This window comes from Pseudoalteromonas sp. TB64 (genome assembly GCF_000498095.1).
Lineage (GTDB): Bacteria > Pseudomonadota > Gammaproteobacteria > Enterobacterales > Alteromonadaceae > Pseudoalteromonas.
The window spans coordinates 14,916-58,396 of sequence record NZ_AUTQ01000094.1; the positions used below are offsets into that span (position 1 = coordinate 14,916).

The window sequence follows — 43,481 nt, forward strand, 5'->3', positions numbered from 1 at the left end:
CTGGCGGGCAACTTGCGTGGCCTGCTATGTTACGTAAAGCGTATCGACTTGACCCTAGTTTTGCAAAATAACCCATAGCGGTTAATAAGGAATTTTAATGAAAGTAAATCGCGTTGAAGTATTTGATATTCACTGTCCTGATAGACCTTCTTGGACGCCTGTATTTGTACGTATTCATACAGATGAAGGCATTAGTGGTGTTGGCGAAGCCGGTCTTGCTTACGATTTAGGCCATAGTGCTGCAGCGGCTATGATTAAGGAAATGGCAGATGCTTTTTTAATTGGTCACGACCCATTTCAAACAGAAAAGCTATGGTCACGTATGTTACGTGAAAGCTTTTGGGGCTTAGGCGGCGGACCGGTTGTATATGCCGCAATGAGCGCAATAGATACCGCTCTTTGGGATATTAAAGGAAAAGCGCTTGGATTACCGGTCTATCAATTACTAGGCGGTAAAGTTAACGACAAGCTACGTACATACGCATCGCAATTACAGTTTGACTGGGATAGCGAATTTAAAGCGCTAGTACAGCCACAAGAGTATGCAGAAGCTGCTTTAAAGGCAATAGCTGAAGGTTACGACGCAGTAAAAGTAGACCCAATTCAGTATGATAAAGACGGCAATACTTATTACGACCGTACAAAAATAATCTCACGTACTGAAATGAAGTTATACCGTGCACGTATGCAAGCTATTCGCGAAGCGGTAGGCGACGAAGTTGATATTATTTTTGAATGCCATAGCTTACCTGGCGTTACAACGGCTATTCAGTTAGGTGAAATTGCAGAAGAGTTTGACTGTATGTACTTTGAAGAGCCAGTTAACTATTTAAACCATTCATTACACGCAAAAGTAGCTGATAAAGTATCAGTGCCTATTGCTGGTGGTGAGCGTTTGTATAATCGTTGGGGTGTACGTCCGTATTTAGAAGATCAAAGTATTGATGTACTACAACCGGATATTGGTTTGTGTGGTGGTTTTACCGAAACTAAAAAAGTATGTGACTACGCAGATATTTTTGATGTGCGTATTCAAGCTCACGTATGTGGTGGTCCGGTTGCAACAGCAGCATCACTACACTTAGAGACAGCTATTCCTAACTTTTTGATTCATGAGCATCATACTTATGCGATTAAAAAGTGGAACCGTGAATTGTGTTTACAAGACCCACAACCTAAAAATGGTTTCTTTGAAGTGTCAGAAGAGCCAGGGCTTGGCATTGAACTAAATGACGAGATTGTTATGCGCTCTCAACGCGTAGAAATTAAATAGTAATCTTTTAGTTAAAATTTGAGTTACATATTAAAGAGCCAGCAAGTGATTTTTACTTGCTGGCTTTTTTGTTGTTTGGGTACGCTCGTTATAGCTCATTAATTTTGCATTCTGCATTTTTAAGCTCGATCGTTGCTTTACTATCAAGGTGGCGTATATAGCACTGCTCACCTTTTATCATCAGTTCAAACCTATCGGGATTATTAAGGCTTTGAGTGTCTATTACGTTGTTATTATTTACGTTGCTAAGTGTGACTGTGCTGCTGGTAGTAAATACATTGTCAGCTAGTTGAACCTGCTGCATGTGTATAAGAGTTTTGATTGCGTTGCTAACGGCCATTTTATTTGGACTAACAAGTAAGGCATGTTGAAGCTTAGGTGTAGGGTCTGCGCCTTGAGATATACAGCCATTGAGTAGAGCTGCTGAAAATACAACGATTAGTAAAAAGTACACCTTCATAAACTACTCGTATTACTAGCAAAAGATAATTTAATATAACGACTTTTACTCATACTTGATAGTAGTGTTTGGCATTCGCGTAGCCGAGGCTGTGCCATACTTTATCGCTTGAGCACAATGCTTTATGACAGTGCCATAGATTGCTGTAGCTTGTATTTATTTGGCACACAGGGAAGTTGCTAGCAAACATAATACGCTGCTCACCAAAGTGATTAAAAAGAAAATTAAAACATGTTATTTGCTGTTGGCTGGTGAGCTGTAGTAATTCAAAACCAGAAAATTTAATCGCAATATTGTTATGTTGAGCAAGTAACTCAACAGCTTGTTGCCAAGTATTTAAATTACTAGGTAGCCCCGCGTGATTAATTATAATGTGAAGTTGCGGTAACTGCTTAGCGTAGTAAGCCACTTGTTTGGTTATTTCGCTGTTTTCAATATCAAATTGCGCTTCAAAATGCAGTTGGGTATCTGATAATGTTGTTAGATTTTTAAAGCTATTAGCGCTTAATAAACGTTTTGCATCAGCACCTTCGGTTATATCTCTAATGCCACATAAACTCGGATGAGCTAAGGCCTCTAACGAGTTTATAAACTGATCAGCCGGTGAGTCAATTTGGTTGTAGCTAATGGCTTTAAATGGAATATCTTTTAAATGCGAGTCTAGCCAGTTTAGCTCGTTAATAGGGGATATGTTATCAAACCCTGCTTCTATATGAACAAGCCCTGCTAGTTCAAAGTCGATACTTTTAATAAGTTGCTGTGCACTTACTGGCTTTTTTATTTTATCTAAATTTGGCCAGGCTGGTGGATGAGTTCCTTGTAGCCATGAGTATTGACCCTCTACTAAGTTAAAAAAATGTACGTGTGGATCAATAATTTTTATGCTCATTGCACTGTACTCATTGGGCTGTGTAGCCACCGTCAATACTTTGCAGACTGCCGGTAATAAAGCTGGCGTCGTCGCTTACTAAAAAGCTCACAAGGGCCGCAACTTCATCAGCTTGACCTAATCTGTTAAGTGGTTGCAGGCTTGCTTCCTCAGCAACTATTTCAGCTTTGTTTGCGCCACTTTTTGCGCAGTATGCATCTATTGCGTTATGAAACAACGGGGTTTCTATTGTGCCAGGGCATACCGCATTTGCTCTAATATTAAAGCCCGCGTAATCAAGTGCCGTTGTTTTAGCCATTGAGGCAAGGGCATGCTTTGTTAGGTTATATGCAAAAGAGTTTTGCTTACCTATAATTGCCTGATCGGAAGCGACTAATATAATAGCGCCGCCATTTTGCGCTTTCATGCTGGGCAACACGCTTTGTACTGCCGCATAAGCGCCTTTAACATTAAGCGCAAAAAGCGCATCGAGAGTTTGCTCATCGGTGCTTTCTATATTTGCGCTTAAATGTTTTCCAGCATTAGAAACAAGTACATCAATACGTTGGTTTTGTTCACAGATTGCATTGATACAGTTTTGTACCGCTGATACATCACTTACGTCACACTGATGAAATATACCAGTTTCGCTTGGCTCTATATCAAGGTTATGTACTTTATAGCCATTACTTAGCAAGCGCTTTACTACAGCTAAACCAATACCTTTTGTACCACCTGTAACTATTGCAACTTTAGACATACTTACTTCCTTTATTGCTAACTAGTGAGAGTGACCACAACCGCCTGCAGCGTGCACATGTCCGTGAGAAACTTCTTCACTTGTTGCTTCACGTACTGATACAACTTCAACGTCAAACGTTAGCGTTTTACCAGCAAATGGGTGGTTTAAATCGCAATCAGCATTAAAACGACCAACCTTAACAATAGTTACCTGATGACGACCTTGGTTAGAGCTAACCATTGCTGTCATACCTGGTTTCCATACTTTAACGTCGCCTTGTAAGTGCTTTAGTGGGATACGTTGAATCAAGTCATCAACACGTTCGCCGTACGATTCACTTGGCTCTAGGGTTACACTAAATTTTTCGCCAGCTTCTTTGCCTTCAAGTGCTTTTTCTAAACCAGGAAGCATACCGTCACTGCCATGAATGTAAGTAAGTGGCGCTTCGCTTGTACTTGTTTCTACTTGCTCACCGGCTTCGCTAAGGGTGTAATGAAATTCAACTGCTGAATTTTTACTAATTTGCATGCTTGTCTCTTTAAATTTGACTATGTTAGGGCGTAATTTTACGCGAAATATATTCGTTTATAAACTTAACGTGGTTGATTTAACGTTTTTTGTAGATCTAACAGTAAATCTTTTTCTATTGGTGCTACTTTTGGTTTTTCTGCTTGAGGGATAAACAATATTAATGAGGTGCCAGGCGTTAACACGCTTGATGCAGAAAGTTTATTCCACTTAGCTAAATCACTATGAGGTACATCGTAAAGTTGACCAATGCTCCAAAGAGTGTCTCCCTGCTTTACTTCATAATCAATCTCGAGAGTTGGAATAGCCACTTCTTGATACTCTAGATAGGGGCTTATTTTATAATCAACCGTTAATGATTTTGGGAGTGTTTTGGGTTGTCCTACTAATAACTTTTCACCAACGCTAATTTGGCTCGTTTGCTTATTGTTTAAATGCTGTAATGCGGTTACTGACATATCAAAATGTCTAGCAATACCATAAAGGGTATCGTCTTGTTTTACTATGTATTCGCCAGCAAAGTTAGATCTAAAAAACTGACTTTTTAGTAGCGTTTCTTGCCCAATAGGAAGTAGTAATGTATGCGGACCATTAGGAGAACTCTGATTTTTTAGATAGCCTTGATTGAGTGAGTGTAATTGTTTTGAACCAACACCGGAGAGTTTAGCGATTACCGAAAAATCAAATTGCTGTCCCACATTCATAGTCGTTGTAAGTGGTTTATAGGCTAATCGTGGACGGTTAATTCCTTTTTGCGGATGTTTTACTAAATAACTAAGGGCAAGTAATTTAGGTACATAGTCGGCAGTTTCTTTAGGTAAATCTAATGACCAATAATCGGTGCTTTTACCGCGTTTTTTATTTTTGTCTATTGCGCGTTTAACACGTCCTTCACCACTGTTATAAGCCGCAAGAGCATGCAGCCAGTTACCATCAAAACGCTCATGTAAATAGCTTAAATAATTAAGCGCAGCATCGGTAGAGGCAAGTACATCTTGACGACCGTCATACCACTGATCCGATTTAACACCAAAGTGGTGTGCGGTTGCTCCAACTAATTGCCAAACACCAACGGCTTGCTGTGATGATGCAATTGTTGGTCTAAAATCACTTTCAACAAATGGCAATAGTGCAAGTTCCATAGGTAACTGCTTTTGCTCTATTTTTTTTACAATATGATACAGGTAGGGAGCAGCACGCTTACTAACAGTAGGTAAATAGTTGGGTTGTTTTAAATACCAGTTAATACGACTTTTTAAAGCACGATTTTGATACACCGTAAAATGTAAGTTATTAGCAATGTGCACCCATAAATCAGTTGTTCTCGGTGGGCGCTTTTTAATAACCGTTCTTTTAAGTGGTGGTGTTATTTTCTTACTAACGGTAGTTGGTTGCTCTGTCTGTGGTACTGGCTCATTTTGATACTCGTAGCTAGGCTCAAAATGAGTAAATATTTGTGGAGCTTCTCGTAACTCTGGTTCTGTGGTTTCGCAACCAAATAAAAAAACACCCAAAAAACATAAGATCAAACAGCGCATAGTGATCACTTTTATAAATTCCTTTTATTATTTTAACACAATCCGTTGTGTTGAGTTACTGCGTACTTTTAGCGCGAGCCAGCCCTGATTGTAAAAATAAATTACTTGATTTAGCGCTAAGAGATTCTTCTCTATAAGGCTTCATTACTTCCTCAGGAAAAGACAACATAAGTTGCTCTATAGTCTGCTCTTTATTGTTTTTAACGTGCTCAGTCATTGCTGTTAAAAACGATAAGGGTTGCTTGAGCTGAGATTTATTAAGTGTCCCGCCGTGACCAGGTATAATTAAAGTAAGTTTATCATCATTAATGTATTGCTTAAGAAGTGCTTGCCAACTTTCAAGCTCACCATGTCCAGGGTAGGGAAGCCAATCAACGCTATCACCACCAATTAAAATACTGCCATTATTAGTGCTAATAGTTAAATCACCATTGGTATGTGCTTTATGGGGTTCAAGTGTTATTTCAAATCCACCTAAATTAAGAGTTCTGCTTTTATTTATAGTTATTTGCGGTGTATTTAATTGGTATTCTTGCCAGCGAAAAAGTCGTTTTTTGGCTAAATCTAACTTTGCTCGCCACTGAGGTTGCTCTTCTTTTGGAATATTTGCCAAGCGTTGATAGCTCAGTTCAATACTTTTTTCGTAGCTATCGAGCTGGTCGCTAAATGCTTTTTGATACACACTAAAATTTTTGTCTACTTGCTGATGAACAATCAGTTTAGCGTCTGGATAAAAGTGCTGCATAACCGCCATACCAAGCAAATGATCGTCATGATAATGCGTAGCAACTAAATAGCATAAAGGCGTTTTAAGGCGTTTTTTTAAATCATTGGCTAATTTCTCAACCGCAGCGAAGTTTCCGCTGGCATCAACAAGTAATGCACATTCATCGCCTTCAATAAGAACTTGATTTGAGTCGTAAAAGCGTAGTTTATTTTCTTGTTTTAAAAATTGTATGTTGGGGTTTATTGTCTCCCAGCTAACCGCTGCATTTGCTTGTGTAGCTAAAGCAGATAATGAACACAAGAGAAGTAAGTGTTTACATGAGGTGATTATAGAAGAAAGTGATAACTGCATTTAGTATCTCGACGCTGGCGTTTAGTTACTTTAATAATAAACAAAAAGCGCAATTTGCGCTTTTTATTTTTTATGTTTGGGGTCACTTGCCAAATATTGACTGAGTTTGTCAACGAGTTGGTCTTGATGTTGCTGATCAAGGGTTGCCAGCGTTTTTGCTTCTAGCAATTCGTGGCTTAAGTTAAGCGCAGCCATAAGCAGAGCTTTTTGATCGTTTCTAACGGATGAACGCTGTTTCATTTGTTCAACTAAGTCATTTAGATTTTTAGCTGCTGCTATTAACGCTTCTTCTTGTCCTTCAGGGCAAGCAAATTGCTGCTCTTTACCTAGCAACTCAACAGTGACCCGCTGGTTTTGCAGCTCAGACATTAGCTAGCCTGTTGTGCGCTTTGTAGCTTATCAAGAAGGCCAGATAAAGTAGTGCTGGCATCTTTTTGTTTTTCTTCGTTTTCAAGAGCTTCTAGTTGTAGTAGCTCGTTTTCGTCTACTAACTTACTATTTTGCTCTTTTAAGCTAGAAACATCAGTTTGTAATTGATTATTACGATCAATTAGTGAATCGATCAGTTGTTCGAGTTGTTGAAGAGTGTTGTTATTCATAAATGCGCTCATATAACTGTAATTAATGTCATGCAAATGTAAAGCAAAGTGTGTTGATTTGCCAGCATTTACGGTGGTTTTAGCTGATTTTTCTTCTGCGTTAAGGGATAATTCATCATATGGGCTTTTTCATTCAGAAATGGTTCACTTAAACACTCTCATATAATGGTGTAAGTTGCCAAAGCACAGTGCTTATGGTTCACTTACGATATTAAATTGCGTATGGCGAAAATAAATAATGCTTAGTTATAGACACTCATTTCATGCAGGTAACCCTGCCGATGTACTTAAACATTTAGTGTTAGCACAGGTGCTAGGCTATCAAACAATTAAAGATAAACCGCTTGATTATATAGATACGCATTCGGGTGCGGGTTTTTTTGAATTAGCAGCTGCTGATGCGCAAAAAACACAAGAGTATCAAGATGGTATTGAAAAGCTCTGGCAGCATAAAAGTGAGCACGCTGCGCTTAATGAATATATTGATCTAATTAAATCATTTAACGACACTGATGAACTTGCGTTTTATCCAGGTTCTCCAAAAATAGCAGAGCACTTTTTGCGCCGCCAAGATAAAGGTTGGTTTTTTGAGCTTCACCCTCGCGATCTGTTGTTACTTGAAGAAAACATGCAAGGTAAGCGCTCTATTCGTGTGCGTGGAGAAGATGGTTTTGCAGGTTTAGTTGGCTTGTTGCCACCAGCATCTCGCAGGGCATGTGTGTTAATCGACCCACCATACGAAATTAAAGATGACTACGAAACGGTTGTAAAAACCTTAGTTAAAGCTTACCAGCGTTTTTCTACAGGTACTTATATGATTTGGTATCCAGTTGTAGATAGAGAGCGCATTGAAAACATGGAGCAGGGTTTAATTGATTCAGGTATGCGCAACATTCAGTTATTTGAATTAGGTACTGAGGATGATACTGATGTGCACGGTATGACTGCATCAGGCATGATTGTGATAAACCCGCCGTGGAAATTAAAGCATACTATGGATGAAGTGTTACCAGAGCTTATGACTTTATTAAGTAAGCCAAGTGGCTTTTATCGCAGTGAGCAATTGGTAGACGAGTAATCCGTTAATATTTAAGTTACTGATATACGCCCAGCATACGCTGGGCTTTTTTATTAATTAAAAATATACAGCGCCAAAAGTAGCTAAACGCTTCCCGTCACTGTTATTTAGAGTGAGTGTTTCACCGGTGACTTGCCACTGGGCACTTTTGTTTAATGCTTTAGATAATGCAGCTTCTTGGTCCATAGCTTCGCTGCACATTTTTTTTGTACTTCCGAGTTGATTAAAAGCAATGGTTTGCTTATCTAATTGGTAGCTTGCAGTAAAGTTGTTACACCCTAAAAAGCCATGTACCTTGTTGTTTTTATCAAACTGAATAAATGGCTCTTTAATAATAACGTTAACCTGCTCTGTATTTAACGTTTTAGCTTTCCAGTAAGTACTTACTAAATCAACATTTGGCTTATTAGTTGAGGCTTTTGATAATTCTATTTTATACGGGTTAGTAGATTTTGACTCAGTAAAGGGGTTGTAATGGGCAGCACTCGTATACAACACGCGATCTTTATTAATAATACGGGCACTTAAGCTATAACGATGTTTAGAGTTAATTTTACTTGCATCGTATATAAGGTCAACAGTGTAAGGTGGCGTCTTGGTTATATCGAGTATTTGTTGGCTAATAATATCAACTCTTACATCCATTTTTGATACATCAGAAAGGGTAACTATAAGTTGTGAGCCTGGGCGTAGCATTGAGCGATCGGAGTAACTAACTTGTGTGGTTAAGATTGTCGTTTTTTTTACTTGCTCCGTGCTTGATGATGGAGTTTGTTGGTCGCAACCAGCAAGTATAAAAGTACCACAGGCTAGCAAACTAAAACCAACAAATGATTTTATAGTTGTATGTGCAGGTTTGCGCTTTGGCATAATTATCCCTAATTAAAAGTATTACTTAAACAAATTAAAGTAATTGTATTAATAAGTGACTTAATCATTGCTTAATTGGTTGTTTAAAATAAAAAAGGACGCAAATGCGTCCTTAATAAAATTAATTACTCGGTCTTATTTTTTAACGTATTTAGTCAAAATTACAATACGTTGACCATCAACTCGCCCTTCGATGTGTTCAGGGTTACTTGTTAAGCCAATATTACGTACTGCGGTACCACGTTTAGCGGTAAGGCTGCTGCCTTTAACATCTAAGTCTTTAATAAGGGTAACTGTATCGCCAGCTTGAAGTACTACACCATTGCTATCAACGTGCTTTACGTCGTCATCTTCTGCAAGTGCTTTTTTAGCCCAAGCTAGCGTGTCTTCTTCAAGGTAAATCATGTCTAGAGCGTCTTGTGCCCAGNGCTAAACGCGAAAGCATTCTGTAAGCTACAACTTGTACGGCAGGAGTTTGACTCCACATGCTGTCGTTTAAACAATGCCAATGTGTTGGTGTTAGCTCACTACTGTTTTCGATTTGATCTTTACATGTTTGGCATGTGTAAATACATTTGTCTGAGTGGGTTTCGGTTACAGGTGGTACTTCGTAAACTGAAAGGTTTTCGGTTGCTGCACATAATTCACATTGACTACTACTGCGTTCAATTAAGGCTTTTTCAATACTCATGGAGGTTCTTTCTCGTTCTGGTCGAGTTAACATTTGTTGCTATTATACCCCATCATAGTGGCTTTGTGCCATTAGTCCCTTAATTTTGTGTGGGTATATTTGCCATATATTTATCGGCAACTTGCTGAATGAAGCCGCTGCTATGGAGGTTTTTAATAGCTTTGTTAATTGCTGGCAATAAAGCTTTATGTTTGCTCAATAAGCGTATTTTTAATAAGCCATGTGAATACTGCGGACCAAAAGCAATATCAACATTTAATTGTTTAGACCAATGTAAAGCGGGTAGTTTTCCAATAATTGCTACATCGACTCGTTTGCGAGCAAGTGCAATCATAAGTTCTTTTTCAGAAGGAAAATCTATGCGATTAAATAAATTATCGTTGTGATAGTAGTAACCTAAAACAGTGCCTACGTTTTTATTATATAAACTATTAGCGCTTTGCCAGTTATTAATGTTTTCAGACAGACTTACAACCATTTCTGTTGCATTAACTAATGGCTCAGAAAAAATATATTGAGGGTTGTTTCGCTCACTTTCGGGTAACCATTTAAGTGTAATTACATCAAAATCGATTACTTCATCTTGAAGGTATTTTGTAATTCGTTTTGTTGGTAGGTTTACGTGCGATGCTGATATATCTGCATCACTAAGTATTTTTTCGATAATTTCTGGCAGTACACCAGGCTCTACAGGGTTATTTGTATAATAAGGGTAGTAGTTCCCTGATGAAGTAATATTATATTTTAAAGCTGGGTTATTTAATTCAGCTAATATAGGAAAAGAGAATAATAACAAGCAGGCTATTAATAGCCCTTTTAAGTTAATCAAATGCTTTCCTTAATAGGTTTAAATTTAGTGAAACTATAACTTTAGTGTTAAGTATTATAGTTTTTTTGTAACGAATAGTATATTTATACTATGTATATTCTATGCGGCTTATATTAAAGTGTTAGGATTAATGGTGAACATTAAAGCGTCTTATAAAGGTTATATATATTGAAACCCTCAAAAAAATTGCCTGAACAACCGGTTATTACACAATATGTAGCTAGGCAGCCTATTTTTGATGCTGCTAAAGGCGTTTTTGCATATGAGTTGCTATATAGAGATTCATCAAATAATGCGTTTCCGGTTGGCATGAGCGACGAAAAGGCAACGAGTCGCTTATTTTTTAATACACTAATGTTAGTTGGAATTGAAAAATTAACCGCTAACCATCGAGCATTTATTAATTTATCAACTGATGCACTGCTAGATGACTTCCCTAAATTATTAAAACCAGAAACTGCGGTTATTGAAATCGTAGAGCGTGTAGTTAATATAACAGCTATTGCAAGGCGTGTGCAGGCATTAAAAAAAGAAGGTTATATTTTTGCATTAGATGATTACGATGGCGATATTAAGTGGGAGCCATTATTAGCGTTAGTTGATTATATAAAAATAGAAGTTGATGAAGCCATCATCAAAACAAATATGCGTGTTAAAAAACTCAAACGTAATTACCCTAAATGTAAGGTGATTGTTGAGCGTATAGAAACCCATGAGCAATTTTTGACGCTCAAAGGCGCCGGATGTGATTACTTTCAAGGGTTCTTTTTTTCACGCCCTGAGATGCTAACGTATAACAGCGTTGATCCCTCTAAAGTTACAGTATTTGATTTACTAAAATGCACTTCTAAAGACTCTTTATGTTTTGAAGAAATACACCAACGAGTAGCTCGAGATATAGGTATTACAGCACGTATTTTAAAACTGGCGAATGCACGCTCTGGTAATAGTAATTTAGTAATAACATCTATTTCTCAAGCTGTTGTTTATTTGGGTGAGGATACAATACGTCAGTTTGTACGAGTTTTAGCATTAAGTGATTTGGGAATTGATAAGCCAACAGAGCTTACTAAGTATGCTCTTATTCGTGCAAGATTAATGGAGCTAATTTTAAGCGAGCAAAATGTTGAGTTGGCGCAGCAAGGTTATTTGGTGGGCTTGTTTTCGATGCTTGATGCTATTTTAGATATAGAATTAAGCGTTATTGTAAAAGAGTTTGCACTTGATGTTGCTATAAATAATGCATTATTAGCTCACACTGGTGTGCTCGGTGATTGTTTGTTACTTGCTAAAGCAATACAAGAAAAAGACTGGGTAATTGCAAGTTATAAACTTAAACAGGTAAACCCGCAAATCTCTATTGAGAAAGTTTATAGCTTTGTTTTAGAATCGATGCTTTATAGTGATGATGTTATTGAAGTTGTGGCTGGTGATTAAGTATGCGTAATTGGTTATCTGTTTTAAGTATTATAATCGCGCTTGGTTTATTGTTTCCTGGTATTACAAAACCAGTATTAACAATAGAGGGCAACATAGATAAATCAAAACTAGCGCAAGCGGGTATTGAAATGCTGGCTGAAGAGGGCGATGGTCGAACTCGCAGTATGCTAATGATGTTCTCGAACATGCTAGGGCTTGATAAGTTAGAAGGTGAGATTAGCGCCTATAACAAAACACAAAGTATTTTAGGCACAGTTAAAGAGCTTGCTAGCAATAATAATTTATTTGTAGCCGCTTTAGTGGGGTTGTTTTCTATTGTTATTCCAAGCTTAAAGCTATTATTACAATTGCTTTATTGTTGCTTACCTTTGAATGGATTTAAGCAAAAGCTCGGTCTGGTTATTTGTGCATTAAGTAAGTGGAGCATGGTTGATGTATTTGTTATTGCATTAATAGTGACTTACTTAGCAGGTAACGCCCATGGTAAAAGTGGCGAGCTACTTGTTATGAATGCACAATTTGGTGAAGGGTTTTGGTATTTTAGCGCATATTGTATATTTGCAATTATCGCGAGTAACTTAATTAAAACACCTGCTAAACCGCAGTCTACATAATTAAAGTATTTGTGGTTGCCGTTAGGTTACCTTACAATCATTTTAAAGTTTATTAAAAGGCATAATGTTGCAACGTTTTTACTCTAGTTTACTCATGATAACTTTACTGCTCACTTTTGTGGGTCAGGCAGTTGCGTCTGTAGCTATGGTATGCGAAATGCCACATATGCCAACTAAAGCAGCAATGCATGCCCAAATGCCAATGGCACAAAGTAGTGATGCAACAGCTGTCGCTAGCATGTCTGATAATATGATGCAGATGGATTGTTGCGACGATGAAAATACGCCACAAAACGACTGTAAATGCCCTATGAGTGGCTGCGCTGCTAACTCAATGCTTAATGTTAATACTTTATTTAGCGTTACTTTACTTGAATCTGAAAAAGTAAATGTACGTGTATTTACTACACAAATTAATATACCTCGTTCACTCTATCGCCCTCCTATGTCTGCTTAATAGCAGGATAGGTGTAATATCAATTTTATTGAAAACATGCTCATTCTAGCGAGTTAAATAACTCTCTAACTGCGTTAAAAATTACTTATATAAAGCAACTATACTGCGTAATTTTTTCCTTGTTATAGAGCTATTTCCCTACCGCAATAATAGATCATTAATTCAATGCAATTGATATAAAAGGTTTTTGTAAAACTCCTAAACACCTTTTTTGCTTCCCAATTTAAGATTTTCTTTTATTTTTAGATGGAGCAGGTGATGAACCACGCTGTAAGTATTAAAGTCGTATTATGTAGTGTTGTGTTATTTAGCACCGCTGTTAATGCGCAAAACAATTCAAATAACCTAAATACCGAAATACTAAAGCAATCTAGTAATGAGCAAACGCTTAGCTTAACGCAAGCGCTTAATTATGCGCTAACGCATGAGCCATGGCTAAAAGCGAGTGGCTACCAAGAAGATGCAGCAATAGCGCAAAGCATTGCCGCAGGCACCTTACCCGATCCCGTTTTAACGGTTGGCTTACTCAACTTACCTACTAACGGTTATGCGTTTGATCAAGAAGGGATGACGCAGTTTAAAGTTGATTTGAGCCAAAAGTTTAGCCGAGGGAATAGTTTAGCGCTTAAACAAAAAGCATTAGCACAGTCTGCTCAACAATACCCTTGGCAGCGCGCCGATCGCTTAGCACAAGTAAAAGCAATTGTGATTGAGTCGTGGTTAAACGCGTATCGTGCTCAGCGAAGTATTGCTTTAATTGAGCAAGATAAAGGGCTATTTACTCAACTTATTGACATTACCGAAGCAAGCTACGCAAGCACCTTAGGTAAAACACGTCAGCAAGATATTATTCGTGCGCAATTAGAGCTCACCCGTCTTGAAGATAAGCTGGTTATGCTTGAGCAGCAATTTGAAAGTGCTAAAAACCGTTTAGCACAGTGGTTACCTATGAATATGCTTATGCAGCCTTTAAATACTGGGTTTACTAAAACCACAGGGCTGGTTGATTTTGCGAGCCTTGAATTTGATAAACTAATACAGTTGCTTATGGCGCATCCCGCAATTATTGCGATAGATAAAACCGTAACGGCAAAGCAAACCGAAGTTGCGCTCGCTAAGCAAAGCTACAAACCTCAAATGGGCGTTAATGTGGGTTATGGTTACCGAGATGATACCCCGATAGGGGAGTCGCGAGCTGATTTACTCTCTGTAGGATTTAGCATTGATTTGCCATTGTTTACTGATAACAGACAAGATCAACAAGTTAAATCGGCTATTGCGAGTGCAGAAGCTATTAAAACACAAAAGCTGGTGGCGCTTCAAAAACTCAAAGGTATGTACTTTAAGGAGTTTAGCCAACTCGCTCGTTTGCAAAAACGCGGTGCGCTTTATCAAAATACGTTATTACCGCAAATGTCAGAGCAATCTCAAGCAACACTAAATGCTTATACCCGCGACGATGGGGATTTTTCTGACGTGATGCGCGCGCGCATTAGTGAACTTAACGCCAAAATTGATGCACTGAATATTCAAGTAGATCAACATATTATTACCGCCCGCCTTAATTATTATGCAAGTAGCTTAGACCCCCAAGTAATGAGCGAGCAAACTGGAGAATTACACAATGAATACTAATTTAAAGTTACTTGTTGCGGCCTTAGTTGGTGCAGGCGCCTTTGGGTTAATAGGCGGCTTAGTAATGCAGTTTTTACCTAGCAACTCGGCAATGAATGAACAACAAAGCGCTGACAAACAACCATTATACTGGGTTGCGCCTATGGATAGTAATTACAGGCGTGACACGCCAGGGCTTTCGCCAATGGGAATGGATTTAATCCCTGTGTATGAAAACGCTAGCAACGATCAGGATGGGCCAGGTGCTGTAACTATTTCGCCTGCAGTCGTTAATAACTTTGGTGTAAGAACTGCCAAAGTAGAGCTTAAAACACTTCACAGCGATATAAATACTGTGGGTTATGTGCAATATAACCAAGACCAACTTATTCACATTCATCCGCGTGTAGAAGGCTGGATTGAAAGTTTATACGTTAAAGCACAAGGCGCAGAAGTTAAAGCCGGTGAGCCTTTATATACATTGTATTCACCACAATTGGTGAACGCACAGGAAGAGCTTTTATTGGCGGTTAATCGTAATAATACCGTGTTAATTCGCGCTGCAAAGGCACGTTTAGAGTCGTTAAATGTGTCTGATGGATTTATCGAGCGCTTACAAAAAAATAAAAAGATAATGCAAAATATTACTTTTTACGCAAAGCAAAGTGGTGTGGTAGATGAGCTAACAGTTCGAGAAGGCTTTTACGTTAAACCGGGTACATCAATGATGAGTATTGCCCAGCTTGATGAAATTTGGGTAGAGGCTGAAGTGTTCGAGCGCCAATCAGAACAAGTGAGCGTTGGTTTACCTGTAACGATGACGCTTGATTACTTAAAAGGTCAAAAGTGGGAAGGTAAGGTTGATTACATTTACCCCGCGCTTGATGCTAAAAACCGGACTCTGCGTGTAAGGCTTAGGTTTAATAATGTAGATCATCGGTTAAAACCAAATATGTTTGCACAAGTGAGCATTCACGCTAAAGCGAGTAAGGCGCAATTTACAGTTCCTAAAGAAGCGGTAATTCGCACGCAGCATCAAAACCGTGTGGTTATTGCATTAGGTGAGGGTCGTTTTAAATCGGTAGAAGTAGACGTTGGGCAAATTAATAGTAATGAAGCGGTCATTTTGTCAGGTGTAATGACAGGTGACACGGTAGTGACCTCGGCACAATTTTTAATAGACTCTGAATCGAGTAAAAGCTCCGACTTTAAACGAATGGAAATGCCTGGCTCTGGTATCAGCTCTAGTATTAGCTCAGGTATGAGTTCGGATTCTGGTTCAGACTCAAATATGAACATGGATATGCAGCCACAAAACGCCACGGTTAACGGCACTATTAATGCCATAGATACACAAAATCGCATTATTAATATTAGCCGAGAAGCCATTGAAAAATGGAATCGAGAACCCGCCACAATGGACTTTGTATTAGCGCCAGATATTGATATTAGTCAGTTTGAAAATGCCCAGTATATTAATTTTACTTTTAGCATTATTAACGATGAATTTGTAATTACTAGAGCGCAAAACGCAGAGCCGATTGATCATTCTACTATGCAACCTATGCAACCTATGCAACATAGTTCTCACTAGGAGCCATTATGATAACTGCCATTATTCGCTGGTCTGTTAGCAATCGCTTTTTTGTGTTGTTGCTTACATTAATTTTACTTGGTGGAGGATTGTTTGCGGTAAAAAATACTCCCGTGGATGCCTTGCCTGACTTATCTGATGTTCAGGTCATTATAAAAACCACTTACCCGGGGCAAGCACCGCAAGTAGTGCAAGACCAAGTTACATTTCCGCTCACCACAGCAATGCTTTCTGTGCCGGGTGCACAAACTGTAAGGGGTTTTTCGTTTTTTGGTGACTCGTACGTTTACGTTATTTTTGATGAAAAAACTGATTTGTATTGGGCGCGTAGCCGAGTACAAGAATACCTAAGCCAAGCAGCAAACCGATTGCCCGATAGCGCTACGCCAGAGCTTGGCCCTGATGCAACAGGCGTAGGTTGGATTTACTTATACGCACTAGTTGATAAAACAAATAAACACGATATTAGTCAGCTACGAAGTTTACAAGATTGGTTTTTAAAGTTTGAGCTACAAACCGTGCCTGGAGTCTCTGAAGTAGCTGCTGTTGGTGGCATGGTTAAGCAATACCAAGTCAATGTAGAGCCTGATAAATTACGTGCTTATGGTATCCCGCTTAGCCTTATTCAAACGGCTATTCAACAAGGCAACCAAGAGATGGGTGCCTCAGTAGTTGAAATGGCTGAAGCTGAATACATGGTAACAAGCACCGGCTACATTAAGAGTGTTGCCGACTTGGAAGCTATTCCGCTTGGCGTAAACGCTAATGGTACTGCGCTGCAATTGCGTGATGTAGCTGATATTCGAGTCGGACCGCAAATGCGCCGTGGTGTAGCAGAGCTAAATGGCGAAGGTGAAGTAACCGGCGGCATTGTTATTATGCGCTATGGCGAAAATGCACAAAAAACCATTGAACTCGTAAAAGCAAAGTTAGAATCGCTTAAAAAGGGATTACCAGAGGGCGTTGAAATAGTCCCTGTGTACGATCGTTCCAACTTAATAAATAACGCGGTAGATAATCTAACAAGTAAGCTAATTGAAGAGCTTATTGTAGTTGCCTTAGTGTGTGTGGTGTTTTTATTTCATGTGCGCTCATCACTTGTAGCGATTATTACGTTACCGCTTGGAATTTTAACGGCATTTATAATTATGTATTGGCAGGGGATTAACGCCAATATTATGTCTTTAGGGGGGATTGCAATAGCCATAGGCGCAATGACCGATGGCGCTATCGTCATGATTGAAAATATGCATAAGCATATGGAAAAAACGCCCCTTACCAACGAAAATCGCTGGGAAGTTGTGGCTAAATCGGCGAGTGAAGTAGGACCTGCATTATTTTTTAGTTTATTAATTATTACCGTCAGCTTTATGCCGGTATTTATTTTAGAAGCGCAAGAAGGGCGTATGTTTGCGCCACTGGCTTACACTAAAACCTATGCTATGGCAGCGTCTGCTGGGCTTGCGATTACCTTAGTGCCGGTATTAATGGGCTACTTTATTAGAGGTAAAGTCATTTCGGAGCAAAAAAATCCAGTTAACCGATTACTTGTTGCAGCGTATCGCCCACTACTTAACTGGGTGCTTAAATTTCCAAAAATGACATTGGTACTCGCGGTGGTTGTTTCTGTTATTGGCTTTTACCCGGTAAACAAAATAGGCAGTGAATTTATTCCGCCACTCGATGAGGGCGATTTAATGTATATGCCCACAACGTATCCAGGTTTATCGGTAGGTAAAGCGCGCGAAATACTACAGCAAACCGACAAGTTAATTGCCACAGTACCCGAGGTTAAAACGGTTTTTGGTAAAGTAGGGCGAGCAGAAACTGCAACAGATCCTGCACCTCTTACAATGATAGAGACGTTTATTCAGCTAAAGCCAAAAGACGAATGGCGCGAGGGTATGACTCTTGAAAAACTTAAAAAAGAACTCGACGGTTTGGTTAAGTTTCCTGGGTTGACGAATGCGTGGGTAATGCCAATTAAAACGCGTATTGATATGCTTGCAACGGGTATTAAAACCCCTGTGGGAATTAAAGTTGCGGGACCAAAGTTGAGTGAAATTCAAAAAATTGGTCAACAAATAGAAGTGCTTTTAAAAGATGTGCAAGGCACCGCATCGGTTTACTCAGAGCGAGTGGCAGGTGGACGTTATATAAAAGTAGATATCAACAGAGAAAAAGCCGCGCGTTATAGTTTAAACATTAGCGACGTACAACAAGTTGTATCTACTGCAATAGGTGGTACAAACGTAACACAAACGGTAGAAGGGCAAGAACGCTATCCTGTTAATTTACGTTATCCACAAGCATACAGAGACTCGCCAGAAGAGCTAATGTTGTTACCTATTGTAACGCCTACTGGGCAGCGTATAGCACTTGCTGATGTAGCTGATGTATTTATTGAAGATGGACCGCCAGGTATAAAAAGCGAAAATGCGCGCTTAAACGGTTGGAGCTTTATTGATATAGACGGCGTTGATATAGGTACTTACGTTGAGCACGCTCAGCAAGTGCTCGATAAAGACCTAATACTACCTGCTGGCTACTCAATTACGTGGGCTGGGCAGTACGAATATATGCAACGTGCTAAAGACAAACTGACTTATGTATTACCACTTACATTAGCAATAATTATTGTATTGCTTTACCTTAATTTTAGAAGCTTTGCTGAGGTCTCTATCATTATTGCTACATTGCCATTGGCGATGATTGGTGGCATATGGTTAATGTATTTAGAGGGCTTTAACTTTTCAGTTGCAGTAGGAGTAGGCTTTATTGCCTTAGCCGGTGTTGCGGTAGAAATAGGGGTCATTATGTTGGTGTATTTAAACCAAGCCTATCAAGAAAAGTGCCTCGAAGCAGAGCAAGCCGGAAAACCGCTTAGCTTAGTGCAATTACAGCAAGCCATTATTGAAGGTGCAGGACTTCGAGTACGCCCGGTTATGATGACTGTCGCGACCATTATTATCGGTTTATTACCTGTACTTTATGGTACAGGCACCGGAAGCGAAGTAATGAGCCGAATAGCAGCCCCTATGGTTGGCGGCATGGGCAGTGCAATTGTACTCACCTTACTTGTTATTCCTGCTGTTTACTTGCTGTGGCGCAAACAAGGACTTAAATAATAACAAAACGATAGAGCAATGCCGTTATTACCCGCGCATTGCTCTATAAAAATTACCTATAATTTGTAAGTTGTTCTATTAAATAGCGAGTTATTACTCATATTTAAATTAACCAACTGTTTTTAAATAGCTTTTTAATTGGCACGCTTTACGCAGTGTATTACCTATACAGTCAACTAAGTAAGGAATGCACATGCAAGTTAAAACAATTAAAGAGGTATACGATTGGACCGTTTTGTTTCATACGCAAATGGCGGCTAATTTCTATAGCGTAAAGGATTTACTCGATGAACATAATGCAATGCTGGTGGACTATTACCTAAATTACGAAAAAAAACTCGCTGAAGATTTAGTCGGGTTTAAAGCGATAACCGAAATAAATACGCTCGATACGTACAGTTATGAATACTTTGCTAAAAATCCTGAACTAATTACCTTTGAAGATATTAGTAAAGATCAGCAATTCGATGAGCAAGTTATTCAAGGCTATTTAGCACAGCAGCATCAAAAAGTGATTGAGCTATATGAATACTTACTTGAACGCGCCGAAACCGAAAGTGGGCAAGAAAAGCTTCAACAAATACTAGAGCTTGAAAAGCAAGGTATAAAGCAAATGATGCAAAGTACTAATCGTCATATGGATATGTAGCTTTACAAAAGAGCAGGGTTACTGAGTCTATCTTGCTCTTATTAGCTTTAAGGTGATTATTTAAAATAGCTGATGTTTACATCGGCTTATTTTATGTCTGCGTTAAATAACCTGCAGAGCATTTTGATGAGACTAAAATAACATGCGTGTCAGTTGTATGACACGCACAAAGGGAGGTTAAACTTCTTCCGTATCTACAATTAAATCACTTGTAATTGATTCCAATGCTTCAATAACTTCGTCTTTATCCATACCATTTGGCAAAGTAACGGTAGCAACAGCGCTAAAAATAGGCACTCCCCAATTAGGTGCACTTTGTTGTCTTGAATTTAAGTGAGTAATATTAGCGCCTTTATGGCGTATTACACTTGCCAATTCTTGAACAATACCAGGACGGTCGTTACCTGTTATGACTAAATTAATTTTTTCAAGAGACGAAGACTCAACTTCTGTATTACCTGTTTCTATACGTACGTCTAATTTGGGTAATGTACTTAATGCAATTTGTAATGCTTGAAAATGCTCTTCTGCTACCTCAAGTTGTATAATGCCTGCAAAATGACCTAGTAAATGACTTAAGTTACTACTAAGCCAGTTACCATTATTTTTTAACACAACCGATGAAATAGTTTCCACTAAACCGGGACGATCTTTTCCTAATATAGTTATAACCAACTGCTTCATAAATAATTCTCTTTTTAAGCCCAAAGAAAGTAAATGCATAGGCATTAAGTATGTTGTCTAATTTAAATTGTGTTGTCGCAATTTTTTATAAGTATTTGATTTTAAATTAATAAAAATGGATATAGTTGTGTTGACTATACGCAGTGTTAATAATCATTATTATTTACTAAGTACTCTTTTAGTATTGACCTCGATAAATACTTTGTCCAATTATTTTATAATTTAGTTCACTTATAAATTATCCATTTGAAGCTAATTTAGAGTTTTCCCTCGCTAGTTTTATTTAAAACCGTTTTAAAGTGCTTATTGTTACCGTTGTAACATTACTGTCATCTTGATGAAATATAATTTATACAACGTTAAGATATAAAGGTGTTTTGATGACTTCCAATCCGAATAAACCGACTTTTAATGCGGATCGAAGCCGTCTAATTAAAGATCGGGTTGCCAAGTTTGGCATAACCGCAGGCGGAGTAATGGTATTAATAGCGCTGCTATTAATCTTCTTTTACCTTCTTTATGTAGTACAGCCAATTTTTGAATCAGCTAAAGTTGAAAAGCGCGATAGCTTAAATATTACGAATGCAGAACAAATAGTAGGTTTAGGTGTTGAAGAACAAACCGAGGTTGCTTATTTATTAAGTCAGCAAGGTAAAGTTGATTTTTATAATGTCGAAAAAGAGCATTTTGGCAAAAAGCTTAAAACACTTGATATAGCACTTCCAAGCGAAGTAAGCAGCTTTGCAACAAGCGCGCCGTTTCAAGGGCAATATGCATATGGTTTAGAAAACGGCACTGTAATGGTAGTCGTACCTAAATTTTTGGTTACATTTCCAAATAACGAACGCAAACTAACGCCACGAGTTGATTATCCGTTAGGTGAAATGGGGTTAGAAGTAGACGAGCAAGGTGCGGCAATAACGCGTTTTGCATTTAGTCATTATGAAGACAAAACAGCGGTTGTGGCGCTAACTGCCGATAAGCGTGTTTTATTTAGTAGCTTTATTGCTGAAGAAAATATGTTTAGTGGTGAAGTTGAGTGGGTTGTAGAGCGTACAGAGCTTGATGTTGAAGGTCGTGTAGATGAGCTTTTAATGTCACCAGACACCACTCGTGTGTTTGTTCGCTCGGCTAATCAAGTTTATGTATACGATACACGTGATCCAAGTGAGATAGAGCAAATTCAGTTACTTTCGGCTAACGAAGAAAATGCAAACATTGTATCGGCACAACTGCTAGCAGGCGCAAACTCACTTATGCTTGCTAACGACAACGGTGAGATTTCGCAGTGGTTTGAAGTAAACACCGATACGGGACGTGAATACCAAAAAATACGTTCGTTTGAAACAACTAAGCAAAGTAAGCTAAATATATTTACTGAATTTTACCGTCGTACTTTTTTTACTACCGGCAATAATGGTGAGCTAGGTGTGTATTACACAACGAGCGAAGCAAAATTATGGCAGGGTAAAGTAAGTGAAGGTGCAATTAAGCACTTTGCAATTGCACCGCGTTCAAATGCAGCGTTAATTTTAGCTGACAACAAGCTAACCGTATTAGAAATTCATAACGAGCATCCAGAAGTAACATGGTCAGCACTTTGGCAAGAAGTGTGGTACGAAGGTTACCCTGAGCCTGGTTATATTTGGCAATCAACATCAGCCAGTGATGACTTTGAATCTAAGTTTTCGTTAGTGCCTATATCTTTTGGTACTTTAAAGGCGGCTTTTTATGCCATGCTTTTTGCTGTACCTATTGCGCTTTCGGCAGCAATTTACACAGCATACTTTATGTCGAGCAAATTACGTAAAGTGGTTAAACCTACCGTTGAAATTATGGAAGCATTACCAACGGTTATTTTAGGTTTTTTAGCGGGTCTTTGGTTAGCACCATTAATAGAAGAACATTTACCTGCAATTGTTGGCTTACTCATACTATTACCTCTAGGTATGTTAGCGACAGGTTTAGCCTGGACTAAATTGCCAGCAAAAATTCGTCATAAAATTCCTGAAGGTTCTCATTCAATTATCCTTATTCCGGTTGTTTTATTTATTGGTTGGCTTTCGTTTGCTATGAGCGGAGTTGTTGAACTTTGGATGTTTGATGGCAATGTACGTCAATACTTAACGAACGAGCTAGGTATGACGTTCGATCAGCGTAACTCGCTGGTAGTTGGTATTGCGATGGGTTTTGCGGTTATTCCTACCATATTTTCGATTGCTGAAGATGCCGTATTTAGTGTGCCTAAGCACTTATCAAATGGTTCATTAGCATTAGGTGCAACGCAGTGGCAAACACTGGTACGCGTTATTTTATTAACGGCAAGCCCTGGTATTTTCTCTGCTGTAATGATGGGACTTGGTCGCGCAGTTGGCGAAACCATGATTGTATTAATGGCAACAGGTAATACACCTATTATGGATTGGAGCATCTTTCAGGGTATGCGTACGCTTGCAGCAAATATTGCGGTTGAAATGCCAGAATCGGAAGTAGGCAGTTCACACTATAGAATATTGTTCTTGGCAGCATTTGTACTATTCATATTCACCTTTATTTTCAACACAATCGCTGAATTTGTTCGTCAGCAATTGCGTGAAAAATACAGCTCAATGTAAGTGGAGAGACACGACATGGTAAAGCAGTGGTTTAGGTCTGGTTCTCCTTGGATTTGGATGACCGGTGGTGCAGTGAGCATCAGTTTAATTTCGGTTTTAGGTTTATTAGCAATGATAGCCTGGAAAGGATTAAGTTTTTTTTGGCCTTCAGAGGTTATGCAGTATGAGCTTGAAGGGTCAATTGCAAAACAAACCGTTATTGGTGAAGTATATGACCGTGAAATGGTGCCAAAAGAGCGTTTAGCAGCAACAGGCGTTGATGTTTCGGCATTCGATAAAGAAGAATTTGAGCGTTTACTAATTAAAACGGGTAACCGTGAATACGTAGATTTAGATTTTCGTTGGATATTAGAAACTGACATAAAAGAAAAGTCGACTCCAGCAGCGCTTGCAGTATTTGAGCGAAGTAAAAATGGTAACTTTTATGGCTATGTTGAAAGCGTAATTAAAGATGGTCAGATTGTTACTGGCGATAAGGTTACAACTTTACATGATCTTGTTGAGCGCGCAGTTGATTTAAATGATGAAGCACTTGATTTACAAAATGGCGACATTGGGCATATCAACTATGAACTTGAGCGCTTACGTTTAAAAGAGAAAAGCTATTTACTTGATAACGAATTAACAGATGAGCGCGTTGCTGAGCTTGCTCAATCGCGAGCAGATTTACGTGCGCAGTATGGTGTACTTGAAGAAGAGTTATTTGCTCTTCGTAAGCAAGCTAAACGTGACCATGTAACTGTAAAAGATATGCGCGGCGAAATTGTTACTATTCCAATGTATCAAGTACTCGATGTTTGGTTTCCGAACGATATGGGCTTTTTTGCAAAGTTAGGTCATTACTTTATACAGTTAGGTAAGTTTGTATCAGATGACCCACGTGAAGCTAATACCGAAGGTGGCGTATTTCCAGCAATATTTGGCACTGTGTTCATGGTTATGTTAATGGCTGTAATTGTGACGCCATTTGGTGTGGTTGCTGCTATTTACTTACATGAATATGCAGCTAAAAATGCAGTCACTAAAATGATACGCATTGCGGTAATTAATTTAGCCGGTGTGCCGTCTATTGTCTATGGTGTATTTGGTTTAGGATTTTTTGTATATATGCTTGGTGGTAGCTTAGACCAATTATTTTATCCAGAATCGTCGCCAACCCCTGTGTTTGGTACACCTGGTGTTATGTGGTCGGCATTAACGCTCGCTATATTAACGTTGCCTGTTGTTATTGTATCGACTGAAGAAGGTCTATCTCGAATTCCAAGTACAGTACGTGATGGTTCATTAGCGCTAGGCGCTACAAAAGTTGAAACGTTATGGCGTATTGTTATTCCAATGGCAAGTCCTGCAATTATGACTGGTTTAATACTGGCTGTTGCACGTGCTGCAGGTGAAGTTGCCCCATTGATGTTGGTAGGTGTTGTAAAAATGGCACCAACGTTACCGCTTGATGGCAACTTCCCGTACTTTCACTTAGATAGAAAGTTCATGCACTTAGGTTTTCATATTTACGATGTTGGCTTCCAAAGCCCTAATGTTGAAGCGGCGCGTCCGCTAGTATATGCAACGGCATTTTTATTAGTGACGGTGATTATTACTCTCAACATAACTGCTATTGGTATACGTAATCACTTACGTGAAAAATACAGATCGCTTGAACACTAATTAGTAAAGAATTTATAGGTAACAAACATGATTACAGTGGCTCCAAAAGTAAACCAAGCTAATAAAAGCTTAAAGTTAGACTTAGATAACTTAACTGATGACCAAAAAGCGTTAGAGATTAAAGACCTCGATCTTTACTACGGTGACAAGCAGGCGCTTAATAAAGTAAATATGAATATTCCTAAAGGTCAGGTAACGGCGTTTATCGGTCCATCGGGTTGTGGTAAATCAACGCTTTTACGTTGTATCAACCGCATGAACGATTTAGTGGATATTTGCCGAATTGAAGGTGAAATTATACTTCATGGTCAAAATATTTATGATAAAAGCGTAGATGTAGCAGCGCTTCGCCGTAACGTAGGCATGGTATTTCAGCGTCCAAATCCATTCCCAAAATCAATCTATGAGAATGTGGTATATGGTCTACGCTTACAAGGTATAAAAGAGAAACGTAAACTTGATGAAGTGGTAGAGCAATCACTTCGTGGTGCCGCTTTGTGGGACGAGGTAAAAGATAGGTTACACGATAGTGCCTTTGGTCTATCGGGTGGTCAACAGCAGCGTTTGGTTATTGCTCGCTCAATTGCAATTGAGCCAGAAGTGCTTTTATTAGATGAACCTACATCGGCACTTGATCCAATTTCTACTTTAGTAATTGAAGAGCTTATAAACGATTTAAAAAACAAATTTACCGTTGTTATTGTTACGCACAACATGCAACAAGCAGCGCGTGTGTCTGATCAAACTGCCTTTATGTATATGGGTGAGCTTATTGAATATTCAGATACAAATACTTTATTCACAACGCCAAACAAGAAAAAGACTGAAGATTATATTACCGGTCGTTACGGCTAGTTAGTACGTTATAGCGTGTTGTAAAAGTTTAAGAGAGAAAGTAATTATGGAACATAATATTAATAAGCACATTTCTGGTCGTTTTAACCAAGAACTAGAAAATGTACGTAATCATGTATTAAGCATGGGTGGTTTAGTAGAACAGCAACTAAACAGCGCACTTGATGCAGTTAGTCGTAATGATGCGGAACTTGCGCAAAAAGTACGTGAAAACGATTACAAAGTAAATGCAATGGAAGTGAGTATTGACGAAGAATGTACGCGCATTATTGCTCGTCGCCAACCTGCAGCTAGCGATTTACGCTTGGTTGTTGCAATTGCCAAGACGATAGCCGATTTAGAGCGAATTGGTGATGAAGCAAAACGAATTGCAAAAGTTGCACTAGACTCATTTACTAAAGATCAACAAGACTTATTAGTAAATATTGAGAATATGGGACGCCAAGTTTTAAAAATGCTTCACGATGTTCTTGATGCATTTGCTCGTATGGATGTGCAACGTGCATTTCAAGTTCATAAAGAAGATGCCAAGGTAGATAGAGAGTATGAAGCCATTACACGTCAAATAATGACCTATATGATGGAAGATCCACGCTCAATCCCGAAAATTATGGACTTAGTTTGGTCTGTTCGTTCATTAGAACGTATAGGCGATCGCTGCCAGAATATTGCTGAATACATTATATATTTTGTAAATGGCAAAGATATTCGCCATACATCTCAAGAAGATATAGAAAAATCATTGTAGATTTCATTATTTCGTTCTTTTGTATTAAAGCGACCTTGTGTCGTTTTATGCATTGTAAGCGCAAGTAGAACAATAAAAAGCGTTCACAAACGTTGTGAATGCTGTAAAATTCATGCCGCAAAGCATATCAATTTGATTAAAGGATCAGTTATGCCTACAAACGCGTTTCTAGGAGTGTTTGCAAAATCTCCTATCAAACCAATGGAAGAACACATCAAGAAGGTTCATCAAGCAAGTAAAGCTTTGATACCTTTTTTTAATCACGTATTTAAAGAAGAATGGGTACAGGCTGAAGAGCTTCGTATCACTATTCGTAATTTAGAGCGTGAAGCCGATGATATGAAAAGAGATATACGTTTACAATTACCGCGTGGTTTATTCATGCCGGTAGAGCGTACAGATCTGCTCGAACTAGTAACCCAACAAGATAAAATTGCTAACAAAGCAAAAGACATTGCTGGTCGTGTGATTGGTCGAGAAATGACCATTCCAAAAGTAATGCAAGCAGACTTTTTAACTTACTTAAATCGTTGTGTTGATGCGACAAAACAAGCATCAAAAGCAATTAATGAGTTAGAAGAGTTGTTAGAAACGGGTTTTAAAGGTCGAGAAGTGACCTTAGTAGAAAAAATGTTAGTTGAATTGGATGCCATAGAACAAGACACGGATGAAATGCAGATAAAAATACGCCGCCAACTACGTGCAGTAGAAGGTGAGTTAAACCCAATAGATGTTATGTTCTTATACAAAATAATTGAATGGGTTGGCGAGCTTGCAGATATTGCAGAGCGCGTAGGATCACGTCTTGAGCTGATGTTAGCTCGTTAATTTACACTCAGTTCAATCACGAAAGATTAAGGTTTTACAATGGATATCATTGCATCTTACGGCACGGTATTAATTTTAATTGCCGCAGCAGTCGGCTTTTTTATGGCTTATGGTATTGGCGCGAATGACGTAGCTAACGCCATGGGTACATCAGTAGGTTCTAAAGCGTTAACGATAAAACAAGCTATTTTTATAGCGATGATTTTTGAATTTGCAGGCGCTTACTTAGCTGGTGGAGAAGTAACATCGACAATTCGTAAAGGAATTATCGACGCAACACCATTTTTAGATATTCCAGAACTGATGGTTTTGGGTATGATCTCGTCTTTATTCGCAGCAGGCGCTTGGCTATTAATGGCTTCATTTTTAGGCTGGCCGGTTTCGACTACTCATTCAATTATTGGTGCAATCATCGGTTTCGCTCTTGTTGCAGTGGGCACTGAAGCGATTCAATGGGATAAAGTTGGTGGTATTGTTGGTAGTTGGATTATAACCCCAGCTATATCTGGCTTTATTGCATACTTAATATTTATGAGTGCACAAAAACTTATTTTTAATACTGATGCACCGCTAAAAAATGCTAAACGCTATGTACCACTTTATATGGGTTTAGCTGGCTTTATTATGGCTTTGGTTACAATTAAAAAAGGTTTAAAGCACGTTGGTGTAGACCTAGGCGCAGTTGAAGGGTATGCCTTAGCAATTGCTGTAGCAGTTGTTGTTGGTATAATTGGTAAGATTGCTATCTCTCGCTTAAACATTGACCCTAAAGCAGACAAACAAATGCAGTTCAACAATGTTGAAAAAGTATTTGCTGTATTAATGGTATTAACTGCATGTTGTATGGCTTTTGCACATGGTTCTAACGATGTTGCAAATGCAATTGGTCCACTAGCTGCTGTAGTAAACATTGTTGAAAACAACGGTGAAATTGCTAAGAAAGCTGCTATTGCTTGGTGGATTCTACCTCTAGGTGGTTTTGGTATTGTTGCTGGTCTTGCTATTTTAGGTAAAAAAGTAATTAAAACGATTGGTGAAGGTATTACACATTTAACACCTAGCCGTGGTTTTGCTGCTGAACTAGCTGCTGCTTCAACAGTTGTTATTGCATCTGGTACCGGTATGCCAATTTCTACTACTCAAACCTTAGTTGGCGCGGTATTAGGTGTAGGTATGGCACGTGGAATTGGTGCTCTTAATATGGGCGTTATCAGAAACATTGTAGTTTCTTGGGTAATTACATTGCCAGTTGGTGCTGCCCTTGCTATTGTTATTTTCTACGTACTAAGAACCGCTTTTGGGGTTTAACAAAAAAGTACTCAAAGACTTTTAGCTTGAAAAGATCTCAATGCCCTAGGTGTTGGGGTCTTTTTATTTGTGGAAAGAAAAAATGACTAATCTTCCAAGTATTAAACAACTACAGTATTTATTGGCTGTACATCAGCATCAACACTTTGGTCGCGCAGCAAGTGCATGCTTTATTGGACAATCTACCTTAAGCAGCGCTATTCAAAACCTCGAAGAAACTTTGGGTTGTCAGCTTATTGAACGCGAAAATCGCAGCCTTATGTTTACCAGTATTGGTGAGGAAGTAGTAGAGCGCTCTCGTAAAATAATTAACGATACAATTAGTTTAAAAGAGCTTACTAAAAGCTTTTTAACACCACTAAGTGGCAAACTCACCGTTGGTGTAATACCAACTATAGCGAGCTTTATAGCCGCTCCTTTGTATCATTTTTGCAAAGAAACCTTTTGTGATTTAGAACTTATATTAATAGAAGACACAAGCGATAAGCTGCTCGATAAGCTTGAGCATGGTCATATCGATTTAGCACTATTAGCTTTGCCTTATGAAACTGATAAATTTCATACGCAAGTTCTCGCAAAAGATCAGTTTAGTTTAGTGCATCATAAAAATTATACCGCTGCAAAAGACGTAGTAGACTTTAACCTCTTACCAGAGGCTAGCGTATTCTTATTAGAGCGTGAGCACTGTATGACAGGCCATGCGCTTAGTGCGTGTCATTTAAATCGTGCTAGTTGTATTAATCCATTTGAAGCGGCAAGCTTACACACATTACTTAGCATGGTTGAGTATCAACTAGGGGTAACTTTTTTACCTCAGATGGCAATTAATGCCGGAATTTTAGAAAATAAGAATATGGTGGCAACACCATCACAAAGTGATGCATACCGAGATATTGGTATTTTGTGGCGTAAAACGACAGGGCGAATTCGTGATTTTAAATTGTTTAGCCAACAGCTTGAGTTATTTTTAAAGCATCAATGTAGCTTAGATTTTACCAAAACAGAGTAATATTAATTAAAGGTAGCTATTAAAATATTACTTGCTGTAATAATGATTACTTACTTTATAGAATTAGTATAATTTAAAAAGTAGAGCAGCCTATAAAGGCTGCTTTTGTTCATGGGAATGGCTTTCAAAAGGTTCTAGTTCAGGTAAAAATAATAAGTAAATCCAAACTACTAAGTTAAAATAAGGTATGCATCCCAATATGGTAAATACTTTAACAGGGTAGCCTTTAATACATGCGTAACGGTAACATTGGTAAGCAATGGTAAAGTGAATAATCAGTAATAAAATAACTAATTGCATCATACCTTTCTCCTTAAAACTCAAAGTAGCAGTAAGCTCATCATCATAGTTATGTACTGATAAGTGGTAATGTCACTTCTTTAACATGTAATACATTAAAGTGCGTGACATTTGTTGAGCAGTAAGGAAAGTATAGGTAAGAAAGGTAATAATGGTAGTAATAAAATGCTTAAAATTGTTTAATAATGTTTATTGTTAGCTAGGTTATTGTTGGTAAAAAGTTTTATTGTTTAAAACTTTTTCAAGCTCCGCTTTTACTTTTTCAACAGGGATTGGGCGCGCTATAAAGTAGCCTTGCCCGTAATCTACACCAATCTCCTTTAGTGCGAAAAATATTTCTTTATTTTCAACATATTCCGCTACAGAGCGTTTATCGAGTGAGCGACTTATATCGTTAATGGCTTTAACTAATGCTAGGTCTATAGGATCATTTAGCATGTCACGTACAAACGAGCCATCAATTTTTACATGCTGTGCAGGTAATTGCTTTAGATAATTAAAAGTACTAAAGCCTGTTCCAAAGTCATCAATCGAAAAGTGACAGCCTAAGCTATTAAGCTTTTCGATCATTTTGCGTGTTGCCTTTAAGTTATTAATGCTTGCTGATTCGGTTATTTCAAAAATAATACGGCTAGGTGATACTTGGTACTTTGCTAAATTCGATTCTATAAGAGGCAGTAATCGTTCATCTAAAAATGATTGAGCGGATAGGTTAATTGCCACCTGGTTGAGTTCTGGGTGTTTTGATACACATTCAATAGCGTTACGAATAACGCACTGATCCATTAAAAATGTATCATTTAACATCTCTAATGAGGGAATAAATTGGTCAGGGTATATCAGCTTATCATTAAGCTTTAAGCGCAGAAGGGCTTCAAAATAAGCAACTCTACTTTCTTTGAAATCCCATATTGGTTGATAATGAAGTTCTATATTATCTTGTTTTAGCGCTTGGCGAATTTCATGACCCCACTCTAAACCCGTTTGCAGCGTGTTATTTTGTGCATCTTCTTTGCAATAACAGTGAACTAAATTACGACCTAAATTTTTAGCAATATATAGTGCGATATCAGCTTGTTTTAAACATTCATTAGGGTCGCAATTTTTTGATGTTATTTGAGCTAAACCAATAGAACAGCTTATTGTATAAACTTGATCGTCTGATTTAAAAGCATGTTTTTCGATTGCGCTACATACGCCCTCAGCAACCAAGTGCGCCTCAAGTAAGTTCATATTGGTTAAGATTACAGCAAATTCATCTCCACCAATTCGGCAAACAAGATGTTCATCGCCAATATTTTCTTTAAACAACCTTGCCGCTTCTTTTAAAACAATATCGCCTTGGTGATGACCTTGACTGTCATTTATTATTTTAAAATGATCAAGATCGATATAAATTAAAGCATGTTCGATATTTGAGTGTGTATGTTTAGGTTGGCATATACGATTAAGTTGTTGGTCAAAGTAATAGCGATTGTGTAAACCGGTAAGAGTGTCGTGCAATGCTAAATGACGCAGTTGTAGTTCAGCTTGCTTTCGTTCATGAATATTATCGATTGTCGCTGTAATAGTGGCATTATTATGGCTGTTTTTAATAAGCTGTAGCCTGCATTCAACCCAAATTTTACTACCATTCTTTTGATTTATTTTAACTTCAATCTGTTGTTTTTGTTCACCACCGTGCAGAATATCATTTATTGTACTTTGTAATTTTTGTCGACACTCGTCAGTACAAAAATCAGTTAATGATCTCTGTAAAGACGTTTTCACGCCAAACCCGCTTAGTGTTTCCCATGCTGGGTTTATAAAGCGAATATGACCTTGCTGATCAAGCTCAAGCACAACTGTATTTAAATGTAATAAAATACGTTGGTGGGCAGAGAACAACTCTTTATATTTTACTTCGCTTAAGCTTAGTTGTTCTACTTTATGAGCAAACTCAGCATAGCTGACCATAAAATCTTCGCGGCGAGCAGCGTGATCACATACTTTATTTAAAAAAGAAGAGTCGTAAGGGGCGCGAATAAAATCAGTAACGCCAGATAGTAAAAGTCGCTCGGCATAGTCGGCATCAGCATTATCTATAATTGTCACAATGGCTTGTTTAGAGTTGTGTTGCAGAATGTTTTCTACTAACACGCTAGCTCTATCAGCTCTGTCTGCAGTGGCATCTAAAAGTACTATTGCAAATTGTTGTTGGTTATAAGCATTAAGAGCTGATTTACATGATGTTACATGTGTAATTGCAAAATTTAGTTTGAGTTCTTCACTGATGCTATCGGCTTTGCTTTGAAGTGGCTCTAATAATAATAGGTTTAATCTACTGCTTTTTTCTAAATGAGTTGACAGTACATTAGCTAAAACCTGTGGCAACATGTCTTGATGTTCAAAAGGTAATACTGCATCAATACCATAACTGCGTGCCGTTGTTTCAGCTATTCGCTCGCAATAGATAGGGGGAATAAGTAATATTGGCGTATTTTTAGGGGTTTTTAATAAGCCTGAACGAATCATTCGTGAAAAGCGCCAACCATCAATTTTACCAACATTTAGCCCAGTAATAATAATATCGACAGGTTGTTGTTTTAAGATTTTTAAAGCTTGTTGGCTGTCTTGCGCTTCAATAAAATTAAATACATTTAAATTATTTAAAGTGGTACGAATAGTACGTCGTTCAGCACTACTTGCATTTAATATTAGCAACTTAAGCTGATTTTCCACGTGCTGGGTACTCCTACCAAAACTTAAAATTATTTAACGAAGTTAGAGTAATGATATTTTTTGATAAGAACAAGGTAATTCAGCGTAAGTACATATTTAAAATACTTTTTTTAAATTAATAGAAGTTAGACCGATTTCTTGAGCTTAATACACGATAGTTATACACTTGGCGCGATTTTAAATGATGTGGATAACCGATTATGCGCGTGGCTGATTTTAGCTTTGACTTACCTGATGAATTAATAGCTCGTTTTCCTAAAGCGGATCGAACGAGTAGTCGCTTATTTAGTCTCGATGGACCAAGTGGATTGGTTGAGCACAAAGTATTTAGCGACATACTTGAATTAGTAAATGAAAATGACTTATTGGTGTTTAATAACACCAGAGTAATACCTGCACGCATGTTTGGTCAAAAAGCGTCTGGCGGCAAAGTTGAAGTGCTAGTAGAGCGAGTGCTTGATGAGCATCGTGTACTTGCGCATGTGCGCGCAAGCAAATCATTGAAACCAGGCAACGAAGTCATTCTTGAAGGTAAAGCAAAAGCAGTTATGGTTGCGCGTCACGATACATTATTTGAGCTTGAGTTTGATCATAGTCAAAATGTTCTCGACATACTGAACGATATTGGTCATATGCCATTACCGCCGTACATAGACCGTCCAGACAATGAAGCAGACCGTGAGCGCTATCAAACAGTTTATGGTGAAAAACCAGGTGCTGTAGCAGCCCCTACTGCTGGCTTGCATTTTGATGATAAGTTAATGGCAGCGCTTAAAAGTAAAGGCGTTCAAATGGCTTTTGTTACTCTGCACGTTGGTGCTGGTACGTTTCAGCCTGTACGAGTTGACAGTGTTGATGAACATATTATGCACTCAGAGTATATAGAAGTACCTGATGAAGTTGTTGATGCAGTGGCGCAAACTAAAGCTCGAGGCGGTCGAGTTATTGCTATAGGTACAACGTCGGTTCGTTCATTAGAGTCTGCAGCAAAGGTACATGGCGGTAAATTAGATACTTACTTTGGTGATACAGATATATTTATCTACCCGGGTTATCAGTTTAACGTTGTTGATGCCATGATAACTAATTTTCACTTACCAGAATCAACACTTATTATGCTTGTTAGTGCATTTAGCGGGCAAGACAACATAATGAATGCATACAACACCGCGATTGAAAAACAATATCGCTTTTTTAGTTATGGTGATGCAATGTTTTTAACTCGTAAGTAATTAAGCTCAACCAAAATGATTAAAAACCCCAGCAACGTTGTTGGGGTTTGTGTTTAGGATAGTTAATCGAGATCGAATTCACCGCAGCTAATAGTATTAACTTAGCAAAAAGGGTAGAATCGAGCGGTTAAATTATAGCTTGTTGGACTGTTTTTCTGACATTGAGGATGATATGAAATTTGAATTAGACCGTACTGACGGAAAAGCGCGCCGCGGCCGCTTGATTTTTGACCGTGGTGTTATAGAAACACCCGCATTTATGCCTGTAGGTACTTACGGTACTGTTAAAGGTATGACACCGGATGAAGTAAAAGCAACCGGTGCACAAATATGTTTAGGTAATACTTTTCATTTAATGCTTCGCCCAGGTACTGAAATCATCAAGCAACACGGTGATTTACATGACTTTATGAATTGGGATTTCCCAATTCTAACTGATTCAGGTGGTTTTCAGGTTTTCAGTCTTGGTGCAATGCGTAAAATTACCGAAGAAGGTGTGTTATTTAGCTCACCGGTAAACGGTGAAAAAATTATGATGTCGCCAGAAAAATCAATGGAAGTACAACGTGATTTAGGCTCAGACATCGTTATGATTTTTGACGAATGTACACCATACCCTGCTACCGAAAAAGAAGCGAAAGACTCTATGGAGCTATCTCTTCGTTGGGCTAAGCGCTCTAAAGAAGGTCATGGCGATAACCCATCTGCTTTGTTTGGTATAATTCAAGGTGGTATGTACCCAGAGTTACGTGCACAATCGCAAGCCGGNGTTTTGATGGCTATGCATTAGGTGGCTTATCGGTAGGCGAGCCTAAAAACGAAATGATGAATATTCTTGATCATTGCGCGTTTAAAATGCCAGAAGACAAACCTCGTTATTTAATGGGTGTTGGTAAGCCAGAGGATTTAGTTGAATCGGTTCGCCGTGGTATAGATATGTTTGACTGTGTTATGCCAACGCGTAACGCTCGTAACGGTCACTTATTTATTACTACCGGTGTTGTTAAAATTCGTAACGCTGTGCATAAAACAGATACTGGTCCACTTGACCCTGAGTGTGATTGCCATACGTGTGGAAACTATTCACGCGCGTATTTACATCACCTTGATAAGTGTAACGAAATTTTAGGTGCACGACTAAATACAATTCATAACTTACGTTACTATCAACGTGTTATGGAAGGTTTACGTAACGCGATTAGCGAAGGTAAATTAGAAGAATTCGTAAAAGATTTTTATGCTCGCCGAGGCCAAGATGTGCCAGAGCTTGCTGATATCACAAATTAAAACTTGAAAATTAAAGAGGAAGTATCATGAGTTTATTTATTTCAAACGCACACGCAAGTGCTGGAGCTGTTGGCGCTGGCGGCGGAACTATGCAAATGCTAATAATGTTAGCTATTTTTGGTTTAGTTTTTTACTTTTTGATTTATCGCCCACAAGCTAATCGTGTTAAAGAGCATAAAAGCTTAATGAATGCGATGGCTAAAGGTGATGAAGTACTTACTCAAGGTGGTTTAGTGGGTAAAATTATAAAGATATCTGAAGATAAAGACTTCATCGTTATCTCACTAAATGAGCAAGCAGAAGTAACAGTACAAAAGTCATCTGTATCTGCGGTATTGCCAAAAGGCACAATGAAGTCGCTATAAAAATAATAAGGACGTTCCCGTGTTAAACAAGTTTCCACTTTGGAAATATTTACTTGTTTTAGCTGTGGTAGCCATTGGCCTTTTATATGCCTCTCCAAACTTGTATGGTCGCGATCCGGCTATACAAGTTTCAGGTGCTAAAGGCGCTGATGTCGATCTCAGTGTTGTAGACAAAGTAAATTCAATCCTCAAACAACATAACGTAACCGCTAAATCAACAGTACTTGAAGATGGACAAATTTTAGTTCGTTTAAAAAATGTTGAAGAGCAGCTAAAAGCGCATGATGTGCTGCGCGACTCACTTAGCGACGACTACATTTCTGCTATAAATATGGCTCCAGCTCAACCAGCGTGGTTAAAAGCGGTTGGTGGAGAACCAATGAAGCTCGGTCTTGATTTAAGTGGTGGTGTACATTTCACTATGGAAATCGACATGGCTACGGCGGTTGATAACCAACTTGAGCAAATGGAACAAGATTTTCGTAGTGATTTACGCGAAGAAAAACTACGTTACCGTAGTGTTCGACGTGTAGCCGGTTCTGAGCGTATGCGTGTAGAAATGCGTACCGAGGAAGATAAAAACGCAGCTGAAAGTGTTTTAGAAACTCGCTACCCACTAAACGTTTACATTGATGACAGCAGTAACGATAAAGCATTTTTTGCGACGATGAGTGAGCAAAAACTCAAAGGAATTCGTGACTACGCTATCAAGCAAAATGAAACGATTATTCGTAATCGTATCAACCAAATTGGTGTTGCTGAACCAAACGTACAGCGTCAAGGTTCTGAGCGTATTATTGTTCAACTTCCAGGTATTCAAGACACTGCTCGCGCTAAAGAAATATTAGGCGCTACGGCAACACTTGAATTTCGTGAAGTAGACGAAAATGCCGATGCAAGTGCTGCTGCTCAAGGTCGAATTCCTGCAGGCACTGAAATGATTATGAGCCGTGACGGTTATCCTGTGGTTCTAAAAAAACGTATTATTTTAGAAGGCAGCCATATAACTGGCGCGCAATCTGGCGCTGATGAATACCAACGTCCACAAGTAAGTATTACGTTAGATAGCAAAGGTGGGGCAAAAATGAATGCCTTTACCAAGCGTGCTATTGGCAAGCGAATGGCAACGGTATTTATTGAGTACAAGCCATCAGGTAAAAAAGATTCAGACGGTAAAGCACTTCCACCGATTAAGGTTGAAGAAGTAATTAACGTAGCAACTATTCAAGCTCGTCTTGATCGCTCGTTCCGTATTACTGGTATTGATAATCCTGCTGAAGCGCATAACTTAAGTTTATTACTACGTGCTGGAGCACTTGTAGCGCCAATTCAAATTGTTGAAGAGCGCACAGTAGGTCCAAGCTTAGGTCAAGAAAACATTGAAGCGGGTATGACTGCGGTTGCACTTGGTTTTGCGTTTGTACTTGTGTTTATGCTTGTGTACTACAAAGGCTTTGGTATGGTTGCAAACCTTGCGCTTGCGGCTAACTTAGTGCTGATTGTAGGTGTTATGTCTTTAATTCCAGGCGCTACACTTACTCTGCCTGGTATCGCAGGTATTGTATTGACGGTTGGTATGGCTGTAGATGCTAACGTACTTATTTTTGAACGTATACGTGAAGAGCTGGCCGATGGTCGTAGCCCTCAACAGGCGATTCATTTTGGTTACGATAGCGCATTTAGCACCATATTTGATGCCAACATCACTACTCTGATCGCTGCCGTTATACTGTTTGCAGTGGGCACAGGTCCAATAGCAGGCTTTGCGGTTACACTTGCGATTGGTATTTTAACTTCAATGTTTACAGCCATTGTTGGTACCCGTGCGGTAATCAACTTATTTGTTGGTGGTAAACGTGTTGATAAACTTTCGATTTAAGGAGCAGACATGCAAATTTTAAGTTTGGGTAGTAGAACCCTTCGTTTCATGTCTCTTCGTAAAGTGGCTATGGGCTTTTCGACGTTATTAATTTTAGCGTCGTTTGCATCAATTTTTGTTAAGGGTTTAAACTTTGGTTTAGATTTTACAGGCGGTACTGCTGTAGAAGTTGGTTTTTCACAACCAGCAGACCTTAAAAAAGTACGTGATGCACTAGCTGATAACGGCTTTGCAGATGCATCGGTGCAACTATTTGGTTCAAGCCAAGAGATTTTAGTTCGCTTAGCACCACGTGGTAACGATGTAAAAGCCGAAGTAATTGGTAACCAAGTAATTGATGCCCTAAAAAAAGCTGATGACAGCGTAGTAATGCGCCGTATTGAGTTTGTAGGTCCAAGTGTAGGTGAAGACTTAAAAGAGCAGGGTGGCCTAGCCATGTTAACTGCGCTTATTTGTATTTTAATCTACGTTGCATTTCGCTTTGAATGGCGTTTTGCTGTTGGTGCGGTAGGTGCACTATTACACGATGTTATTATTACTGTCGGTTTATTTTCGATACTAGGTTTGGAGTTTGACTTAACTATATTAGCGGCAATTCTTGCGGTAATTGGTTACTCACTTAACGATACAATAGTTGTATCAGACCGTATACGTGAAAACTTCCGTAAGGTACGTATCGACGATACAGTAGAGATTATAGATCTTTCACTTACTCAAACACTTAATCGTACTCTTGTAACATCAATCACCACTATTTTAGTATTGATTGCCTTGTTTGCTTGGGGCGGACAAACTATTCATGGCTTTGCAACTGCATTGCTGTTTGGTGTATTTATTGGTACTTATTCTTCTATTTATGTTGCGAGCTCTGTTGCTATTGCGATGGGTGTAAGTAAAGAAGATTTAATACCAGAAGTAATTGAAAAAGAAGGCGCAGACCAAGACGCTATGCCGTAATGGTTTTGTGACTACTTTAAAAAACCGCTCATTGAGCGGTTTTTTATTGCCTGTAATATATTTATGTTCACGATTTTTTTAGCTTTACTGTGCAAGTATGAATAAACAGTGCTAACTTTGTAGAGCGCACCATGAGTGTAACTCTGTACTATGTATTTAAAATAAGTATTAATAGCGCGGTTATTAATAAGTACAGTTACATAATATCTTCATCGTCATCTTATATTTAGGCGCTGGAAGCTATTTAGCTTAAATAACGCGATAATTTAAACTATCAATAATAACTGTTAAAACTACCGATAATAACTAAGGTGATAATTATGTTGCCATTAAAGTATTTGATTAACGTAGTAAGTTTGTTTGTATGCAGCGCTTTAGCGAGTGAGGTAAATATAGTAAATATAGTAAATATAGCGCAGGAGCAGCGTGTGCAATATGCTCGTGACGATTACCTTAACGAGCTATTAGAAAAAGCATTGGTGAGCGCACAATACCCTGCAGAGATTAACCCCGTTTTAATTCATCCCCATCAGCAACGTACTTTAATAGCGCTAGATACAAAAAATTTAGATTTATACTGGAGTATGAGCAGCCCCGAAAGAGAGTCTCTAGCTATTGCGATTAAAATCCCATTATTTAAAGGCTACATAGGTAAAAGGGCGTTATTAACAAGTAAAAACAGCGTTGCTAGATTTAAAGGTATTACTAGTTTAGAGCAGTTAGGTAAGCTTTCTGCGGTGCAAGGTCATGATTGGCCAGATACAAAAATAATGGCGTTTAATGGCTTACATATAAGGCCGCTTGCAAATTATCAGGCTATGTTTGCCTTAACAAGTGCAGGGCGTATTGATTACTTTCCACGTTCATTTATCGAGGTTAATTCAGAGCTTCTAGCTAATAAACAAAGCAACCTAGTGATAGTACCTAACTTATATATAAGTTACCCAACAGGGTTTTATTATTTTGTATCAAATAGTAAACCAGAGCTTGCAGTGGCAGTTGAAAAAGGGCTTAAAATAATGCAAAAAAATGGTGAGTTTGATACGTTGTTTGATGAATACTTTGCAAAGGATTTAAATACATTACCTTACGAAAAAGGTAAAACAGTAGAACTTAAGCTAGATAATCCTTATTTTTAGACACAAAAAAAGGAGCCTAAGCTCCTTTTTCGTCATGCTATTTATTAGCGAAGTAACGACTCAGTTAGTACTGGACGAATTTCACGAATAATTGCTTGAGTAAGTTTTGGTGAACCACAGATAATATTACCGCTGTGGTTATAGTTATTACCACCAGCAAAATCTACAACCATACCGCCAGCTTCTTTAACCATAAGTTCGCCCGCTGCAGAATTCCAAGGTTTTAAACCAATTTCAAAAAAGCCATCAACACGACCAGCAGCAACATATGCCATATCCAATGCAGAACAACCTGCACGGCGAATATCAGCTGTGTGTGCAAACAATGCTTTGAATGCTTCTGTGTATGCATCCATGTGGTGTTTATTTTTGAAAGGGAAACCAGTTGCAAGTACAGTGCCCGCAAGAACCGTAGTTTTGCTTACACGTAGACGTTTGCTATTAAGTTGAGTGCCTTGACCGCGAGATGCAGTGAAAAGCTCACCACGAATTGGATCATAAATAACGGCTTGGTCTAAACGACCTTTAACTTTAAGTGCGATAGAGACCGCGTAATGAGGGATACCTTTGATGAAGTTAGTTGTTCCATCGATAGGATCTACAATCCATTGGTAATCATCATCCTTGCCTTTATGCTCACCTAGTTCTTCACCAACAATTGAGTGAGTAGGGTAAGACTGTAAAATTGTGTCGCGAATTACGGCTTCGGCTTCTTTATCAATGTTAGTTACTAAATCGTTAGCGCCTTTTTGTTGCACTTCAACTTTTGATAAATCTTCACTTGCGCGAAGTAAAATTTTGCCTGCGTTGCGCGCAGCGCGAACCGCAATGTTTAACATTGGATGCATGGTATTACCTTTGGGTTGTAAAAGAACGTTTATATATTTCAGCCGGCGTATTTTAGCGACTTTTGACATAAAGTAAACAATAAACCCTAAATACTTATGTTTGTTTTTTATACTATATTGAAAATTTATATATTTTTAAAAAATAATAATGAGCAATTAATAAGTCATTATGTTCCTTTGTGTATTAATCAAATCGAATTAATTTTAAATAATGCTTTACCTAAAGTTAGCTTGAGGTTTTACCGTGTTCCTAACTTAATTGATAGGACAACATTATGTATTTAGAGCACGTAAACTTAGTCGCGAATGATATAAATAGTATGCTTAAATTTTACCAAGCAGCATTTCCGTATTGGTTTATAAGAAGCGAGGGAACTGGTACTTGGTATGGTAAACCAAGGCGTTGGGTACACTTTGGAGATGCGACGCAATACATTGCAATAAGCGATCACGGGGAGGGTGAAAATAGAGATTTATCAGGGCATCAAGTTGGCTTTGCGCACTTTGCCTACGTGACAAATAATTTAGATACTACAGTACAGCGTTTACAAAAAGCTGATTTTAAAGTAGCTAAAAAAGGAAGTGAAAACCCATTTAGAAAAAACGTTTATTTTATTGACCCAGCGGGCTTCGAAATTGAATTTGTTGAATACTTAAGTGATATTCCAAGTGAGAGGAATAACAACTTATAACGCATATTAGTCGTGGATATTAAGACCGCAGCATGCGGTGCCTAATAAAGTAAATACGTGATTTATATTGTAGATATAATTTTTAACGCTAACTATTGATGCGTAGAGCCACCACCTAGTTGTGCTTTTAGCTCATTAGCAAAGCTTATAAATTTTTCTTTTATAGTACGTTTTATTTTTACTTCAACCGATCCCATTACCGCTTTTCCTTCAATATGAATTGTTGGACCTTGGCGCTTGTTTAGTGAGACCGACTTATTTTCAAGGCTACTTAAAATGCAAAACATTTTAGAGACTACATTTACGTGCTCAGGTACGTAAATTTCATCACTGCCAAAAATACAGTTAACATGAATAGTTACGTTTTGATGAGCAAAAATGGCATCAGTAAAATCAAGTACAACCGATCCCATAAAGTTACTCAAATATATATTTTTTGGCACGACCCACTGACCGCTGCGCTCGTTAGAGCCTAAAATGCTGCGCAGCGTAAAGTCATCATCACTTGTTTGCTGCGCGCTGTAGTTTGGCGAAAACTGAGATTGTTTTTCAGCTTTATATTGTTGATCAGTATTAAGCGTTAAATCTTCAACCAGCATTAGTAGGGCTTTGTTGTTGGTTGCATCCATCGCATTATCTAAACGTCGTTCAAATGCATCAACAGAAATAACTCCATGGCTGTAATTATAAATTAATTGATCAATCACTTGTTCACGTACCTGTTCTATTGGACGATCTTCTAGTTTTACTGACATGGGGCATTCCTTATTATATTAACTATTGTTTATGTATAAGCAAGGCACGTACCAAATATAAAGATTTAATTAATCAATCACTTAAGTTTTATGTATTAAAAACGTATTTGTTATATTAACGATAGATTAACCAAAACAGCAATTATCTAGCTATTTTCACTACTTGAGAAATTTTTACCGATAAGCCTGTAAATAATTACTCACAACGATCATAGTGTTTATGGTTATTATTTTTTAAGTTGTTGATATATATATTTAAATAAGGTTGGCGTGAAGTTCGCATTAGTTAAAGTGTCTTTAATCAAAAGGAGAAAGATTATGAAAACATTTAACAAATCTATTATCGCGGCTTTAGTTCTTGGTACTACGGCTATGAGTGCCCAAGCAAATAGCTGGGAAAACGAAAGTAAAGATGCTTGGATTGATGGTAAGGCAGAAACAGTGCTTCTTATGAACACTAATCTAAACAACTTTGACATTAACACTGATGTAAAAAATGGCAAGGTAGTACTTACAGGTAAAGTAAATAGCGAACTAGACAAAGAGCTTGCTGAAGAACTTGTACTTAGCCTAGACGGCGTAACCGACGTTGATAATAGCCTAACGGTTGTTAACAACATGGATGCGAAAAACACTGATAAAAGCATGATGAACGACGATGATGATAACGACCTAACCGACGCTAAAATCACAACAGTAATCACAACTCGCTTCTTATTTGACTCGGAAGTTGGCGGTACAGATATTGATGTAGATACCGACAACGGTGTAGTCACCCTAAATGGCTCTGTTAAGTCAGAAGCCGAAAAGCAGCTAGCAGTTAAAATTGCTAAAAATGCTGAAGATGTTCGTGACGTAGTAGATAAACTAGCTATCGTTGCTGAATAATTTTGCATTATGAAAACCCAGCACCGCTGGGTTTTTGCTTTTTAACACTTAACTTTACTGGAGTTTAATGATGGATATCATTCGTATCATCTTGTCTGTTTTACTACCGCCACTAGGTGTGTTTTTACAAGTGGGCTTAGGTTTACACTTTTGGCTAAATATTGTATTAACGCTGCTTGGTTATTTCCCAGGGTTAATACATGCAATTTATATTATTGCGAAAAAGTAATCCCACGCGGCTTGTTGTGTAGTCAATTAATTAAAGTGAGCTTTACCTAGCTGTACTTTAATTAATTGACTCACATAGAACACTATATTTTTAACCTTTAGTATTACTACTTAAATACAATATTTATAATGAGTGAGTAATAAGCGATAAAAGCATTACCCACACACACAAAAATGCAAGCATACCCAAGCTGTATTTAATTGATGCCCGAAGAATATCTCCTTCACGACCCGTAAGCCCCACTGCACCTGCTGCAATTGCAATAGATTGTGGCGAAATGACTTTAGCGACAGCTCCCCCCGCTGTATTTGCAGCAACTAATAATGTTGGATCGACACCTATTTTAGTTGCGGTAATCGATTGAAGCTGGGCAAATAAAGTATTGTTGTTAACAACAGAGCCGGTAATAAACACGCCAAACCAGCCA

40 protein-coding genes and 3 pseudogenes (1 of these 43 only partly in view) are annotated in these 43,481 nt (G+C 38.3%); 26 read left to right on the forward strand and 17 right to left on the reverse strand.

The features are described 5' to 3' along the window. Both L647_RS01000000123770 and L647_RS0106530 read left to right on the forward strand, forming a co-directional pair. A pseudogene (locus tag L647_RS01000000123770) lies at positions 1–71 on the forward strand (class II aldolase/adducin family protein); it begins 705 nt to the left of the window's first position. A 26-nt stretch (positions 72–97) separates the two neighbouring features. Continuing rightward, positions 98–1,273 (forward strand): mandelate racemase/muconate lactonizing enzyme family protein, encoded by a 1,176-nt coding sequence (locus L647_RS0106530; RefSeq protein WP_024610450.1) that lies wholly within the window; start codon positions 98–100, stop codon positions 1,271–1,273. Between the two features lie 88 nt (positions 1,274–1,361). Here the strand turns inward: L647_RS0106530 and L647_RS0106535 are convergent, their stop codons facing one another. From L647_RS0106535 to zapB, 8 genes are all read right to left on the reverse strand, one after another. Then, on the reverse strand, positions 1,362–1,733 hold the full coding sequence (locus L647_RS0106535; RefSeq protein ID WP_024610451.1) for a hypothetical protein: 372 nt from the start codon (positions 1,731–1,733) through the stop codon (positions 1,362–1,364). Between the two features lie 49 nt (positions 1,734–1,782). Further along, complete coding sequence (locus tag L647_RS0106540) at positions 1,783–2,622, reverse strand: amidohydrolase family protein (RefSeq protein WP_024610452.1); 840 nt, start codon at positions 2,620–2,622, stop codon at positions 1,783–1,785. A 10-nt stretch (positions 2,623–2,632) separates the two neighbouring features. Beyond that, positions 2,633–3,361 (reverse strand): SDR family oxidoreductase, encoded by a 729-nt coding sequence (locus L647_RS0106545; RefSeq protein WP_024610453.1) that lies wholly within the window; start codon positions 3,359–3,361, stop codon positions 2,633–2,635. A gap of 21 nt (positions 3,362–3,382) precedes the next feature. Then, positions 3,383–3,871: a peptidylprolyl isomerase gene (locus L647_RS0106550; RefSeq protein WP_024610454.1), complete on the reverse strand. Its 489-nt coding sequence runs from the start codon at positions 3,869–3,871 to the stop codon at positions 3,383–3,385. 65 nt (positions 3,872–3,936) lie between these two features. Then, a complete protein-coding gene (locus tag L647_RS0106555; RefSeq protein WP_024610455.1) occupies positions 3,937–5,409 on the reverse strand; it encodes a LysM peptidoglycan-binding domain-containing protein in 1,473 nt (490 codons plus the stop codon). Between the two features lie 55 nt (positions 5,410–5,464). Then, positions 5,465–6,487, reverse strand: a complete 1,023-nt coding sequence (locus L647_RS0106560; RefSeq protein ID WP_024610456.1) for an MBL fold metallo-hydrolase — start codon at positions 6,485–6,487, stop codon at positions 5,465–5,467. Between the two features lie 63 nt (positions 6,488–6,550). After that, positions 6,551–6,856, reverse strand: coding sequence for a cell division protein ZapA (locus tag L647_RS0106565; protein WP_024610457.1), 306 nt, complete (start codon positions 6,854–6,856; stop codon positions 6,551–6,553). Continuing rightward, positions 6,856–7,086, reverse strand: coding sequence for a cell division protein ZapB (gene zapB, locus L647_RS0106570; RefSeq protein ID WP_024610458.1), 231 nt, complete (start codon positions 7,084–7,086; stop codon positions 6,856–6,858). The genes L647_RS0106565 and zapB overlap by 1 nt, the downstream gene beginning before the upstream one ends. A gap of 238 nt (positions 7,087–7,324) precedes the next feature. Here zapB and rlmJ point away from each other — a divergent pair, with 238 nt between their 5' ends. Further along, positions 7,325–8,164 (forward strand): 23S rRNA (adenine(2030)-N(6))-methyltransferase RlmJ, encoded by an 840-nt coding sequence (gene rlmJ, locus L647_RS0106575; RefSeq protein WP_024610459.1) that lies wholly within the window; start codon positions 7,325–7,327, stop codon positions 8,162–8,164. A gap of 57 nt (positions 8,165–8,221) precedes the next feature. Here rlmJ and L647_RS0106580 read toward each other — a convergent pair whose 3' ends face one another. From L647_RS0106580 to L647_RS0106590, 3 genes and pseudogenes are all read right to left on the reverse strand, one after another. Further along, a complete protein-coding gene (locus L647_RS0106580) occupies positions 8,222–9,034 on the reverse strand; it encodes an META domain-containing protein (RefSeq protein ID WP_024610460.1) in 813 nt (270 codons plus the stop codon). 135 nt (positions 9,035–9,169) lie between these two features. Continuing rightward, positions 9,170–9,725, reverse strand: a pseudogene (locus tag L647_RS01000000123775) (PhnA domain-containing protein). A gap of 79 nt (positions 9,726–9,804) precedes the next feature. Continuing rightward, complete coding sequence (locus L647_RS0106590) at positions 9,805–10,554, reverse strand: transporter substrate-binding domain-containing protein (protein ID WP_024610461.1); 750 nt, start codon at positions 10,552–10,554, stop codon at positions 9,805–9,807. A gap of 168 nt (positions 10,555–10,722) precedes the next feature. Here L647_RS0106590 and L647_RS0106595 point away from each other — a divergent pair, with 168 nt between their 5' ends. The 7 genes from L647_RS0106595 (at position 10,723) to L647_RS0106625 (ending at position 20,050) form a co-directional block, all read left to right on the forward strand. Next, on the forward strand, positions 10,723–11,991 hold the full coding sequence (locus L647_RS0106595; RefSeq protein WP_024610462.1) for an EAL domain-containing protein: 1,269 nt from the start codon (positions 10,723–10,725) through the stop codon (positions 11,989–11,991). A gap of 2 nt (positions 11,992–11,993) precedes the next feature. Then, positions 11,994–12,608: a paraquat-inducible protein A gene (locus L647_RS0106600; protein WP_024610463.1), complete on the forward strand. Its 615-nt coding sequence runs from the start codon at positions 11,994–11,996 to the stop codon at positions 12,606–12,608. Positions 12,609–12,702: 94 nt separating this feature from the next. Continuing rightward, positions 12,703–13,065: a hypothetical protein gene (locus L647_RS0106605; protein WP_343223037.1), complete on the forward strand. Its 363-nt coding sequence runs from the start codon at positions 12,703–12,705 to the stop codon at positions 13,063–13,065. A gap of 258 nt (positions 13,066–13,323) precedes the next feature. Beyond that, on the forward strand, positions 13,324–14,700 hold the full coding sequence (locus L647_RS0106610; RefSeq protein WP_024610465.1) for a TolC family protein: 1,377 nt from the start codon (positions 13,324–13,326) through the stop codon (positions 14,698–14,700). Continuing rightward, positions 14,690–16,273, forward strand: coding sequence for an efflux RND transporter periplasmic adaptor subunit (locus L647_RS0106615; protein ID WP_024610466.1), 1,584 nt, complete (start codon positions 14,690–14,692; stop codon positions 16,271–16,273). The genes L647_RS0106610 and L647_RS0106615 overlap by 11 nt, the downstream gene beginning before the upstream one ends. Before the next feature lie 8 nt (positions 16,274–16,281). Further along, on the forward strand, positions 16,282–19,401 hold the full coding sequence (locus L647_RS0106620) for an efflux RND transporter permease subunit (RefSeq protein WP_024610467.1): 3,120 nt from the start codon (positions 16,282–16,284) through the stop codon (positions 19,399–19,401). Positions 19,402–19,594: 193 nt separating this feature from the next. Next, positions 19,595–20,050 carry a hypothetical protein gene (locus L647_RS0106625; protein WP_024610468.1) on the forward strand — a complete coding sequence of 152 codons (456 nt, stop codon included), beginning with the start codon at positions 19,595–19,597 and terminating at the stop codon, positions 20,048–20,050. Between the two features lie 177 nt (positions 20,051–20,227). On the opposite strand, the gene L647_RS0106630 is transcribed toward L647_RS0106625, so the two are convergent. Then, entirely contained in the window at positions 20,228–20,734 is a 507-nt protein-coding gene (locus L647_RS0106630; protein ID WP_024610469.1) for an ACT domain-containing protein, read from the reverse strand. 380 nt (positions 20,735–21,114) lie between these two features. Between L647_RS0106630 and L647_RS0106635 the strand changes: the two genes are divergently transcribed. From L647_RS0106635 to L647_RS0106665, 7 genes are all read left to right on the forward strand, one after another. Then, on the forward strand, positions 21,115–23,349 hold the full coding sequence (locus L647_RS0106635) for an ABC transporter permease subunit (RefSeq protein ID WP_024610470.1): 2,235 nt from the start codon (positions 21,115–21,117) through the stop codon (positions 23,347–23,349). A 15-nt stretch (positions 23,350–23,364) separates the two neighbouring features. Beyond that, entirely contained in the window at positions 23,365–25,014 is a 1,650-nt protein-coding gene (gene pstA / locus L647_RS0106640; protein ID WP_024610471.1) for a phosphate ABC transporter permease PstA, read from the forward strand. A gap of 27 nt (positions 25,015–25,041) precedes the next feature. After that, positions 25,042–25,869 (forward strand): phosphate ABC transporter ATP-binding protein PstB, encoded by an 828-nt coding sequence (pstB, locus tag L647_RS0106645; protein WP_024610472.1) that lies wholly within the window; start codon positions 25,042–25,044, stop codon positions 25,867–25,869. Positions 25,870–25,915: 46 nt separating this feature from the next. After that, positions 25,916–26,617, forward strand: coding sequence for a phosphate signaling complex protein PhoU (phoU, locus tag L647_RS0106650; RefSeq protein WP_024610473.1), 702 nt, complete (start codon positions 25,916–25,918; stop codon positions 26,615–26,617). Positions 26,618–26,767: 150 nt separating this feature from the next. Beyond that, on the forward strand, positions 26,768–27,445 hold the full coding sequence (locus L647_RS0106655; RefSeq protein ID WP_024610474.1) for a TIGR00153 family protein: 678 nt from the start codon (positions 26,768–26,770) through the stop codon (positions 27,443–27,445). Between the two features lie 39 nt (positions 27,446–27,484). Further along, entirely contained in the window at positions 27,485–28,753 is a 1,269-nt protein-coding gene (locus L647_RS0106660; protein WP_024610475.1) for an inorganic phosphate transporter, read from the forward strand. An 82-nt stretch (positions 28,754–28,835) separates the two neighbouring features. After that, positions 28,836–29,762 (forward strand): hydrogen peroxide-inducible genes activator, encoded by a 927-nt coding sequence (locus L647_RS0106665; protein WP_024610476.1) that lies wholly within the window; start codon positions 28,836–28,838, stop codon positions 29,760–29,762. A gap of 90 nt (positions 29,763–29,852) precedes the next feature. On the opposite strand, the gene L647_RS0106670 is transcribed toward L647_RS0106665, so the two are convergent. Together L647_RS0106670 and L647_RS0106675 are read right to left on the reverse strand one after the other, a co-directional pair. After that, positions 29,853–30,065, reverse strand: a complete 213-nt coding sequence (locus L647_RS0106670; RefSeq protein WP_024610477.1) for a hypothetical protein — start codon at positions 30,063–30,065, stop codon at positions 29,853–29,855. Positions 30,066–30,266: 201 nt separating this feature from the next. Then, the gene (locus tag L647_RS0106675) at positions 30,267–32,783 is read right to left on the reverse strand and encodes an EAL domain-containing protein (protein WP_024610478.1); all 2,517 of its coding nucleotides are present in this window, start codon (positions 32,781–32,783) and stop codon (positions 30,267–30,269) included. A 200-nt stretch (positions 32,784–32,983) separates the two neighbouring features. Between L647_RS0106675 and queA the strand changes: the two genes are divergently transcribed. The 6 genes and pseudogenes from queA to L647_RS0106705 all read left to right on the forward strand — a co-directional run bounded on the left by queA (position 32,984) and on the right by L647_RS0106705 (position 39,642). Next, positions 32,984–34,015, forward strand: a complete 1,032-nt coding sequence (gene queA, locus L647_RS0106680; RefSeq protein WP_024610479.1) for a tRNA preQ1(34) S-adenosylmethionine ribosyltransferase-isomerase QueA — start codon at positions 32,984–32,986, stop codon at positions 34,013–34,015. Positions 34,016–34,187: 172 nt separating this feature from the next. Beyond that, positions 34,188–35,302: pseudogene (gene tgt, locus L647_RS01000000123780) on the forward strand (tRNA guanosine(34) transglycosylase Tgt). 26 nt (positions 35,303–35,328) lie between these two features. Next, positions 35,329–35,667 carry a preprotein translocase subunit YajC gene (gene yajC, locus L647_RS0106690; RefSeq protein ID WP_024610480.1) on the forward strand — a complete coding sequence of 113 codons (339 nt, stop codon included), beginning with the start codon at positions 35,329–35,331 and terminating at the stop codon, positions 35,665–35,667. 19 nt (positions 35,668–35,686) lie between these two features. Further along, complete coding sequence (gene secD, locus L647_RS0106695; RefSeq protein WP_024610481.1) at positions 35,687–37,546, forward strand: protein translocase subunit SecD; 1,860 nt, start codon at positions 35,687–35,689, stop codon at positions 37,544–37,546. A gap of 9 nt (positions 37,547–37,555) precedes the next feature. Next, positions 37,556–38,503 (forward strand): protein translocase subunit SecF, encoded by a 948-nt coding sequence (gene secF / locus L647_RS0106700; RefSeq protein WP_024610482.1) that lies wholly within the window; start codon positions 37,556–37,558, stop codon positions 38,501–38,503. Between the two features lie 320 nt (positions 38,504–38,823). Beyond that, positions 38,824–39,642, forward strand: a complete 819-nt coding sequence (locus tag L647_RS0106705; RefSeq protein ID WP_024610483.1) for a transporter substrate-binding domain-containing protein — start codon at positions 38,824–38,826, stop codon at positions 39,640–39,642. Between the two features lie 44 nt (positions 39,643–39,686). On the opposite strand, the gene suhB is transcribed toward L647_RS0106705, so the two are convergent. Continuing rightward, positions 39,687–40,490, reverse strand: coding sequence for an inositol-1-monophosphatase (suhB, locus tag L647_RS0106710; RefSeq protein ID WP_024610484.1), 804 nt, complete (start codon positions 40,488–40,490; stop codon positions 39,687–39,689). A 275-nt stretch (positions 40,491–40,765) separates the two neighbouring features. Here suhB and L647_RS0106715 point away from each other — a divergent pair, with 275 nt between their 5' ends. Next, positions 40,766–41,182 carry a VOC family protein gene (locus tag L647_RS0106715; protein WP_024610485.1) on the forward strand — a complete coding sequence of 139 codons (417 nt, stop codon included), beginning with the start codon at positions 40,766–40,768 and terminating at the stop codon, positions 41,180–41,182. 92 nt (positions 41,183–41,274) lie between these two features. Here L647_RS0106715 and L647_RS0106720 read toward each other — a convergent pair whose 3' ends face one another. Then, positions 41,275–41,937 (reverse strand): LiaF domain-containing protein, encoded by a 663-nt coding sequence (locus L647_RS0106720; RefSeq protein WP_024610486.1) that lies wholly within the window; start codon positions 41,935–41,937, stop codon positions 41,275–41,277. A gap of 318 nt (positions 41,938–42,255) precedes the next feature. Here L647_RS0106720 and L647_RS0106725 point away from each other — a divergent pair, with 318 nt between their 5' ends. Then, positions 42,256–42,825 carry a BON domain-containing protein gene (locus L647_RS0106725; protein WP_024610487.1) on the forward strand — a complete coding sequence of 190 codons (570 nt, stop codon included), beginning with the start codon at positions 42,256–42,258 and terminating at the stop codon, positions 42,823–42,825. Between the two features lie 70 nt (positions 42,826–42,895). Next, on the forward strand, positions 42,896–43,054 hold the full coding sequence (locus L647_RS1000000125205) for a YqaE/Pmp3 family membrane protein (RefSeq protein ID WP_033024301.1): 159 nt from the start codon (positions 42,896–42,898) through the stop codon (positions 43,052–43,054). A 123-nt stretch (positions 43,055–43,177) separates the two neighbouring features. On the opposite strand, the gene L647_RS0106735 is transcribed toward L647_RS1000000125205, so the two are convergent. Beyond that, positions 43,178–43,481: L-lactate permease (locus L647_RS0106735; RefSeq protein ID WP_029880400.1), on the reverse strand; the 304-nt coding region annotated here is incomplete at its 5' end.

What these genes read in the sequence shown, in the direction of transcription:
- L647_RS0106625 (WP_024610468.1), top strand. Translation starts at nt 19,595, where the DNA reads ATGCAAGTTAAAACAATTAAAGAGGTATACGATTGGACCGTTTTGTTT.
- pstA (WP_024610471.1), top strand. Translation starts at nt 23,365, where the DNA reads ATGGTAAAGCAGTGGTTTAGGTCTGGTTCTCCTTGGATTTGGATGACC.
- L647_RS0106655 (WP_024610474.1), top strand. Translation starts at nt 26,768, where the DNA reads ATGCCTACAAACGCGTTTCTAGGAGTGTTTGCAAAATCTCCTATCAAA.
- rlmJ (WP_024610459.1), top strand. Translation starts at nt 7,325, where the DNA reads ATGCTTAGTTATAGACACTCATTTCATGCAGGTAACCCTGCCGATGTA.
- secF (WP_024610482.1), top strand. Translation starts at nt 37,556, where the DNA reads ATGCAAATTTTAAGTTTGGGTAGTAGAACCCTTCGTTTCATGTCTCTT.
- yajC (WP_024610480.1), top strand. Translation starts at nt 35,329, where the DNA reads ATGAGTTTATTTATTTCAAACGCACACGCAAGTGCTGGAGCTGTTGGC.
- queA (WP_024610479.1), top strand. Translation starts at nt 32,984, where the DNA reads ATGCGCGTGGCTGATTTTAGCTTTGACTTACCTGATGAATTAATAGCT.
- L647_RS0106715 (WP_024610485.1), top strand. Translation starts at nt 40,766, where the DNA reads ATGTATTTAGAGCACGTAAACTTAGTCGCGAATGATATAAATAGTATG.
- L647_RS0106620 (WP_024610467.1), top strand. Translation starts at nt 16,282, where the DNA reads ATGATAACTGCCATTATTCGCTGGTCTGTTAGCAATCGCTTTTTTGTG.
- L647_RS0106540 (WP_024610452.1), bottom strand. Translation starts at nt 2,622, where the DNA reads ATGAGCATAAAAATTATTGATCCACACGTACATTTTTTTAACTTAGTA.
- L647_RS0106670 (WP_024610477.1), bottom strand. Translation starts at nt 30,065, where the DNA reads ATGATGCAATTAGTTATTTTATTACTGATTATTCACTTTACCATTGCT.
- L647_RS0106630 (WP_024610469.1), bottom strand. Translation starts at nt 20,734, where the DNA reads ATGAAGCAGTTGGTTATAACTATATTAGGAAAAGATCGTCCCGGTTTA.
- L647_RS0106555 (WP_024610455.1), bottom strand. Translation starts at nt 5,409, where the DNA reads ATGCGCTGTTTGATCTTATGTTTTTTGGGTGTTTTTTTATTTGGTTGC.
- L647_RS0106530 (WP_024610450.1), top strand. Translation starts at nt 98, where the DNA reads ATGAAAGTAAATCGCGTTGAAGTATTTGATATTCACTGTCCTGATAGA.
- L647_RS0106660 (WP_024610475.1), top strand. Translation starts at nt 27,485, where the DNA reads ATGGATATCATTGCATCTTACGGCACGGTATTAATTTTAATTGCCGCA.
- zapB (WP_024610458.1), bottom strand. Translation starts at nt 7,086, where the DNA reads ATGAATAACAACACTCTTCAACAACTCGAACAACTGATCGATTCACTA.
- L647_RS0106535 (WP_024610451.1), bottom strand. Translation starts at nt 1,733, where the DNA reads ATGAAGGTGTACTTTTTACTAATCGTTGTATTTTCAGCAGCTCTACTC.
- L647_RS0106610 (WP_024610465.1), top strand. Translation starts at nt 13,324, where the DNA reads ATGAACCACGCTGTAAGTATTAAAGTCGTATTATGTAGTGTTGTGTTA.
- L647_RS0106560 (WP_024610456.1), bottom strand. Translation starts at nt 6,487, where the DNA reads ATGCAGTTATCACTTTCTTCTATAATCACCTCATGTAAACACTTACTT.
- pstB (WP_024610472.1), top strand. Translation starts at nt 25,042, where the DNA reads ATGATTACAGTGGCTCCAAAAGTAAACCAAGCTAATAAAAGCTTAAAG.
- L647_RS0106580 (WP_024610460.1), bottom strand. Translation starts at nt 9,034, where the DNA reads ATGCCAAAGCGCAAACCTGCACATACAACTATAAAATCATTTGTTGGT.
- L647_RS0106705 (WP_024610483.1), top strand. Translation starts at nt 38,824, where the DNA reads ATGTTGCCATTAAAGTATTTGATTAACGTAGTAAGTTTGTTTGTATGC.
- L647_RS0106600 (WP_024610463.1), top strand. Translation starts at nt 11,994, where the DNA reads ATGCGTAATTGGTTATCTGTTTTAAGTATTATAATCGCGCTTGGTTTA.
- L647_RS0106550 (WP_024610454.1), bottom strand. Translation starts at nt 3,871, where the DNA reads ATGCAAATTAGTAAAAATTCAGCAGTTGAATTTCATTACACCCTTAGC.
- L647_RS0106545 (WP_024610453.1), bottom strand. Translation starts at nt 3,361, where the DNA reads ATGTCTAAAGTTGCAATAGTTACAGGTGGTACAAAAGGTATTGGTTTA.
- L647_RS0106605 (WP_343223037.1), top strand. Translation starts at nt 12,703, where the DNA reads ATGATAACTTTACTGCTCACTTTTGTGGGTCAGGCAGTTGCGTCTGTA.
- L647_RS0106565 (WP_024610457.1), bottom strand. Translation starts at nt 6,856, where the DNA reads ATGTCTGAGCTGCAAAACCAGCGGGTCACTGTTGAGTTGCTAGGTAAA.
- L647_RS0106720 (WP_024610486.1), bottom strand. Translation starts at nt 41,937, where the DNA reads ATGTCAGTAAAACTAGAAGATCGTCCAATAGAACAGGTACGTGAACAA.
- L647_RS0106725 (WP_024610487.1), top strand. Translation starts at nt 42,256, where the DNA reads ATGAAAACATTTAACAAATCTATTATCGCGGCTTTAGTTCTTGGTACT.
- L647_RS1000000125205 (WP_033024301.1), top strand. Translation starts at nt 42,896, where the DNA reads ATGGATATCATTCGTATCATCTTGTCTGTTTTACTACCGCCACTAGGT.
- suhB (WP_024610484.1), bottom strand. Translation starts at nt 40,490, where the DNA reads ATGCATCCAATGTTAAACATTGCGGTTCGCGCTGCGCGCAACGCAGGC.
- L647_RS0106615 (WP_024610466.1), top strand. Translation starts at nt 14,690, where the DNA reads ATGAATACTAATTTAAAGTTACTTGTTGCGGCCTTAGTTGGTGCAGGC.
- L647_RS0106635 (WP_024610470.1), top strand. Translation starts at nt 21,115, where the DNA reads ATGACTTCCAATCCGAATAAACCGACTTTTAATGCGGATCGAAGCCGT.
- L647_RS0106665 (WP_024610476.1), top strand. Translation starts at nt 28,836, where the DNA reads ATGACTAATCTTCCAAGTATTAAACAACTACAGTATTTATTGGCTGTA.
- phoU (WP_024610473.1), top strand. Translation starts at nt 25,916, where the DNA reads ATGGAACATAATATTAATAAGCACATTTCTGGTCGTTTTAACCAAGAA.